This is a genomic window from Clostridiales bacterium, assembly GCA_025757645.1.
Classification (GTDB): Bacteria; Bacillota; Clostridia; order Oscillospirales; family Oscillospiraceae; genus CAG-103.
On sequence record CP107216.1, the window covers coordinates 1,245,596 to 1,301,936 of the forward strand.

Sequence of the window (56,341 nt, forward strand, 5' to 3'; positions counted from 1 at the left end):
ATGCAGCTCAACGCGCCGGACATCATCGTCCGCAACGAGAAGCGCATGCTGCAGGAAGCTGTTGACGCCCTGATCGACAACGGCCGCCGCGGCCGTGCCGTCACCGGCGCCAACTCCCGCGCGCTCAAGTCCCTGTCGGATATGCTCAAGGGCAAGCAAGGCCGCTTCCGTCAGAACCTGCTCGGCAAGCGTGTCGACTACTCCGGCCGAAGCGTTATCGTCGTCGGCCCGGATCTGAAGCTCTATCAGTGCGGCGTGCCGAAGGAAATGGCCATCGAGCTCTTCCGCCCGTTCGTTATGAAAAAGCTCGTCGAGGACGGTGTTGCCAACAACATCAAGTCCGCCAAGAAGATGGTCGACAAACAGCGCACCGAGGTCTGGGACGCGCTCGAGGTCGTCATCAAGGATCATCCGGTCATGCTCAACCGCGCACCGACGCTCCACCGCCTGGGCATTCAGGCGTTCGAGCCCGTGCTGGTCGAGGGCCGTGCGCTCAAGCTGCACCCCCTGTGCTGCACCGCGTTTAACGCCGACTTCGACGGCGACCAGATGGCTATCCACGTCCCGCTGTCCGCGGAGGCACAGGCCGAGGCGCGCATCCTCATGCTCTCGGCAAACAACCTCCTCCGCCCGCAGGACGGCCACCCCGTCACCGTGCCGACGCAGGATATGATCCTCGGCGCATACTACCTGACCTACGTTCGCCTCGGCAAGGCCGAGAAGGGCGCCGAGCAGGTGTTCGTGACCGATGCCGGCGATACCGATCTGCCGGTCAATGAGATCGTCGACGCGGACGACTTTGTCGCCGCGCACAAGAAGGCCGAGGCTGAGGGCAGCAAGCTCCCGAGCTATAAGCCGCTCAAGGTCTACCGCGACCCGAATGAAGCTATCATGGCCTATAACTACGGCGATGTCGGCCTGCATGCGCCGATCCTGGTGCGCGTGGCGCGCGAGGTCAACGGCGAGACGCTGCACCGCACGATCGAGACGACCGTCGGCCGCATCATCTACAACGAGCCCATCCCGCAGGATCTCGGCTACGTCGACCGCACCGACCCCGAGCACATGTTCGACCTCGAGGTCAGCTTCAAGGTCGGTAAGAAGCAGCTCGGCAAGATCATCGACCGCTGCATCGAGAAGCACGGCTTCACCGTTGCGACCGAAGTGCTCGATAACGTCAAGGCGCTCGGCTACAAGTATTCCACCATCGGCGCCATCACGATCTCCATCGCGGACATGACCGTCCCGGAGGAGAAGAAAACGCTCATCTCCGCCACGGAGAAGAAGGTCATTGCGATCGAGAAGAAGTACAAGCGCGGCTTCATCACCGAGGACGAGCGCTACCGTCTGGCCGTGTCCGAGTGGGAAAAGACCACGAAGGACGTCACGGCGGCCCTGCAGAACTGCCTCGATGAGTTCAACCCCATCTATATGATGGCGGACTCCGGCGCCCGTGGTTCCATGGCGCAGATCCGTCAGCTCGCCGGTATGCGCGGCCTGATCGCAAACACCGCCGGCAAGACCATCGAGATCCCGATCAAGGCCAACTACCGTGAGGGCCTGTCCGTCCTCGAGTACTTCATCTCGTCCCGAGGCGCCCGTAAGGGCCTGGCCGATACCGCACTGCGTACTGCCGACTCCGGTTATCTGACCCGTCGTTTGGTCGATGTCTCGCAGGAAGTCATCATCCGCGAGGATGACTGCGGTACGACCGACGGCATCATGGCCCGCGCCGTGTTCGACAAGGGACAGGAAGTCCAGAGCCTCGGCGAGAGCATCCACGGCCGCTACCCGGCCGAGCCCGTCGTGTCGCCCAAGACCGGCGAGGTGCTGTTCGATACCGACCATATGCTCATGCCCGACGATGCCAAGACGCTCGAAGAGCACGGCATCGAGGAAGTCAAGATCCGCAGCGTCATGACCTGTGAGGCGCGCAACGGCGTCTGCGCCAAGTGCTACGGCATCAACCTGGCCATCGGCCAGCCGGTCAACATCGGCGAGGCGGTCGGCGTTATCGCCGCCCAGTCCATCGGCGAGCCGGGCACGCAGCTGACCATGCGTACGTTCCACACCGGCGGCGTTGCCGGCGACGATATCACGCAGGGCCTTCCGCGTGTTGAAGAGCTGTTCGAGGCGCGCAAGCCGAAGAAGATGGCCACCCTCGCCGAGATCCCCGGCGTCGTCAGCATCGAGGAGACGAAGAAGACCTCCATCTATGCGGTCACGGTCACGAACCCGGTCGACGGCGAGACCGTCACGTACAACCTGCCGTACTCCGCCGGCATTCTGGTCGCCAACGGCGACACGGTCACGAAGGGCCAGCCGCTTTCGAACGGCGCGTACAGCCCGCACGACGTGCTGCGTATCTGCGGCGTCGATGCCTGCCGGCAGTATATCATTCAGGAAGTCCAGAAGGTCTACCGTCAGCAGGGCGTTGACATCAACGATAAGCACATCGAGATCATCGTCCGCCAGATGATGCGCAAGGTCCGTATCGACGATTCCGGCAGCACGAACCTGCTGTCCGGCGCCATTGTGGATCTGCATGAGTTCCGCGCGGCCAACCGCGCGATCGCCGAGCGCATCGCGGCAGGGGAGACCGAGCTCACGCCCGCGACGGCTGAGCATGTCCTTATGGGCATCACGAAGGCGTCGCTCGCCACGGAGAGCTTCCTGTCGGCCGCGTCCTTCCAGGAAACCACGAAGGTGCTGACCGATGCCGCCATCAAGGGCAAGATCGACCACCTCGTCGGCCTGAAGGAGAACGTCATCATCGGCAAGCTCATTCCCGCCGGAAGCGGCCTTGCCTGCTACCGCAACTTCGAGACGAATGAGGAGCCGGCAGTCCCCGCGGAGCCGGAGGACGACGGCGTGGATCTGTCCGATCTCGCCAACATCTCCAACGCGCTTTAAACGACCAAATACCAACCGTTTCACCGGGATATGCCTGCATATCCCGGTGAAATTTTCGCTTCCGTCTTGAATAAAAATGCTTGACGAATCTTGTGCAATATGCTAAAATCCTATTTTGCGTGGGCGTGCGCCCACCGATTTGTCATGCCTGTGTAAAAAGCACAAAAATGGCCGGGATTTCCTGAAAATTTTCCGGCAGAATCACGGTTTATCCGATGCTGTTTTTTGGCATCGTATAAATAGATCCATTTTCGAGGAAAGGAGGAAAACCATGCCTACTTTTAACCAGTTGGTGAGAAAGGGCAGAGAGAAAGTCACCTACAAGTCCACGTCTCCCGCCATGCAGAAGGGCCTCAACACCCTGAAGAACCGCGAGACCAATCTGAGCGCACCTCAGAAGAGAGGCGTCTGCACTGCCGTGCGTACCTCTACCCCCAAGAAGCCGAACTCCGCGCTTCGTAAGATCGCCCGTGTGCGTCTGACCAACGGCTACGAGGTAACCGCCTACATCCCGGGCATCGGTCACAACCTGCAGGAGCATAGCGTCGTTATGATCCGCGGCGGCCGTGTTAAGGATCTTCCTGGCGTTCGTTACCACATCATCCGCGGCACGCTCGATACGCAGGGCGTTTCCGGACGTATGCAGGCCCGTTCCAAGTACGGTGCCAAGCGGCCGAAGGCAGGAAAGAAGTAAGTTCCAACAGCAAATTTTGCCCTGTTGTTAACTGATATATATGTATTCGTTAACCTCGGGGCGCAGACGGAGATGCACCGCATCTTCGAGTACCTGTGAAGTCATTTTTTAATGAAGGAGGGAAGTATAGTGCCCAGAAGAGGTAACGTTCCCAAAAGAGAAATTTTGCCGGATCCGATGTACAACAGCGTTCTGGTGACCAAGCTCATCAACAGCGTGATGCTCGACGGCAAAAAGGGTGTTGCTCAGAAGGTCGTGTACGATGCTTTTGACATCATCAAGGAAAAGACCGGCAAGGAACCGCTCGATGCGTTTACCGAAGCCATGAATAACATCATGCCGAGCCTCGAAGTCAAGGCCCGCCGCGTCGGCGGTGCGACCTACCAGGTTCCTATGGAAGTGCGTCCTGAGAGACGCCAGACGCTCGGCCTGCGCTGGCTGACCGGCTATGCCCGCAAGCGCAGCGAAAAGACCATGAAGGAGCGCCTCGCAGGCGAGATCATGGATGCCTGCAACAACACCGGCGCTGCTGTGAAGAAGCGCGAAGACACGCACAAGATGGCCGAGTCCAACAAGGCGTTCGCACACTTCCGCTGGTAATCTTCCGACTAGGAGCTATCAATTATGCCCAGACAATATTCCCTTGAAAACACAAGAAACATTGGCATCATGGCGCACATCGACGCCGGTAAGACGACCACGACGGAACGCATTCTGTTCTACACGGGCGTCAACCACAAGCTCGGTGAGACCCATGAAGGCACCGCCACCATGGACTGGATGGCGCAGGAGCAGGAGCGCGGCATCACGATCACGAGCGCTGCGACCACTTGCTTCTGGAAGGGCAACCGCATCAATATCATCGACACCCCGGGCCACGTCGACTTCACCGTTGAGGTCGAGCGCAGCCTGCGCGTGCTTGATGGCTGCGTGACGGTCCTTTGTGCCAAGGGCGGCGTTGAGCCGCAGTCCGAGACGGTCTGGAGACAGGCTGACCATTACAATGTTCCCCGCATGATCTACATCAACAAGATGGATATCATGGGCGCAAATTTCTACAACGTTGTCGACATGGTGCACGAGCGCCTGCGCTGCAACGCTGTTCCGATTCAGCTGCCGATCGGCTCCGAGGCGGACTTCCGCGGCATCATCGACCTGCTCGAGATGAAGGCGGACGTCTACTACGACGATCTTGGCAAGGATATGCGCGTCGAGGAGATCCCCGAGGACATGCGCGCCGAGGCCGAAGAGTACCGCACGCAGCTCCTTGAGGCCGTCGCCGATTTCGACGACGAGATCATGGAGATGTATCTGGAAGGTGAGGAAATCCCCACCGAAATGATCAAGGCGGCCATCCGCAAGGCCACGACGCAGGTCAAGTTCGTCCCGATCGTGTGCGGCACGTCCTATAAGAACAAGGGCGTGCAGAAGCTGCTGGACGCCATCGTCGATTATATGCCGTCCCCGCTGGACATCCCGCCGATCACCGGCACGGTGCCCAAGACGGATGAGGTCGAGCACCGCTCCGCGGACGATTCCGAGCCGTTCTCTGCTCTGGCCTTCAAGATCATGACCGACCCCTACGTCGGCCGTCTGGCGTTCTTCCGTGTCTATTCCGGCACGATCGAAGCCGGCAAATCCGTCCTGAACTCCACCAAGGGCCAGCGCGAGCGTCTGGGCCGCATCCTTTTGATGCACGCCAACCACCGCGAGGATATCACGCAGGTCTATTCCGGTGATATTGCGGCGGCGGTCGGTCTCAAGAATACGACGACCGGCGACACGCTCTGCGACGAAAAGTACCCGATCGTGCTCGAGTCGATGGAGTTCCCGGAACCGGTCATCCGCGTAGCAATCGAGCCCAAGACCAAGGCCGGGCAGGAGAAGATGGACATCGCCCTCGGCAAGCTTGCCGAGGAAGACCCCACCTTCAAGGCCTACACGGACGAGGAAACGGGCCAGACCATCATCGCCGGCATGGGCGAGCTCCATCTGGAGATCATCGTCGATCGCCTTCTGCGTGAGTTCCGCGTCGAGGCGAATGTCGGCAGACCTCAGGTCTCTTACAAGGAGACCATCACCAAGGCCGCTACGGTGGACACGCGCTACGCGCGCCAGACCGGCGGCAAAGGCCAGTTTGCACACGTCAAGCTCATGGTGGAACCCAACGAGCCCGGCAAGGGTTACGAGTTCATCAACCAGATCACCGGCGGTGCGATCCCGAAAGAGTTTATCCCCTGTGTGGATCAGGGCATCCAGGGCGCGATGCAGGCCGGCGTGCTTGCGGGCTACGAGGTCGTGGACGTGAAAGTCACGCTGCTCGACGGCTCGTATCACGAGGTCGACTCGTCCGAGATGGCGTTTAAGATCTGCGGCAGCATGGCATTCAAGGAGGCCTGCCAGAAGGCCGGCCCGACGCTCCTCGAGCCCATTATGAAGGTCGTCGTTACGGCGCCGGAAAGCTATATGGGCGACGTCATGGGCGATATCAATGCCCGCCGCGGCCAGATCGCCGGCACGGACATCCGCAACGGTGCGGCGATCGTCACGGCGAACGTGCCCCTGGCATCCATGTTCGGCTATGCGACCGACCTGCGCAGCAAAACGCAGGGCCGCGCGACCTACAGCATGGAGCCCAGCCACTTCGTAGAGCTGCCGAAGTCTCTTCAGGAGAAGATCATCCACGGCAGCAACTGACCTGCGCAACCGGCACAATGTGCCTTATAAGAAAGTAAGTCACAACATTATTTTAGAATTAGGAGGATATTCTAATGGCAAAGCAGATGTACAATAGAACCAAGCCCCATGTCAATATCGGCACCATCGGCCATATCGACCACGGCAAGACCACCCTGACCGCTGCGATCACCAAGGTTCTGTCCCTGGCTGACCCGAACAGCGCCGAGTTCGCTGCCTACGACCAGATCGATAAGGCTCCGGAAGAAAAAGCGCGTGGCATCACGATCAACACCGCTCACGTTGAGTACCAGACCGACGACCGCATCGGCCTTGACGGCACCGAGATCAAGGGCCGCCACTATGCGCACGTCGACTGCCCGGGCCACGCCGACTATATCAAGAACATGATCACCGGCGCTGCTCAGATGGACGGCGCGATCCTCGTTATCGCTGCTTCCGACGGCCCGATGGCTCAGACCCGTGAGCACCTGCTGCTTGCCCGTCAGGTCAACGTTCCGTACGTTCTGGTGTTCCTGAACAAGGTCGACCAGGTCGACGATCCCGAGCTGCTTGAGCTCGTCGAGATGGAAGTCCGTGAGCTGCTCGACAAGTACGACTTCCCGGGCGACGACACCCCGATCATCAAGGGCTCCGCTCTGAACGCTCTGATCTCCGAGTCCACCGATCCGAAGGCCCCCGAGTACAAGTGCATCTGGGAGCTCATGGACGCTGTTGACACCTGGATCAAGACTCCGGACCGTGCTGCTGACAAGCCGTTCCTGATGCCCATCGAGGACGTGTTCACCATCTCCGGCCGCGGCACCGTCGTTACCGGCCGTGTCGAGCGTGGCATCGTCAAGGTTGGCGATAAGGTCGAGATCGTCGGCATCAAGGACACCCAGGAGACCACCGTCACCGGCACCGAGATGTTCCACAAGACCCTCGAGTTCGCCGAGGCTGGCGACAACGTCGGCTGCCTGCTCCGCGGCATCGACAAGAAGGGCGTTGAGCGTGGCCAGGTCCTCGCTGCTCCGAAGTCCATCCACCCGCACACCAAGTTCAAGGGCCAGGTTTACGTTCTGTCCAAGGAAGAGGGCGGCCGTCACACCCCGTTCTTCAACAACTACCGTCCCCAGTTCTACTTCCGTACCACCGACGTGACCGGCGTCATCAGCCTCCCCGAGGGTGTTGAGATGTGCATGCCCGGCGATAACGTCGACATGGACGTCGAGCTGATCACCCCGATCGCGATCGAGGTTGGCCTGCGTTTCGCTATCCGTGAAGGCGGCCGTACCGTTGGTTCCGGTGTTGTCATCGCCATCAACGAGTAATTTTCAGCATGCAAAATTCCTCTCCGGCATCTGCCGGAGAGGAATTTTTTTGTTTTTCGACAAAATTGTTTCAAGCACGAAACTTTAATTACTTTTCAAATGCTTTTTTAAGAATTGCGGCCTATATTTCGTGGTTAAAAAAGGCTTCTTGCTTCGCGCCGATGGGATGCGGACACCTGTGTCCGACATTTTGCCGGCACCTTTTCCATGTATGTTTGCTTGGAACTTAAAGGAGGCAAAATTCCATGAAAAAATGCGCAAGACATTGAGCCTGATACTGGCCCTGGCGCTGGCATTCAGTCTCGCTGCTGTCCCGGCTTTCGCGGCAGACACCACGGAGGCGGAGACCAGCACATCCGACACGGCCTATGGCCAGCTGCACAACGGCCTGCTCAGTGAGATCCTGAGCCGGATCGACATCGCCAATGACGATAACTTCATTCACGGCATTGTCGGCGTAAATATTAAGGATCTGGTCGACCACATTGGCAGCGACAGCAATTTCGTCCACGGCATCGTGAACGTGGACGTGGGCGATCTGTTCAAGGACATCGCCAGCAACAATAACTACATGCACGGCATCATCACCATCACCGGCAACACGGTGAACATCAACTTCGGTCAGGTCATCGGCGACATTGCCGCCGGCGGCGCGATCAGCGAGGCCGCCCAGCAGGCGCTTGCCGAGATCCTGAAAGCCTTTGGTATGACGCAGACCGGCATCAATGCCATCCTGACGGGCTTTGCCGGCAGCATCCTCACAAACGATCAGATCGCGCAGCTGCTGTCTCAGCTCATTTCTTCGGCGAATATGAACCTGAAGAACATTGTGACGATCATCTGTGCGCTCGACAACAGCCGCACCATCACGCTCCAGCAGGCGATGGCGCTGCTGGAAAAGTACATTTCCCAGATAGGCAACAACAGCGGCAGCGGCAACAACAGTGACAGTGGCAACAACAGCGGCAGCGGCACCGGCACGGAGCCGACGCAGTCGGCCGGCCTGCTGGATACGACCAACCACAACGCCTATGCTTCCGGCCGCACCGCGACCACCTTTGTGCCCAACGGCACGCTCACGCGCGCCGAGGCGGCCAAGCTGCTCTATGAGCTCATGACCGCACAGGCGCACAAGCAGTATGACCGCAGCGACAATGGCTTCAGCGATGTTCCGGCCGGCAAGTGGTACGCGGTCGCGGTCAGCACGCTGGCCAATGCCGGCGCCATCAAGGGCTACAGCAACGGCACGTTCCAGCCGGGCAAGCCCATCAACCGCGCGGAATTTGTGACCATTCTGACCGGGATCTACGGTGTGAACACGTCCAAGGGCATGCCGTTTGCCGATGTAGGCAGCGCATGGTGTCATGATGCGGTCGCTACGGCCTATGCCAACGGCTGGGTCGGCGGCTATGCGGATGGCACGTTCCACCCGAACCAGACCATCACGCGCGCCGAGGCGGTGACTATCCTCAACCGCGTGCTTGGCCGCAGCTGCGACCTGACGTTCGTGCAGGCCAATGCGCAGGCAGCGTCGCACTTTACCGACGTCACGCCCGGCGCATGGTACTACGCCGCAGTTACCGAGGCCTCGGTCGGCCACACCTTTACGGAGCTGACCGGCATTGAGCGCTGGACGGCGCTCGCCTGAGCCCCAAGGCATCTGCCTGAACCCGAACGAAACCAAAACTCCCGGCACATTCCTGCCGGGAGTTTTTTTGCCCATTCATCGCAGACCGTGCATGAAGCCGTCCATCGCCGTCGCGTGGATGTCGCCGCCGATGACGCGGTTGCGGTAGACGAACAGCTGCGCGAGCACAGTGTCCGTCGAGCCCTCGTAGTTCGTCACGCGGTAGGTATAGGCTGTGCACGTCTCGCCGGCGTAAGTGGACAGGTCAAATCCCTGCTGCTTTTGCAGGGCGTTGTAATCGCTGAATACACCGCTGAACACACGCGGGATCACGATCTCCTGCGCCGTTTCCGTCGCGGGATCCGCCTCCCAGCCGAGCGCCTGCAGATAGGCAATGCGCCCGTCCGTCGTCGTGACGTTGTAGTGCGCCGAGAGCACGCCGCCGTTGCTGCGCCAGATGACGGCCAGCGCCAGCAGCACGGCCAGACCGATGAGCGCATACACGACCGTCCGTCTTGTCCAGTGAAAGGATTTGAGCTTCATAACCACACCTCGTAACAAGCCTATTCAAATTTGCCGCCGGATATGTTATAATACGTCCAATGGCCGTAAAGGAGGGGCGCGCATGATCCGTCTGGACAAATATCTGGCCGATACCGGCGCTGCTTCCCGGCGCGAGGCCAAGGCGTATATCCGCCGCGGCGAGGTTACGGTCGATGGTGTGCCCGCCCGCGCGCCGGAGCAGAAGATCGCGGAGACCGCTGTCGTCTGCCTGCGCGGACAGGTCCTGCGCTATCAGGCATATCATTACTATATGCTCCATAAACCCGCCGGCGTCCTCACCGCGACGGCCGACCGCAGTCAGCCGACGGTGCTCGATCTGTTCCCGCCGGAGCTGCGGCGCTTCGGGCTCGTGCCCGCCGGGCGGCTCGATAAGGACACGACCGGCCTGCTGCTCGTTACGGACGACGGGGACTATGTCCACCGTGTCATCACGCCGAAAAAGCACGTGCCGAAGGTCTACTTCGCGCGCACGGATGGACAGCCCACGAGCGCGGATGTGGACCGTTTTGCACAGGGCGTTGTCCTCGGCGACGGGACGCAGTGCCTGCCCGCCCGGCTGGAGCTGCTGCCGGAGCAGGGTGGCTGCCGCGTCACGGTCTATGAAGGGAAATATCATATGGTCAAGCGGATGCTGGCCGGCTGCGGGACGCCCGTTTTGCAGCTGCACCGGCTGTCGATCGGGGCGCTGACGCTCGATCCCGCGCTGTCACCGGGCGCTTACCGGGAATTGCAGCCCGCTGAGGCGATGCTCGTTTTCTCGCTTCCAGCTTCGTGATAATTTACAAAAGTTCGGGAAATTATCCGACTATCTCACGAAATTTCGAAAATTATTCACAAAAAACGACCATTTTTCTATTGAAAAATGCACATAAATCGTCTATTATGTAAAGTAGGAAATTGGTAGGTGCTGTGGGAGACTGCGGCGGCCGTTCGTAGGAGGAAAAGATATGTCGAGCAGAATTTTTCAGGGCGTGATCGTTCAGATGAAAGATGCCACCACGCGCTGCATTGGTGTTGTGGACGAGCAGGGGTTTGTCATTGCCTGCAGTGAGCTTTCGATGATCGGCTCGCGCCTGGATGACTTTCAGGCCGCGGTGGGTGAAGTGCAGGAGCAGCTGTTTGCAACGGACGCACGCACGTATAAGATTCTGTCTGCCAGCACGGCGCGTTTTGAGTATGCCGTGTTTGTCGAGGGCAATGACCAGACGGCGCGCAGCATCTGCATTCTCGCGGCCGTCGGCATGACGGAGGCCAGCACGAACTTTGAGGAAAAGCACAATAAGGCCGCCTTCGTTAAGAACATCATTTCGGACAACATTCTCCCCGGCGACGTGTATGTGCGCGCCAAGGAGCTGCATTTTACCACCGACGTGCCGCGCGCTGTGCTGCTGGTGCGTCAGGTGAACGTGACGGATATCGCCGTGCTCGAGCTGATCCAGAACATGTTCCCGGACCGGCAGCATGATTTTGTGCTCAGCGTGAGCGAGTCGGACATTGTCGTCATCAAGGAAATGACGCCGGACGAGACCTCGGAGGATGTTTGCGCGCTGGCCGAGAGCATTGAGCGCGCCGTGCACACGGAGCTGCACGTGCAGACGGTCATCGGCATCGGCACGACGGCCAACCACCTGCGCGAGCTGGCCGACCGCTATAAGGAGGCGCAGGTCGCCATCGAGGTCGGCAAGGTGTTTGAAAACGAGAAGCCGGTCATTCACTATGACAACCTCGGCATCGGCCGCATCATTTATCAGCTGCCGACGACGCTGTGCGAGATGTTCCTGTCCGAAGCGTTCAAGAAAAACCCCATCGAGGCGCTCGATGAGGACACGCTCGACACGATCAATCGCTTCTTTGAGAACAATCTCAACGTTTCGGAGACGGCGCGCAAGCTCTACGTCCATCGAAACACTTTGGTATACCGGTTGGAGAAAGTCAAGAAGATCACGGGCCTGGATCTGCGCGAGTTTGAGGATGCAATCCTCTTCAAGGTCGCGGTCATGGTAAAGCAATACCTCGATTCTCAGAACACTGCCAAGTTCTGAGACCTACCCGGGCGGGCGTAAGCCCAACATATTGGAGGACATCTTATGGTTCAAATGAACGATGTGAAGATGGTCTACGGGAACACGGAGGCTGCGGCCCTCAATGGGATCAGTTTTACGATCAACGAGGGCGAGTTTGTGTTTCTGGTCGGGCCGTCCGGCTCCGGCAAGACGACGATCATCAAACTGATCACCGGCGAGCTGAGCCCCACATCCGGACAGATCACGGTCAACGGCTTTGACATGCAGGGCATCAAGCGCCGCAAGCTGCCGAAGCTGCGCCGGACACTGGGCGTCATTTTTCAGGATTTTCGCCTGATCGACAAAATGACGGTGTATGAAAACGTTGCGTTTGCCATGCGCGTGGTGGGAGCTTCCAACAAGGAGATCCGCCGCCGCGTGCCGCAGGTGCTCGAGCTGGTCGGCCTGGCCGACCGGGAAAAGCGCTTTCCGGCGGAGCTTTCCGGCGGTGAGCAGCAGCGCGTGGCCATCGCCCGCGCGCTCGTGAACAATCCGCGCATGATCATTGCGGACGAGCCGACCGGCAACCTCGACCCGGTGCGCAGTCTGGAGCTGATGCTGCTGCTGGAGAAGATCAACGAGCTCGGCACCACGGTCCTCGTGGTGACGCACGAAAAGGAACTGGTCGACGCTTTTTCCAAGCGCGTCATCTCTATCGACGCCGGAAGAGTCATCAGTGACGGATTGGACGGGTACTACGGATATGAAGCTGAATAGATTCAACTACCTGATGACGCAGGGCGTGAAAAACATCTTCACGCACGGTTTCATGTCCTTCGCGTCGATCACGATCATCATCGCGTGCCTGCTCATCATGGGCAGCTTTTCGCTGCTGACGCTCAACATCGACGCGAACATCGACCGCCTGCAAAATCAGAACGAGGTCATTGCCTACGTCGATGAGACGCTCTCGGAGGACGAGGCCCGGGCCATCGAGCCCCAGGTCGCCGCGGTGCCGAATGTCGCCACGGTCGAATTCGTCACGCGCGAGCAGGCCATGCAGACGTTCGAGGCCGAGTATGACTCCGACCTCTTTGACAACATTGACGCCTCGGTCTTTCGTCATCGCTACGTCGTGACGCTCGACGATCTGTCGCTCATGAAGGACACGCAGGCCGCGCTCAAGAATGTCGACGGCATCGCCGATGTGACCGCGCACCTGGATTACGCGGAAAACTTTATTACGTTCCGGAACATTGTGAGCGTTGTCTCCGTCGTTTTGATCGTGATCCTCATCGCGGTGTCCCTGTTTATTATGACCAACACCATCAAGCTGGCCACGTTCGGCCGGCGTGAAGAGATCGCCATCATGAAGATGGTCGGTGCGACGAATGGCTTCATCCGTCTGCCGTTTGTGGTCGAGGGCCTTGTGCTCGGCCTGGTCGGCGGTCTGGTCGCGTTCCTGCTCCAGTGGGGACTTTACAGCCTGATCGTCAGCAAGATCATGTCCACCATGGCGGCCGGTATCATCACGGTGCTCCCGTTTGCATCCGTGGCGCTGCCGCTGCTGCTGGTGTTCCTTGGCGTGGGTGTGCTCGTCGGCGTGTTCGGCGGCCTCACGGCCATTCGCAACTATCTGAAAGTTTAAGGAGGAAATCAAATGAAGATGAACCGCAAAGTCGTTCGATCCGTCATTTGTGTGCTGCTTGCGTTGATTTTTATCGTTTCGCTCATGACGGCGCTGATCCCGATCAATGCCAGCGCGGCGTCGCAGTCGGAGATCAACCAGCTCACGCAGCAGCGTAAGGAACTGCAGGCCAAGCAGAAGGAGCAGCAGAAAACCATCAACAATCTCCGCTCCAAGAAGGCCAGTGTGGTCGATCAGAAGGCCGCGCTGGATCAGGAAAACGATCTGGCGCAGCAGGAGATCGAGGTCGTCAAACAGCAGATCACGGCCTATGACCAGCAGATCGAGGACAAGGGCGTTGAGCTCGAGGAAGCCAAGCAGGAAGAAGAGGCGCAGACGGTGCGCTTCCGCGGCTGCGTGCGCCATCTTGAGGAGTACGGCCAGATGTCCTACATCGCCATTCTGCTCGAGGCGACCAGTCTGTCCGACCTCCTTGCCCGTATGGACATGGTCGGCGAGGTCATTGCATATAATAAACAGGTGCAGGCCGACATGACGGCCGCCCGTGAAAAGGTCGAGACCGTCAAGGCGGAGCTTGAGGATGCCCGTACCGAGCTGCAGGATAAGCAGTCCGAGCTGGAGACCAAGCAGGTCGAGCTGCAGCAGAAGGTGTCCGAGGCCAACGCGCTGCTCGCCAGCCTGGAGTCGGATATCAACGCTTATAAGAGCGTCTACGATCAGTACGAGCAGCAGCAGCAGAACGTGCAGTCGCAGATCGATAAGCAGGTCGAGGATCTGCGCCGCCAGGAAGAGGCGAACAAGAAAAACGACCCCAGCTATGATGCGGGCAAGGACAACGGCGCCACCGGCTCCATGATGTGGCCGTGCCCGTCCTGCCATACGATCACGTCGGAGTTCGGCTGGCGCTACCACCCGATCTATCACACGCAGAAGTATCACTCCGGTGTGGACATCGGCGCGAGCTATGGCGCGAGCATCGTTGCGGCCGACGGCGGCACGGTCATCACGGCCGGCGCTGTGTCCGGTTACGGCAACTGTGTCGTCATCAACCATGGCAACGGCATCACCACGCTCTATGGCCACATGAGTTCCATCGCGGTCTCCTCCGGCCAGAAGGTCTCCAAGGGCCAGACGATCGGTTATGTCGGCTCGACCGGCAACTCCACCGGCCCGCATCTGCACTGGGAGGTCACGGTCAACGGCGTGCGCCAGAACCCGCTCAACTATGCGCGCTGATCGGACATATTTTGACTGAATGAAACTGCCGGGCAGCCGGAAAATGGCTGCCCGGCTCATCTGCTGCATTGGGGCTGCCCGATGCAGGCGGCAAATGGACCCGGAGGGATAGCATGGACGAACACAAGCCACAGGAACAGGCATCGGAAAAAGTGCCCGCCCGCAGAAAAAGCGGCAGAATGCACGGCTGGAGGGCGAGTATCCTTGCCTGTGTGATCTGTATTCTGGTGACTGCGCTGGTCACGTCGATGATCTTCGTCGGCAAGTTCGGCGGCAGCAGCAACTATAAGCTCGCGCTGAAGTTTGCGCAGGTCAAGCAGGTCGTGGATAAAGACTATATCGGCGACGCGGACGACACGGCGATCAGCGACGCATCATCGAGCGCGATCATCAGCGCCATCGGCGATAAGTGGAGCTATTACATGACGGCCGAGGAATACAAGGCCTATCAGATGTACTCCAACAATGAGTACGCCGGCATCGGCGTGACCATCCAGCTCGACGACAAGACGAAGGGCTTTCGCATCACAGCCGTGACGAGCGACTCGCCCGCGGCGAAGGCCGGCCTCCAGCAGGGGGACATCATCACGGCGATCGACGGTGAGGACGTCACGGGCAAGACGCTCTCGGACGTGCAGAGCACCATCCGCGCCAAGCTCAACAAGACGCTCAAGCTCACCATTCAGGACTCCGCCGGCAAGAGCCAGACCGTCACGCTCGACTGTACGGTCATTTACACCGATCCCGTGACGTATAAGCTCATGGATAACGGCGTCGGCTATGTCCAGATCCGCAACTTTGAGACCGGCGGCGGCAGCCGTGCCGTGCAGGCAGTCGATAAGCTGCTGGACCTCGGCGCAAAGTCGCTGGTGTTCGACCTGCGCGATAACCCCGGCGGCCTGCTCTCGGAGCTCATCACGATCCTGGATCACCTGCTGCCGCAGGGCGACCTGTTCGTGAGCGTCGACGGCAACGGAAAAGAGACCGTCACGCAGAGCGACAGCGTCTGCGTCAAAGTGCCGATGGCGGTCATCGTCAACGGCAACACCTACAGTGCGGCGGAGTTTTTCGCGGCCGCGCTGCAGGAGTATGACTGGGCGACCATCGTCGGCCAGAACACGACCGGCAAGGGCCGCAGCCAGACGACCATCGCGCTTCCGGACGGCAGCGCCGTGCACATCTCGAGCCGGAAGTATCTCACGCCCAACCGCGTGGACCTGTCCGAGCAGGGCGGCCTTGTGCCGGATGTCGTCGTGGCCCCGGCCGCGGACAGCGATGTCGATGCGCAGCTTGAGGCAGCGATCGCTGCGCTGCGCTGAATCAACGGAGATATACTGAAATTTCAATGATATAAGGAGACGGATTATGGCGATCGACAGCAGATATAAGATGAGTCAGGAGCGTTTGGACACGCTCAAGGAAGAACTGCATTACCTCGAGACGACCCGCGAGAAAGAAGTCGCGGAGCTCATCAAGGAGGCGCGCTCGTTCGGCGACCTGTCGGAGAACAGCGAGTATGACGAGGCCAAGACGGAGCAGGGCAAGCTCTACTCCCGCATTGCCGAGATCACGGACCTGATCGAGAACGCCGAGGTCGTGGAGAAGGTCGAGGTCGCGGCGGACGTCGTGACCATCGGCAGCCACGTGCGCGTGCTCGACGTCGACGAGGACGTGGAAGAGGAGTACACCATCGTCGGCTCGCAGGAGGCCAACCCCATGGAGGGCTGCATTTCGGACGACAGCCCGTTCGGCTTCGCACTCAAGGGCCACAAGGTCGGCGAGACCGTCACGGTAACAGCCCCGGTCGGCGAGCTGCAGTTTAAGATCATTGCCGTCGAAAACGAAGACTGAGGAGTCCATCATGAACGAAGAGAGAAAGAACCAGCAGGCGGCGGCAGAGCCGTCCCTGTCCGAGATCCTTCAGGTGCGCCGCGACAAGCTCAAGGCGCTGCAGGACGCCGGGCGCGACCCCTTTGTGCAGACGCGCTTTGAGCGCAGCGCCTATTCGGCGGATATCAAGAACGATTTTGACGCCTATGACGGCAAAACGCTGCAGGCTGCCGGCCGCATCATGTCCAAGCGCGGCATGGGCAAGGCCATCTTCTGCGACATTCAGGACGACCGCGGCCAGATCCAGCTCTACGTCCGCAAGGACGCCGTCACCGAGCAGGAGTTTGCCGATTTCCGCAAGTATGACATTGGCGACATCATCGGCGTGCGCGGCTATGCGTTCAAGACCAAGACAGGGGAGATCTCCATCCACGTGCAGCAGGTCACGCTGCTCAGCAAGTCCCTGCGCCCGCTGCCGGAGAAGTTCCATGGCATGACGAACACGGAGCTGCGCTACCGCCAGCGCTATGTGGATCTCATCATGAACCCTGAGAGCAAGCGCAATTTCCAGATCCGCAGCCGGTTCGTGGCCTATCTGCGCCGCTATTTGGACGGCCTGGGCTTCATGGAGGTCGAGACCCCCGTGCTCAGCCCCATCGCCGGCGGCGCGACGGCGCGCCCGTTCATCACGCACCACAACACGCTTGACATTGATATGTATATGCGCATTGCGACCGAGCTGCACCTCAAGCGCCTGATCGTCGGCGGCATTGAGCGCGTGTATGAGGTCGGCCGCATCTTCCGCAACGAGGGCATGGACACCAAGCACAATCCGGAGTTCACGACCTGTGAGCTCTATCAGGCCTATACCAACCTCGACGGCATGATGGACATCCTCGAGGGCATCCTCTCCGGCGCGGCCAAGGAGATTCTCGGCACGTATCAGCTCCAGTGGCTGGGCCACGATGTGGACCTCACGCCGAGCTGGCGCCGCGTGACCATGGCCGACGCTGTCAAGGACGTCACGGGGGCGGACTTCATGGCCATCCTCGGCGACGCGGACGCGGCAGTCGCCCTCGCCAAGAGCGTGGGCGTGGACATGGAAAACGTCGCCCACACGTGGGGCAACGCGCTCTATGAGACGTTCGACCAGAAGGTCGAGTCCACGCTCATCCAGCCGACATTCATCACCATGTACCCCGTGGAGGTCAGCCCGCTGGCCAAGCGCAGCCCCGAGCAGCCCGCGCTCACCGAGCGCTATGAGATGTTCATCTGCGGCTGCGAGATGGGCAACGCCTTCTCTGAGCTCAACGACCCCATCGACCAGTATCAGCGCTTCAAAGCACAGGCCGAAAAGCGCGCCCACGGCGATGAAGAGGCCAACATGATGGACGAGGACTTCGTCATGGCGCTCGAATACGGTATGCCGCCCACCGGCGGCTTGGGCTTCGGCATTGACCGCTGCGCCATGCTGCTGTGCGGCGCAAGCTCCATCCGCGATGTGATCCTGTTCCCGACCATGAAGCCGCTGGACGCGGACAAGAAGCCGGAAACGGCCGAGGCCAAGCCCGCCGAGACCGTGCCCGCAGCGCCAGCAGCGGAGGAGAAGATCGACTTCTCCAACGTGCAGATTGAGCCGCTGTTTGCGGATTTCGTGGACTTTGACACGTTCAGCAAGTCCGATTTCCGTGCCGTGAAGGTCAAGTCGTGCGAGGCCGTGAAGAAGTCGAAGAAGCTGCTCAAGTTCACGCTCGATGACGGCACGGGTACGGATCGCGTGATTCTCTCCGGCATACATGCCTATTACGAGCCGGAAGCGCTCGTGGGCAAGACCTGCATCGCCATCACGAACCTCCCGCCGCGGCCCATGATGGGCATCGACTCCTGCGGCATGCTGATCTCTGCCGTGCATCACGAAAACGGCGAGGAAAAGCTGCATTTGCTGATGGTTGATCCGCACATCCCGGCCGGCGCAAAGCTGTACTAAAATCCATATGCAAAAGCCCTTTGCGTGCGCATGATCTGCACGCAAAGGGCTTTTTCGATTTCGGGGCTGCGCGCGTTACTGCGCGGGCTGGAAATTCGTCTGATAGATCTTCTCGGCGATCTTTTTCGGCGCGAAGTCCACGATGACGACGCCGTAGGCCGTTCCGGCCTGCCAGTCATAATCGTAGAGGTCGAGGTTGATGTGCTTGGCGTATTCCTTCGGGTGGCCCACTTTTCCGCTGCCGCTCGTGGACGTGAAGTTCAGGAAAAACGTGTCCTCCGCCGCCTTACTGTTGCCCAGACAGGTGTGGATGGCGTCGATTTTGTCATCGGTGTCATAGTTGTAGCGATCCTGCACGCACAGCGTCTCGCGGCCGTTGATCACGGAGTTCGCGGTGGGGTCAGACAAAACGGTGCGGTCGCCCTGATCCGCCCAGCCGAAGTACAGGCCGCAGCGCTCGAAGCCGACCGGAAGCTTGTCGTCAAACCGCGTGGCGAGGACGATCTTCCCGCGCACTTCGCCCAGCGTCGGGATCTCGTTTTTCAGATACCAGCGCTCCGGATCCTTGTCGATCGTCTCATACAGGACCTTCTGAATCTCCGCGACATCGTCCTTGCTGTTTTCCGCCTTCATGCACAGGATGACCGTCTCGGTGGGGTGGGCGTCCAGAAACGCGGAAACGTCGCGCAGCACGTCATCGAGTGTGAGCGTTCCGGCAAACGGGGAGTTGGAGGTCTTGCAGCGCGCGATGCTGTGCTTGAGCACCAGCGTCTGCTGGTCGTGCTTCTGTTCGAGCACCAGACGCATGTCCAGATAGCGGTAGCCGTAGATCAGCTGCGTGGCAACGCTCGCGTCCTGACATTGAAAAATGTAGCGCATATCCACATACTGCGTGCAGCTGTCGTGCGTACCGGGGATCGACATATTGCTGAGCTTTGTCTCGTCCGGCACGGTTTCCATCCAGTCGGTGCTGGAGATGTTCGCTGCCATGGCCGGCGGCGCGGTGATCCCGGAAAAGACGGAAAGCACCATGCAGACGAGCAGCGCGCAGAGCCAGAAGCGGTGTTTGGTGGCCTTCATAAAGTATTCTCCTCATCATTTTCCTGCCGCACGAGCATACCGTGCGGCGGTCGTGTGCCGCCAGTATAGCACAAAACCCGCGTGTTGGGAACGGGAAATCGCATTCCGGGCGCTTGTTCCGGTGCGCGGTGGTAGAAAATGCGCAAATGCTGTGGTATACGATTGCAAAAATATTGAAAAAACGTGTCGCAGAGAGGAGGGGGGCGTGTGTAGCATGCGGCGCGGACAGCCGCCGCGAGAAAGCGCTTGTGCTGGGCCTGCCGGGGGAGTAAGACGCCTCTGCATAGTGTTATCCGGCAGATTCCGCAAACAACTGTTGCGGCGGGGCGGGTTTTGCGGTATAATCAAACCAATTTGTGCCTGAGTGCGTGAAAGGAAACAATGTTATGAGTAACGACGCCAACGTCAGCAAACGCGACGGCTTTCGCAGCCGCGGCGGCTTCATCATCGCCTGCATCGGCTCGGCCGTCGGCATGGGCAACATCTGGCGCTTTCCGACGCTGGTGTCCAAATGGGGCGGCATGACTTTCCTGCTGCCGTATTTCCTGTTTGTCATTCTCATCGGCTCCACCGGCGTCATCGGGGAGTTTGCGCTCGGCCGCGCAGCCGGTGCGGGGCCGGTCGACGCTTTTGGCATGTGCACCGAGACGCGCTGGGGTAAGCGCCGGCCCGGCGAACTGGTCGGCTATATCCCGGTGCTCGGCTCTCTGGCGCTGGCCATCGGCTACACCTGCGTCATGGGCTGGATCTTCAAGTATACGTTCCTGGCGTTTGACGGCGGCCTGTCCGCCACGGGGCAGGACATGGATGGGATCGTCGCCACCTTCAATGCCACGGCCAGCGCGTGGGGCGCGAATGTCTGGGTCGTCGTCGCGGTCGCGGTGAGCTTTGTCATCATGTCCTTCGGCATCGCCGGCGGCATTGAAAAGGCAAATAAGATCATGATGCCGATCCTGTTTTTGCTGTTTGTGGGCCTCGGTATCTATGTAGGAACGCTGCCCGGCGCGTCGGACGGCTATCGGTATATCTTCACGATCAAGCCCGCGGGCCTGCTCGACCCTTATGTCTGGATCTATGCCTTCGGTCAGGCGTTTTTCTCGCTGTCCGTTGCGGGCAACGGCAGCGTTATCTATGGCTCTTACCTCAGCAAGAGCGAGTGCATCCCGAGTTCTGCGCGCAATGTGGCGCTCTTTGATACGATCGCGGCGCTGCTGGCGGCGTTCGTCATCATTCCCGCCATGGCGGCGGGCGGCGCACAGCTCGACGCCGGCGGCCCCGGCCTGATGTTCATTTACCTCGTCCACGTCATGAACGGCATGGCGGGCGGGCGCATCGTGGCGATGGTGTTTTTCGTCTGCGTGGCCTTCGCGGGCGTCACGTCGATCATCAATCTCTACGAGGCGCCGGTCGCGTCCCTGCAGGAGCGGTTCGGCCTCAAGCGCGTGCCGGCCACGGCGGTGATCCATGTGATCGGCCTCGCCGTTGCGCTGTGCATTCAGGCCATCGTGTCGCAGTGGATGGACGTCGTGTCCATTTACATCTGCCCGCTGGGCGCGCTGCTCGCGGCGGTCATGTTCTTCTGGATCGGCGGCAAGAAGCTCGTGCTCGAGAGCGTCAACCTCGGCGCACGCAAGCCCATCGGCGGCTGGTACTATCCGCTGTGCAAGTATGTCTACTGCGCGAGCGTGCTCGTGGCGCTCGTCGCCGGCGCGGCGCTCGGCGGCATCGGCTGAAGCGAATATCGAATAAAAATGAGCGGCCCTTCGCATTTGCGAAGGGCCGCTGTGCTTTGCGCGGTTTAGAACATTTTGATGTACGCATCGCGGTCCGGGCCGACGGAGACGTACTTGATGCGGCAGCCGACGGCAGCCTCCAGATAGTGCACGTAGTCGAGCGCCTCCTTCGGCAGGTCGCTGATCGTGCGGCAGCCGGAGATGTCGCAGTGGAAGCCGGGCAGGTACTCATAAATGGGCTTTGCCTTGGCCAGCTTCACGCCGATGGGGAAGCGGTCCACGCGCTCACCGTCGATGTCGTAGGCGACGCACACGGGGATCTTGTCCAGATAGGACAGTACGTCGAGCTTTGTCAGAGCGATGCTCGTGCAGCCCTGCATCTTCACGCCGTAGCGGGAGGCGACCACGTCGAACCCGCCCACGCGGCGCGGACGGCCGGTCGCAGCGCCGTACTCGCCGCCGGCGTCGCGCAGCGCAGCGGCCTCGTCGCCGAACATCTCGCAGGTGAACGGGCCCTCGCCCACGCAGGTGGAATAGGCCTTCATAATGCCGATGATCGTGTCGAGCCGGGCCTCCGGGATGCCCGCGCCGATGGGCGCGTAGGCCGCGATCGTCGAAGAGCCGGAGGTGTACGGATAGATGCCGTAGTCAATGTCACGCAGCGCGCCGAGCTGGGCCTCAAAGAGCAGGGACTTGTTGTCCTCAATGGCCTCGGTGAGGTAATCCGTCGTGTCGCAGACGTAGTCCTTGAACGGCATGGCGTAGGTGTCGAGCCAGTCCATCATCTCGTCGAGGTCGATGGGGTCATGGTGATAGCCGTTGACGATGAAGAGATTCTTCCACTCGAGAATGTCGGCCAGGCGGGCCTTGAGCGCGTCGCGGTCGGCCAGCTCGCCCATGCGCAGCGCCTTTTTCATGTATTTGTCCGAGTAGGCGGGGGAGATGCCGCGGCGGGTGGAGCCGAACTTCTTGTCCGCCAGACGGTCCTCTTCCAGGCAGTCAAGCAGCTTGTGGTACGGCATGCAGATGACGGCCTTGTCGCTGATCTTCAGGTGCTCCGGTGTGATGGTGATGCCGCCTTCTCTCAGGCGCGCGACCTCGTGGAACATGTGCTCCGTATCAATGACCATGCCGGGGCCGAGCACGTTCACGGTCTCGTCGCGCAGGATGCCGGACGGCATGAGATTGAGCACGAACTTGCCCTTGTCGTTGATGACGGTGTGGCCGGCGTTGTTGCCGCCCTGATAGCGTACGACGACGTCATACTTCTGGCTGAGCAGGTCGACCATGCGGCCCTTGCCCTCGTCGCCCCAGTTGATGCCTACGATGGATGTCAGCATTGTTGAGAAACCTCCTGTTTCTTTTACACGTTTACGGATGCGTCGCATCCGAGCAGTGCTGTATATTTGTTCAGGACCGGCGCGACCTGCTCGCGCAGGAACGTCTCGGTCTGGTGTACGGCCATGCCGGTGAAGGCATGGGGGTCAACAAGTTTGTTGAGCTCCGCGCGCGTGAGCCCGAAGATCGGGTCAGCCAGGATGCGCTCGAGCAGGTCGTTGCTGCCGCCATGGAGCTTGACCTCTTTGCCGGCGGCGACGCTGTGCTGCCGGATGGCCTCGTGCAGGGCCTGCCGGTCGCCGCCCTTTTCCTTGACGCAGTACATGAGGATGTTCTCCGTAGCGAGAAACGGCAGCTCGTCGGCCAGATGCTTTTCGGCCATTTTCGGGTACACGGTCAGGCCGCGGATGACGTTGAGGTACAGCGTGAGGATGCCGTCGGTGGCGAGGAATGCTTCCGGGATGCTGATGCGGCGGTTGGCCGAGTCGTCGAGCGTGCGCTCAAACCACTGGGCGCTGGCCGTGACGGCGGCATTCTGCAGGTCGCAGATGACGTAGCGCGACAGGGAGGCGATGCGCTCGCTGCGCATGGGGTTGCGCTTATAGGCCATGGCCGAGGAGCCGATCTGGCCGCTCTCGAACGGCTCGTCCACCTCTTTGAGGTGGGACAGCAGGCGGATGTCGCTGGAAAACTTCGAGGCGCTCTGCGCGATGCCGGACAGCACCTGCAGCACCTGAAAGTCCACCTTGCGCGAATAGGTCTGGCCGCTGACGGGGTACGCGCCGGGAAAGCCCATCTTTTCGCAGATCTTCTGCTCGAGCGCGACGACCTTCTGCTCGTCGCCGTCAAACAGGGCGAGGAAGCTCGCGCCCGTGCCGGTCGTGCCCTTGCAGCCGAGGAGCTTGAGATTGCCGAGCTGAAACTCCAGCTGCTCGAGATCCATCAGCAGATCCTGCGTCCAGAGCGTGGCGCGCTTGCCGACGGTCGTCGGCTGCGCGGCCTGAAAATGCGTGTAGGCGAGCGTCGGCTCTGCCTTGTGCGCCTCGGCAAAGTCCGCGAGCGCCTGGATGACGTTCACCAGCAGGCTGCGGATCTGCTCGAGCGCTTCGCGCATGAGGATGATATCCGTATTGTCGCCGACGTAGCAGGACGTGGCACCGAGGTGCAGAATGGGCTTTGCCTCCGGGCAGCACGCGCCGTAGGTCAGCACGTGGGCCATGACGTCGTGCCGCACCTCGTGCTCGCGCGCCGCGGCGTAGTCATAGTCGATGTCCGTGATGTGCGCGCGCAGCTCGCGGATCTGCTCATCCGTGATCGGCAGACCGAGCTCCTGCTCGCTCTCGGCCAGCGCGACCCAGAGCCTGCGCCAGGTGGAAAATTTGTTGTCGTCGGAGTAAATGTGCTGCATCGTGCGCCCGGCGTAGCGGGTGCACAGGGGGTTGACGTAGCGGTCGTGCATGCTTATCCTCTCTCTGCGTGGCGCAGCGCCGCCGAGATCAGGCCCTTGAACAGGGGGTGCGCCTTGTTCGGGCGGCTCTTGAACTCGGGGTGGTACTGAACGCCGATATAAAAGTCGTTTTCGGGGATCTCGACGGTCTCCACGATGTGGCCGTCCGGCGACAGGCCGGAGAGCACGAGCCCCTTTTCCTGCATGAGCGCGCGGTAGTCGTTGTTGAACTCGTACCGGTGGCGGTGGCGCTCGGAGATGTCCAGCGTGCCGTAGCACTCCGCCATTTTTGTGCCGGGCACGATATGGCACGGATATGCGCCGAGGCGCAGCGTGCCGCCCTTGTTGATCTCGTCGCTCTGGTCGGGCATGAAGTCGATGACCTTGTGCGTGCTGCCCTCGTCAAACTCGCCGGAGTTGGCGTCGGCGAGGCCGCAGACGGAGCGCGCAAACTCGATGACCGCGATCTGCATACCCAGGCAGATACCGAGATAGGGGATGTTGTGCGTGCGGGCGTAGTGCGCGGCCGCGATCTTGCCCTCGATGCCGCGGTTGCCGAAGCCGCCGGGCACGAGAATGCCGTCGCAGCTGCCGAGCACTTCCTCTACATTATCGCGCGTGATCGTCTCGCTGTCAATCCATTGAATGTCCACGCGCGTGCCGTAGACATAGCCAGCGTGGCGCAGCGCCTCGGCGACGGACAGATACGCATCGTGCAGCTGCACATATTTGCCCACGAGGCCGATCGTCACGCGGTGCGAGCGGCTGCGGATGCTCTCGAGCATGGCGTCCCACTCGGTCATATCCGGCGCGGGCGCGTCGATGTGCAGCTCACGGCAGACGATCTCGGAAAAGCGGTTCTTTTCGAGCATGACCGGTGCCTCATACAGCACGGGGATGGTCATGTTTTCGATCACGCAGTCGGGCTTGACGTTGCAGAACAGGGAGATTTTGCGGAAGATAGACTCCTCGAGCGGCTCATCGCAGCGCAGCACGATGATGTCCGGGGAAATGCCCATGCCCTGCAGCTCCTTGACCGAGTGCTGCGTGGGCTTGGTCTTGTGCTCCTCGCTGCCGTGCAGATACGGTACGAGCGTCACGTGGATGTAGAGTGCGTTTTCGCGCCCGACCTCCAGCCCGACCTGACGGATGGCCTCGAGAAACGGCTGGCTCTCAATGTCGCCGGTCGTGCCGCCGACCTCCGTGATAACGACGTCGGCGTTCGTCTTGCTGCCGACACTATAGATAAAGTCCTTGATCTCATTCGTGATGTGCGGAATGACCTGCACCGTCTCGCCGAGGTACTCGCCGCGGCGCTCCTTGTTGAGCACGTTCCAGTACACCTTGCCGGTCGTGAGGTTGGAGTATTTGTTCAGATCCTCGTCGATGAAGCGCTCATAGTGGCCGAGGTCGAGATCGGTCTCCGCGCCGTCCTCGGTAACGTACACCTCGCCGTGCTGATACGGGCTCATGGTGCCGGGGTCGACATTGATATAGGGGTCAAGCTTCTGCGCGGCGACCTTCAGGCCGCGTGCCTTGAGCAGACGGCCGAGCGAAGCCGCCGTGATGCCTTTGCCGAGTCCGGAGACAACGCCGCCGGTCACAAAAATGTACTTGGTCATGGTCCACACTCCTCAATCTTCATAGGTACGAATGATATTTTCCGCAATGGTCCGCCGGCGCATACTGGTGTCCATTGCCTGTTTCTCAATGTATTTGTGCGCCTCCGTCTCCGTCATCTGCAGGTGCTGCACGAGCAGGAGCTTCGCGCGGTTGATGATGCGGATATCGGCGACCTTCGCCTCGAGCTTTTCCGTCTTGTGCTGCATCTGCTCGAGCTGGATGCGCACGGCGGTCAGCAGCCGGATGGTCTGCACGATGAGCGATTCCGGCGCGTCATTCGGCAGCACCAGCACGCCGGACTGTTCGAGCAGGGCGGCGTCCGTGTCCGCGTGTTCCGGTGCGGCCAGCAGCAGCACGGCCATGCAGTGCCGCTTTTTGAGCTGCAGCGCCAGCTCCCGGCCGGAGCTGCCGGCGATGGGCTCTGCGATGAGCACACCGTCGATGCCGCCTGCGTCAAACTGTTCGAGCGCCTGCCGCGCGCTGCCTGCGTGATCGAACGGGACGATGTGCGCCCGTGTGAGCAGGGCGCTGATGCGTTGGGTCTGCGCCTCGGAACTGGAGACCAGGAGTGCGCGCACGGTATGCAGCGACGTGTTCATAGCAGTCACCTCGAATCAGAAGTTGGTGCGGAAAAACAAAAAAGACGCTTCCGATGCCGATAAGGGGCACTTTCCCCCAGGTCATCGTGAAACGTCAGCGTTCTCGAAAAGTTACCATATGAACTTATGCCTGCGGCCGCAAAAACAGCACGCAGAATTTTGCCAATCAAAATCCATGTATATAATACACCACGGCATTTGCACGTGTCAAGGATAAAAAAACGGGCAATTTTGCCGAAAAATCTGTGGAATCCGCCGAAAGAAATTGCGTTTTTCCCGCTTGACATTTTTCCGCAACAGGCGTATATTTTGCTACATTGAAACGGCAATGGCGTCGTGGAGAGCACAAGATCTCCGGGCATCAGTGCCGTTTTTTGTTGTTGATACTGATTTGAAATACGGAAAGGGGACCATGCGAGATGGAAAAGATCTCTGACATTTTTGGATCCATGGTATTTAACGATGCCGTCATGCGCGAGCGGCTGCCGAAGGAAACGTACCGGCAGGTGCAGGCGACGATGGAAAATGGCAAGCGTCTTGATGACGACGCCGCGCGCATCGTGGCCAATGCCATGAAGGACTGGGCGATCGAAAAGGGCGCCACGCACTTCACGCACTGGTTCCAGCCGATGACCGGCATCACCGCCGAGAAGCACGACAGCTTCATTTCGCCCTGCGGCGGCGGTCAGGTCATTATGGAGTTTTCCGGCAAGGAGCTCGTCCGCGGCGAGCCGGATGCGTCCAGCTTCCCGTCCGGCGGCCTGCGCGCAACGTTTGAGGCGCGCGGCTACACCGCATGGGACCCGACGTCCTATGCATTCATTAAAGATAATGTGCTGTGCATTCCGACGGCGTTCTGCTCTTACGGCGGCGAGGCGCTCGATAAAAAGACGCCGCTGCTGCGCAGCGCCGAGGCGCTCAACCGTCAGGCCCTGCGTGTGATCCACCTGTTCGGCAACGAGGACGTGACAGCCGTGCGCACGACCGTCGGCCCAGAGCAGGAGTACTTCCTGGTCGACAAGTCTGTGTATGACAAGCGCAAGGACCTGATCTATACCGGCCGCACGCTCTTCGGCGCCAAGCCGCCGAAAGGCCAGGAGCTGGACGATCATTACTTCGGCAGCATCAAGCCGCGCGTTGCGGCGTTCATGAAGGATCTGGACGAGGAGCTCTGGAAGCTCGGCGTTTACGCCAAGACGGAGCACAACGAAGTGGCGCCCGCGCAGCACGAGCTCGCGCCGGTGTTCACGACCGGCAACATCGCTGCCGACCAGAACCAGCTGACGATGGAGATCATGCAGAAGGTGGCCGCGCGCCACGGCATGGTCTGCCTGCTGCACGAAAAGCCGTTTGCCGGCGTCAACGGTTCCGGCAAGCACAACAACTGGTCCCTGACCACCGACACCGGCATGAACCTGCTCGAGCCCGGCGAGACGCCGGCCGAGAACGCACAGTTTTTGCTCTTCCTGTGCGCGGTGATCCAGGCGGTGGATGATTATCAGGATATGCTGCGCATCAGCGTGGCGTCGGCCGCGAACGACCACCGTCTCGGCGCGAACGAAGCGCCCCCGGCCGTCGTGTCGATGTACGTCGGCGACGAGATCGAGAGCATTCTCGACGCCATCGTCAACGAGACGCCCTATGCCGGACAGGAAAAGGAGCTGCTGAAGATCGGCGTGCATGCGCTGCCGCGTTTCCCCAAGGACACGACCGACCGCAACCGCACCTCTCCGTTTGCGTTCACCGGCAACAAGTTCGAGTTCCGTATGCCCGGTTCCTCGGCCTCCATTTCCGGCATCAACGTCGTGCTCAACACGGCGGTCGCCGAGAGCCTCGAGCAGTTTGCTGACGCGCTCGAGGGCAGCAAGGACTTTGAGGCCGACCTGCAGGCGCTCATCCGCAGCGTGCTCATCAAGCACAAGCGCATCCTCTTCAACGGCAACGGCTATGACGACGCCTGGCTGGCGGAGGCCGAGCGCCGCGGCCTGCTGAACCTGCGCACGACGCCGGAAGCGCTGCCGTATTACCTCGCCGACAAGAACGTGGCGCTGTTCACCAAGCACCGTGTCTATACCCGCACCGAGATGGAGGCCCGCTACGAGATCCACCTCGAAAACTACAGCAAGGTGCTCAACATTGAGGCGCTGACGATGCTCGAGATGGCGCGGCGCGACATCATGCCCGCCGTCAGCAGCTATCTGCGCGAGCTGTCCGAGACCGCTGCGGCGATCCACGCTGCGTCCGTCACGGCGGACTGCTCGTATGAGGAGAGCATCATCCCTGAAATGTCCGCGCTGTTGGGCGATGCCTACCGCAAGGTCCGCCGCCTGGATGAGGCGCTCATGGGCGCCAAGACCGTCGAGGGCAGCCAGGCGCTGGCCAACTACTACCGCGACAAGGTCTTCTCCGCCATGGCGGAGCTGCGCATCACGATCGACCAGCTCGAGACCATGACGCCGTCCGACAAGTGGCCGGTCCCGTCCTATGGCGACCTGCTGTTCAGCGTGCGGTAAAAAACGCTTACTCTTTCTTTTTTCTCTCTTCTTTCATTTTCATACTTCTGTCAAAAGCATTGACGGAGAAAAGTAGCACGGGCGATCATTTCCAGCGAGTGCGGGACGGTGCGAGCCGCATAACAGAGCCTGTGTGAAGAACACTCCCGAGCTGCAACCTGAACGGGCGAGAGCCTCAGTAGGTGCGCCGTCAAAGCCGGACGTTATCCCGGTGCGGTTTGTTAGAACCCGTGAGAAGTAAAATAGGTGGCACCACGATACGCAGCTACTCGTCCTATTGTTGGATGGTAGCTGCGTATTTTTTGATATATTCAGGAGGAAAAAATCATGTGTTCCATCATCGGTTATCTCGGCTCGTCCATCTCCGCGCAGGATCTGCGCGCCGGCTTTGACAAGACCATTTCCCGCGGCCCGGACGATACGCGCATGCTGCATATCGGCGCGGCGACGCTCGGCTTCCACCGCCTGGCCATTATGGGCCTGCACCCGGAGGGGATGCAGCCGTTCACGCGGGATGGAAGCGCGCTCGTGTGCAACGGCGAGATCTACGGCTTCCGGCCCATCCGCGAGCGGCTCATCGCTGAGGGCGAGACGTTCGAGAGCGAGTCCGACTGTGAGATCCTGCTCCCGCTCTACGAGCGCGAGGGGCTGGACATGTTCCGCGGACTGGATGCGGAGTTTGCCATGGTCATCTATGATGCCAGGCGCGGCGGCCTTGTCGCGGCGCGCGACCCCATCGGCATCCGCCCGCTGTACTACGGCTATGACGCCGAGGGCGCGATCGTCTTTGCCAGCGAGGCGAAAAACCTCGTCGGCCTCGTGCACGATGTGATGCCGTTTCCTCCCGGACACTATTATGCCGACGGCAAGTTCACCTGCTACCGCGACATGACGCAGGTGGATGCCGTCTGCGAGGACGATCTGGAGACCGTCTGCACCCACATCCGTGAAAAGCTCATCGCCGGCGTGGAAAAGCGGCTGGATGCCGACGCGCCGCTCGGCTTTCTGCTCTCCGGTGGTCTGGACAGCAGCCTCGTGTGCGCCATCTCGGCAAAGCTGCTCAAAAAGCCCATCCGCACGTTCGCCATCGGCATGTGCAGCGACGCCATCGACCTGAAGTACGCCCGCGAGGTGGCAGAGTATCTGCACGCCGACCACACCGAGGTCATCATCACGCCCGAGGACGTCATCCAGGCGCTGCCGGAGGTCGTGGCGCTGCTCGGCACGTATGATATCACGACCATCCGCGCGAGCATCGGCATGTACCTCGTCTGCAAGGCCATCCACGAGCAGACCGACCTGCGCGTGCTGCTCACAGGCGAGATCTCCGATGAGCTCTTCGGCTATAAGTACACCGACTTCGCGCCCAGCCCGGAGGCGTTTCAGGAGGAATCCGCCAAGCGCATCCGCGAGCTGCATATGTACGATGTCCTGCGCGCCGACCGCTGCATCTCCGTCAACAGTCTCGAGGCCCGCGTGCCGTTCGGTGATCTGGACTTCGTACAGTATGTCATGTCCATCGACCCGGCCAAGAAGTGCAACGTCTACGGCAAGGGCAAGTATCTGCTGCGCCACGCCTTTGAGGGCGACTGGCTTCCGCACGATATCCTCATGCGCGAGAAGGCGGCCTTCAGCGACGCGGTCGGCCACTCCATGGTCGACGATCTCAAGGCGTACGCCGAGCAGAAGTACACGGACGAGGAATTTGAGACCCTGCGCCGGAGGTACGACTTTGCGCAGCCGTTCACCAAGGAATCGCTGCTCTACCGTGAACTGTTTGAGCAGTATTACCCCGGTCAGGCGCACATGATCGTCGATTTCTGGATGCCGAACAAATCGTGGGACGGCTGCGACGTGGACGACCCGTCCGCGCGCGTGCTCGCAAACTACGGCGACAGCGGAAAGTGAGGAGCATATGGACGACACTGCGCTGCGCATCCGCACCGCGCGCCTGAGCGACGCGCCCGTGCTGCTGAAAATTTACGCGCCGTATGTGGAAAAGACGGCCATTACGTTCGAGTGCACCGTGCCGGATATCGAGGAATTTGCCGCGCGTATGCGCGCCACGCTCCGCCGCTATCCGTACCTGGTCGCGGAGCGCGGCGGCGAGATCGTCGGCTATGCCTACGCCGGGCCGTTCGGCAGCCGCGCCGCCTATGACTGGGCGGTGGAGATGAGCATTTACCTGCGCGAGGATCAGCGGCACCGGGGGACGGGCAAGCGGCTGTACGCCGCGCTCGAGGCGGTGCTGCGCGCGCAGAACATTCAGAATCTCTATGCCTGCATCGGCTGCCCGGACGGGGCGGACGACGCGCACCTGACGCGAAACAGCGCGCAGTTTCATGCGCATCTCGGCTATCGGCTCGTCGGGGAGTTTCCGCGCTGCGGGTATAAATTCGGCACCTGGTACTCCATGGTCTGGATGGAAAAGTGCATCGGCGCGCACGAGGCGCAGCCTGCGCCCGTGCGCCCGTTCCCGGAGCTCAGCCCGGCGGAGCTGGAAGCCATTTTGGACCGTGCATAAAGCCGCGGGCCGTTTCCGATCTGGAAACGGCCCGTGCTTTTTTTATCGCTTTTGCAGCAGTTCATACGCGCCCAGCAGCATCTGCGCCGCCTCGGCGCGCGTGAGGGACGCCGCACAGTCGCTGCCGGCCGGATACACGCCGCAGGATGTCAGACTTGACACGGCGGCGCACGCCCAGTCGGGAATATAGTCGCCCTCGAGCGCGGCGGCGGGGGAGGGGTCGAGGAAGTTGCTGAGCATGACGGCAGCCTCGGCTGCCGTGATGCCGCGCTGTGCATCGAATACGATTGCCGTACCGTCGGAGTAGCCGGTGATGTCGCCGTTCATGACCGCGGTCGCAACGTAGGTCTTGGCCCAGGCGGGGATCTGCTCGTCGTCGCCGAAACCGGTCGAGAGCACGCCCTGCAGCATCGAAGTGCCGGTCAGGTGCGTGCACATGGCCAGAAATTCATCGCGCGGCATGGGGCTGTCGGGGTCGAAGAGATACTGCCCGCCGACCTGCCGGCCGACGCACAGCCCCTGCTCGGCGAGCATGACGGCGGCGTATTCCTCCGGGCGGCCGGCCATGTCGCTGTAGGTGACGGCCGGCTTCTGCTTCTTGATGGAGATGATGACGGTCGCCTCCTGCGATTCGTTGCCGCTGCTGTCGGCGGCGCGGAAGCCGAAGTAGTCGCGCCCGCGCTTGCCGTCGGCGGGGGTATAGACGAACGTGCCGCTGTCGGTGAGCGTTACCGTGCCCTTGATGGGCTCGGTCGTGATGCGGAAGGTGAGCGGGCTGCCGTCGGGCGCATTTGCGCTCAGTGTGCCGCCGATGGACGTGCCGCGGAATGTGGTCAGCTCCAGATTTTCGGCCACGGGCGCGGTGTCGGCCGCGGCCTGCTCGGCAAAGCCGGCCGGGACGAGCGCCGCACAGAGCGCCAGCGCGCACACGGCCGCAAGAATTTTCTGCTTCATAATGCAAAACCTCCGTGCAAATGTAGGCTGCTCCTAGTTTGCACGGAGGTGGTGGAAATATGCGTTTTGGCCTTATTCGGTCCGCAGGGCGACGACCGGGTCTTTTTTCGCTGCCATGCCCGACGGGATGAGGCCCGCGATGAACGTCAGCGCCATGCTGATGAGGATCAGCAAGATCGCGCCGAGCACCGGCAAAATGGCGCTCAGGGTCGGCAGGCCGGTCAGATGGTGCACGATGAGGTTGATGGGGATCAGCAAAATCAGTGTACACAGGATGCCCATCACGCCGGCTGTGAAGCCCTCAATGAGCGTCTCGGCGTTGAACACGCGCGAAATGTCCTGCTTGCTCGCGCCGATGGAGCGCAGGATGCCGATCTCCTTCGTGCGCTCGAGCACGGAGATATAGGTGATGATGCCGATCATGATCGACGACACGACAAGCGAGATGGCCACGAAGCCAATGAGCACGTAGCTGATGGCGTTGATGATCGTCGTGATGCTGCTCATGAGTAGGCCGACATAGTCGGTGTAGCTGATCTGATCGTTCTCGGCGGCGTCGGCGTTGTAGTCGTCGATGCACGCGGAGATCTGATCCTTGTTCTCAAAGCTCGAGGCGTAGATGTTGATGGCGCTGGGGGAGTCCTTATCGACGTAGCCGAGCTTTTTCAGGTTGTTGTTGTAGGTCGAACCGCTGGCCGACGAGGCGACGTAGTTGTCGTACACATCCGCATACTGGCTGCTGCTGATGCCTTTGGCACTGATGGCGGAGATGACTTCCTGCGAGGTCATGCCGCTGTAGGCCTTGACGGTCTCCTGCTGCATCTGCATGGAGAGGATCGCGCGCATATACGGCCGGAAGAAGCGGATAAACGTCTCGTCGTCCATGACGTCGATCATTTCCTTCATCTGCTGCGCTGTTTTGCCGCTGGCCTCAAAGACGCCGTTGTCGGCCATCTCTTTGGCGTCGTCGCGGGTGAAGGTCTCCATGGTCTGCGTGAGCGCGGCGTCAAGCGTGGTGTCGTCCGGCGCGGTCATGCACTTGCGGTAGACGGTTGCGCGGTCGTCCACGCTCAGCTTGTTGAGATAGGCCTGCGCGGCGGCAACTTTCTGGTCGGTCGTGGCGGTCGCGGCGTTCGGGAACGCAGAGCCGGTGAACACGTCCACGTCCGGGTTTGCCAGCTGCTTCTGGATGATCTCGGTGCTGTCGGCCTGCTCGATGGCGTAGTCCGTCAGGGCGGAGGTGTAGCCGATGGAACCATAGGTGCTGCTGGTCACGCTGCCCTTGGCCGGGCGCACGATGCCGACGATCTTGAGCTGCACGCCCACGGAATCGTTGTTGTAGAGCTGGTGCAGTCCGTCGGCCGTCTGGCTGATGTCCGTGTAGCCGGAGCCGCTGGCCACATAGCCCTCCGACGGGAGGATGAGCTTGAAGCTGCGGCCGCACAGATCTTCATAGCTCCAGCTGCTTTGCGTCGTGTCGATCTGCTTTTTGTTCATGGACTGCATCATGGCGTTGCTGATGTCGTCCATGCTCTCGAGCCCGAGGGCGTAGAGCGTCAGGTCGGAAATTTCATTGTTTTTGTCCACAACGAGCACGACCTCGTTGTAATTTTGCGGCCAGGAGCCATAGATCACGTCGTACTGGTTTTGCGTCGAGGCGCTCACGAGCGCGCCGTCCTCGCCGGACAGCAGCTCCTGCCAGACGTTGAAGCCGGAGTAGAAGCCGCCCATGGAGTCAAAGTAGGACGAGTAGTCGCCGCCGTACATGGACTTCATGACGTTTTGCAGCAGCTCGGTCGTGTCGGCCTTGATGACGGTGCCGTTGGGGTCCTCGGTATAGACGGCGAAGCCCATGTCATACGTGTACTGGATGCCGCTGATATAGTCGTGGATCTTGTTGTCGGGGTTTTCGAGATATTTTTTGAACTCCGGCAGGTTGTTCGACTGGCCGGTCGCGCTGCTGACCATGGAGTTGAGCATGCTGTACATGACCGTGTTGGCGTAGACCTTATCGAGGTCGTGCGCATCCGCACTGTCATCCTTTGCGCCCGACATGGCCGAGAGCATCCCGGACATGTCCACGGGGTTTGCCTCGATCGTCAGCGGGTAGGACGAGAGCGTCTGCTCCTGCACGGTGTCGATGTAGGACTGAAAGCCGTGCGAGAGCGACAAAATGAGCGCGATGCCGATGATGCCGATCGAGCCGGCGAATGCGGTGAGCAGGGTGCGGGCCTTTTTCGTCATAAGGTTGTGCAGCGACAGGCTCATGGCCGTTGCAAAGCTCATGGACGTGTGCTCCTTGACCTTGACCGTTACGGGTGCGGACGTCTCGGATTCCGTGCAGGGGTTATCGTCGCCGACGATCTTGCCGTCGAGCAGGCGCACGGTGCGCGTGGCGTATTTCGATGCCAGCTCCGGGTTGTGCGTGACCATGATGATGAGCTTATCTTTTGCGATCTCCTGCAGCAGATTCATGATCTGCACGCTCGTCTCGCTGTCGAGCGCGCCGGTCGGTTCGTCGGCGAGCAGAATGTCGGGGTTGTTGACGATGGCGCGCGCGATGGCCACGCGCTGCATCTGGCCGCCGGACATCTGGTTCGGCGCTTTGTCGAGCTGGTCGCCCAGGCCGACCTTTTCCAGCGCCTCGACGGCGCGCGCGCGCCGCTCCTCACCGGAGACGCCCGAGAGCGTCAGCGCGAGCTCAACGTTGGCCAGCACGCTCTGGTGCGGGATGAGGTTGTAGCTCTGAAAGACAAAGCCGATGGAGTGGTTGCGGTACGTGTCCCAATCGCGGTCGTCGTACTCCTTTGTGGAGCGGCCGTTGATAATGAGGTCGCCGGAGGTGTAGCGGTCCAGGCCGCCGATGATGTTCAGCAGCGTGGTCTTGCCGCAGCCGGACTGGCCCAGGATCGCAACGAACTCGTTTTCACGAAAGGCAATGTTGATGCCCTTGAGTGCTTCGACCTGCGTCGTGCCGGCCTCGTAGACTTTGGTGATGTTCTTCAGTTCCAGCATGGGTGGGATGCTCCTTTATATGGATGCCGCGCGGCGGCGCAGCCTTAGATACTAATTAAAAAAGTATTAGGACATAATGATAAGCGCCGCACGGGCATCCGTCAAGCGCCGGCGCGCCGGTTTTGCAGAATTTTAACTATTTATTCACAAACAAACCCGATACAATTTCCCTGCGTCTGCTGTTGAAACATTGGGGAATGTCTGCTATAATATTTGCCTGCCCGGATAAGGGGCCTGAACATGATAAATGGAGAGCTTGGAATATGAAAATTGTGATCGTAGGCGCTGGCCGCGTGGGCTATGCCATTGCGGAGCAGCTCCTGACAGAAGGGCATGACATCACCGTCGTCGAGAGTGACCCGGAGCGCGCTGCCTATATCTCTTCCACGCTGGATGTGATCGTGGTCGAGGGCCGCGCGAATGTGGATCAGCTGCGCATTGCCAACGTTGCGGACGCCGACCTGCTCATCGCCGCGACGACCTCGGACGAGACGAACCTCATCAGCTGCATGGTCGGGCGCAAGCTCGGCGCTACGCATACGATCGCGCGCGTGCGCGACGAGGAGTATTATCAGGACGTGGCGCTGCTGCAGGACGAGCTGGGGCTGAGTCTGTCCATCAACCCCGAGCGCACCTCCGCCAAGGAGATCTCGCGCACGCTGCGTTTCCCGGCCGCCACGAAGGTCGAGCCGTTTGCCAACGGCCTTGTGGAGCTCGTGGAGTTCAAGCTGCGCGAGGGCAGCAAGCTCGACGGCCTGCGCCTGAACGATTTCCGCGGCCGCTACAGCGACGGCATCCTCATCTGCGCCGTGGAGCGCGAGGGCAGCGTTACGATCCCGAACGGCGACTTTGTGCTCGCCGCCGGCGACTATGTCACCGTGGTCGGCGCGCCGCACGAGCTGCATGAGCTGTTTCGCAAGATCGGCGAGTTCCGCCACGAGGCCGAGAGCGTCATCATCATCGGCGGCGGCCGCATTGCCGAGCGGCTGGCGCTGGAGCTGGCGCGTATGCACATCCACTCGACGATCATCGAGCGCGACCCGGCCCGCTGCCGCGTCATGAAAACGCTCCTGCCGGAGGCGACCATCATCTGCGCCGACGGCACAAAGCCGGACGTTCTGCGCGAGGAGGGCCTGCCGGAGGCGGACGCGCTCGTCACGCTCACGGAGTCGGACGAGACGAACCTCATCATCTCCTCCTTTGCCTATCACGAGCAGGTGCCGAAGATCGTCACAAAGGTGGATGAGGATAACTTCATCGAACTCGCGGAATCGTATGGCCTGACGACGATCATTCAGCCGGCGGACGTGACGGTCGGCCGCATCGTGGAGTACGTCCGCTGGATGCAGAACTCCGCGCACAGCAGCGGCGTGGAGACGCTGCGCATGGTGGCCGACGGGCAGGCTGAGGCGCTGGAATTCATCGTGCGCGCCGAGAGCCAGTTTCTCGATGTGCCGCTCAAGGCGCTCAAGCTCAAGGACTCCGTGCTCGTCGCCTCGATCATCCGCCGCGGCAAGTGCCGCGTCCCGTCCGGCAACGACGCCATCGAGCTCGGCGACCGCGTGGTCGTCGTCACTACCAACCATGGTATGCATGAGCTGAAGGACATTCTGAAATAATTGCGGAAAGAACAGCCGCCGCTCCCTGATGGGGAGCGGCGGCTTTGTCGTATCGTGTTTTATTCCGGGCGGCGGAAGATGACGACCTGCGCCGGTGTGTCCGGCGTGAGCGTCATACGGTTGGTGTCGTAGCGCTGGACATTTGCGCCGTTGCCCTCGAAGATGCCGGTGAAGTCCTCCGGCGCGCGCATGCGGTGATTGCTGTGGCCGGGCGCCTGAAAGTGCATCGGGATGATGACGCGCGGCTGCAGCTGCTCGCAGAGGTAGTAGGCGGTGTCCGGCTCGATCGTGTAGATGCCGCCGACGGGGATCATCATCGCGTCGAGCCACTGCAGCTGCTGCATCTGCTCGGGCGTGGGCTTCGCGCCCAGATCGCCCAGATGCGCCACGCGCATACCCTCGGCGGCGAAGATGCGCACGGTGTTCATGCCGCGCAGACGGCCGCGCATGATATCGTGGTACGTCTCCAGCTCCGTGACGGCAAACGGGTTCGCCTTGCCGGTGTTGCGCAGCGTGACGCCCTCGCGGAAGTTGTGGTCGCGGTCCTCGTGGCTGAAATAGACGGCGTCCGCCGTCAGCCGCACGTGGGGATAGGCCGTGCCGACGCTGGTGTCCTGAAACGGGTCGATGACGGCGCTGTAGCCGCCGGAGACCAGCTCAAAGCAGGAGTGGCCATGCCAGATGATGTCCATAAGATGCACCTCGATCATCGAATTTTTTCTTTATTTTACTTCCGCACCCTGTGGTTGTCAATCTCCGCGTTGGAAGATGCGGGCCTTGTTTCCCGGGGGAAAATGTGTTAAAATCAAACGCTATGAATACTACCATGACTTTTGAACAACGCTATGTGCAGGCGCGCAGACGCTTCATCGAGGCGGACTTCGCAAACCTGAACGATATGCAGAGAAAAGCGGTCCTGGCCACGGAAGGCCCACTGCTGCTGCTGGCCGGCGCCGGCAGCGGTAAAACTACGGTGCTCATCCACCGGATCGCAAATCTCATCCAGTACGGCCGCGGGTCGGACACAGACGAGGTGCCGGACACGGCGACAGAGGCGGACCTCGCGCTGCTCGAGCGCACGGATCTGACGCCGGACGAGCGCCGGCGCGCGCAGCGGGCGGCGGCGCTCGAGCCGGTCGAGCCGTGGCGCATCATCGCCATCACGTTCACGAACAAGGCGGCCGACGAGCTCAAGGACCGCATCGAGCGCATGCTCGGCCCCGAGGCCGCGGCGGACATCTGGGCCTCGACGTTCCACTCCGCGTGCGTGCGCATCCTGCGGCGGGACGCCGACAAGCTCGGCTATCCCAACAGCTTCACGATCTATGACACGTCGGACAGTCAGGCGGTCGTCAAGCGCATTCTCAAGGAGATGAATCTCGACGAGAAGGCGTTTCCGTACCGCGCCGTGCTCACGGAGATCAGCCGCGCCAAGGATTCCGGCATCACGCCTGAGCAGTATCTGGCGCGCGCGCAGGCGACGCACAACCCGCGCAGCATCCGCATCGGCGAGGTGTACCAGACCTACTGGCAGCGCCTGTTTTCCGCCGGGGCGATGGATTTTGACGACCTGATCTACAACACCGTCCGCCTGCTCGACGAGCACGAGGACGTGCGCGAGCACTGGCAGCGCCGCTTCCGCTACGTGCTCATCGACGAGTATCAGGACACGAATAACCTTCAGTACCAGCTCGCGGCCCTGCTGGCCGACGGCTGGGGCAATATCTGTGTCGTCGGCGACGATGACCAGAGCATTTATAAGTTCCGCGGCGCGACGATCGAGAACATTCTCAACTTTGAAAAGCAGTACAAGAATGCCCGCACCATCCGCCTCGAGCAGAACTACCGCAGCACCGGCCGCATCCTCGACGCTGCCAACCACGTTATCGCCAACAACACCGGCCGCAAGGGCAAAACGCTCTGGACGAAGGCCGAAGCCGGTGACCCGCTCACGCTCTACTGCGCCACAAATGAGAACGACGAGGCGCGCTATGTCGCCACGAAGATCATGGACGACTTTGGCCACGGCATGAACTTCCGCGATCACGCCGTGCTCTACCGCATGAACGCGCAGAGCAACCAGCTCGAATATGCCTTCAAGCGCAACGGCATCCCGTACCGCATCATCGGCGGCACGCGCTTTTTCGACCGCGCGGAGGTCAAGGACATGCTGGCCTACCTGTGCGTCATCCAGACGCCGGGCGACGACCTGCGTCTGACGCGCATCATCAACACCCCGGCCCGCGGCATCGGCGCGCGCACGGTCGAAACGGCCGCGCAGCTCGCACATGAGCAGCAGACGAGCCTCTTTGAAGTCATCCGCCACGCGGACGCCTATCCCGAGCTGCAGCGCAGCCAGATGCGCCTGCGCCAGTTTGCCATCCTGATCGAGGAGCTGCAGGCCGCGGCCAAAACCATGCCGCCGGACGAACTCTACGACCTCGTCGTGGAGCGCAGCGGCTATGTCCGCGCGCTCGAGGAAAAGAACACGGCCGAGGACGCCGCCCGCATCGAGAACGTGCAGGAGCTCAAGTCGAACATCATTGCCTTCGCCAAGGAGGCCGATAACCCCACGCTCGCGGGCTTCCTCGACGAGGTCGCGCTCTATACCGACCTCGATAACTACGACCAGTCCATGGACTGCGTCACGCTCATGACCATGCACGCGGCCAAGGGCCTGGAGTTTCCGACGGTGTTCATCGTCGGCTGCGAGGAGGGCATTTTCCCCGGCCTGCGCTGCATCGGCGAGCCGGATGAAATGGAGGAGGAGCGCCGCCTGTGCTACGTCGCGCTCACCCGCGCGCGCGAGCACCTCATCCTCACGTGCGCCCGCCAGCGCATGCTCTTCGGCCGCACGACGGCCAATCGCGTCTCCCGTTTCGTTGAGGAGATCCCGGAGGAAGATATTCAGAAGCTCAACGTCCCGCGCGGCTACGGTTATTCCGAGCCCAGCCGCGACCAGCAGCAGTACCCGCCGCGCCAGAGCGCGCCGCGTGCCTATACGGTCTCCGCGCCGGAACCGCGGCGCAAGCCGCCCGTGCGGCCCGCGCCGCCCGCGGCAAAGCCGGCGGGCAAAGCTGCCCCGGCCTTCGCCGTCGGCGACCGGGTCACGCACCGCGCGTTCGGCTCCGGCGTCGTCTCGAAGATCCAGCCTATGGGCGGCGATGCGCTGCTCGAGGTGGAATTTGAGACCGCCGGCACCAAGCGCCTCATGATGCGCGCGGCCGGACAATTCATGAAAAAGGAACCCTGATCTCTATGCCTGACCCCGGCGCAAGCCATGCTTATACCCGTCTCGGCCGCTTCGCCCTGATCGTGACGACGCTCCTCTGGGGCAGCTCGTTCACGATCATGAAGGACGCACTTGCCACCGTCCCCGCGCTGTGGCTGCTGGCCATCCGCTTTTCCGGTGCGGCCATGCTCATGGCGCTCATCGGTATCCGGAGCCTGCGCCGGCTCGACCGCGGCTATCTCACCGGTGGGGCGTGCATGGGCGTGTGCCTGTACCTGGCCTACACCCTTCAGACGTATGGCCTCGTGCACACCACGCCGGGGAAAAACGCCTTTCTCACGGCGACGTACTGCGTGTTCGTGCCGTTTTTCTGGTGGCTGATCCATAAGCGGCGGCCGGACCGGTACAACCTCGCGGCGGTGCTTTTGTGCCTGGGCGGCATGGGGCTCGTGTCCCTGCAGAGCGACCTGCGCATCGGCCGCGGCGAGGGGCTGACGATCCTCAGCGGCGTGTTTTACGCGCTGCACATCATCGCCACCGCCAGTGCGGCCAGAGGGCGCAGCCCGGTGCTGCTCTCGTTCGTGCAGTTTGCTGTGGCAGCCGTGCTCAGCTGGGTCACGGCGCCGTTCGCCGCGCCTGCGCCGGAGGAGATCCCGGCGGATGTGTGGCTGCGTCTTGGCTACCTGTGCGTCATGTGCACCGGCCTGTGCTTTCTGCTCCAGACATTCGGGCAGAAGTACACCCCGCCCACGACGGCGGCGCTGCTGCTTACGCTCGAGAGCGTGTTCGGCACGCTGTTTTCCGTTGCGTTCTATCACGAGCATCTGGAGCCGCGCGTGATCGTTGGCTTCGCGCTGATCCTCGTTGCCATCCTCATCTCGGAGACGAAGCTGAAGTTTCTGCGCCGCAGGATGGCATAAAAAATCCGCTGGTTGATCCCAGCGGATTTTTTCAGCCCAGAAGCGCCTGCAGCTGCGCGATGTCGGCGGCGAACTGCTGCGCGCCGGCGCGCTCGAGCACGTCCCGGTCACGAAAGCCCCACAGCACGCTGATGCACGGCAGATCTGCTGCGCGCGCCGTGGCAATATCGACCTCGGAATCGCCGACAAAGACCGTCTTGTCAGGGTCGGCGCCGAGCTGTTCCATGGCGGCCAGCAGCATGTCCGGCGCCGGCTTGCGCCGGATGGCTGCCGTCTCGCCGACAGCGATCTGGACTGCGTCGGCGAAGAAATCCGCACGCAGTGCGCGCACGGCCTCGTCCGGCTTGTTGGACACGATGGCGAGCTTGCGCCCCTGCGTGTGCAGCGTGCGCAGCAGCGCGGCGACGCCGGGGTAGGGGGCGGTCTCAATGCGGCAGTGGGCGGCATAGTCGGCGTTGTATTCCGCCAGCAGCGTCTCGAACAGCGCGCTGTCCGTGCCCGACGGAACGGACAGCTCCATCAGCCGCCGCGCCCCGTTGCCGAGCGCGGTGCGCATCTGCTGCCGCGTGCGCTCCGGCAGACCGTGGCGGGTGAGCGTGCGGTTCATGGCGGCGGTCAGGTCGCCGAGCGTGTCGAGCAGCGTGCCGTCGAGGTCAAAAAGTACGGATGTGTAGTGCATAGACGTATCTCCTTTGTTCTGGCACACTTATAACGCATTTTGCGCGCGGTGTCAACCAAAAAACAAGTTGACATCCGCTGCCGAATATGCTACTATAATGCAGCGCGCTGGCCGCGCGTCCATATGGAAAGTGGAATTCGGCTTGGAGAAGTACCCAAGTGGCCGAAGGGGCTCCCCTGCTAAGGGAGTAGGCTGTGATAAGCGGCGCGAGGGTTCAAATCCCTCCTTCTCCGCCAAAAGAAAGAACCGTTGAAGAATCAAGAAATCTTGGTTTTTCAACGGTTTTTCTTTGCTTTTTGCTTCGGAATGTTTCGGAACATTTCGGGAGGTTTCAGAGGGCCTACGACACAGAAACTACACAGTGAAAAGGCTATTTTTTGCGCAGCTTCTCGTTGATCTGCTGCGCGACTTCGGTGCGATGTGTATCGCGGATATGTGTGTAAATGTCCTGTGTCATGGCGGCGGTGGAGTGGCCGAGAAGATCCTGCGCATCTTTTACGGGCACATCGCACTCAAAAAGCATCGTTGCATAGCTGTGCCGGAGCTGGTGGGCCGTGCATTGGATGCCGGTGGCCGCGACGAACTGTGACCAATGATGCTGATACTGCATCTCAGAGAGCGGCGTCTGGCCGCCGTCGTCAGAAAACAGATAGAGGGACTTCTTGCGGGAGCGCGGAAGTTTCGGCAGGAGCGGGTCGAGGATCGGCACGGTGCGAATACCGGCGGCTGTCTTTGGCTGTTTGATGTACGGCTTGTTATTGACAACGTAGACGCTTTTCGAGACGTGGATAACATTCGCGGCACGGTCGATGTCGCCATACGTGAGCGCCAGCGCCTCGCCCTTGCGGAGACCAGTGTAGAGGATCAGGTAAGGCAGGAGCCACACATCCGCCGCAGCCTTAACTTTTTGCTCGTCTTCTGGGCTGGCGGCCTCTCGCCGCTTTTTTGGAAGCGCCTTCGGGACGGTGACGTTGGTGCAGGGGTTATACTCAATCTCGCCGTTTTCGGCGGCGTAGCGAAAAATCAGGGATGTGACGAGGAGCTGGTTCGTGACGGTCTTCTGCGCGCGGCTGGCCATGCCGCCCGGGTGCGCAAACTCCGTGATGAAGCGCTTGATCTCCGGCGCTTTGATATTCCGGATGGGCGTGTCGCCGAAGCGGTCAACGGCGCGCCTCGCTGCGGGCCGGTAGCCCTTGAGCGTGTTCGCCGTGAGCGTGGGGAAGTGTTCGGCCTCCCATTCCTCTTCGACCTCGCGGAAGAGACGGCCACGCGCGATCTCGCCCTGGTAGGCGATCATCTTCTGCTCGACCTCATGCGGCGTGCGGCCGCGGAAGGCTTTGCGCTTGCCGTTGACGACGCGGATGGCCTCATACAGGCCGTCCGGCCGCTGATAATATTTCTTTTTTGCCATGGGCATCTCCCTTTCTTGAAAAGAGGAATGAACGGCCGCTACGGTGCTGCAGCACCGTGGCGGCTTTTTTGTTTTTGGCTCGGCATCATTTTCGTGAGGCCGCGAAATTGTGTTGGCATCAAACCATGTTGCCAACGTTGGCAATATGCAAAAGTGGTTTTGAGATATGGCTGGATGCGGTGCACTATCATGAAAACAGATTTATTACAATCCAGAACAGCAGCGGAGCCGCGAAAGAGGCAACATAAAGAAGCCAGCGGGGAAGAATGGAGACATCCGCCATTGTGGAGAGCCACGTAATCAGAAACAGCATGCCGACGAGGCAGGCAAAGGCGATGGCAGCGCAGGAGAGGACAAGCCACAGAACGGGCATAACGCTGTAAACAGCGACACCAACGCAGGCAGAGCCGGAGAGCGCCATGCACCAGAGGCAGGAACGCAGGGATTTGATGGTGCTGAGATCTTCCTCGTGCGTAAATTTTCCGAGATGATAAACGTCCTCGGCTTCAGCGATCCGTTCGCGGTAGGCGCGGCGCTCGGCCGGTGACATACGGCGCTGGATGCGGCGGCGTGTTTCTTTATCATCGTATTCGACGAGCAGCTGACGAGCGGTATCAAAATCCATGGAGACACCTCACGAGCCGAGATCGAGCAGCGGGGCCGGGATTGGGTGACGCTTGCAGTACCCTTCAAAGCCAGCCGAATAATCATAAGGCATGATGTAGGTGCCGCCGTGCTCTGCGTAGTACCCGAGAGCGGCTGACCGGTAGCGCGCGACCTCGTCGTCAGCGTTGGAAAATTCGCTGCGCGCGAACTCGATCGTGTCGTTTGCGACGGCGAGACGCTCCTGCTCGCGGTGCAGGCGCGCGGACTGGAAAACCAGCAGGCCGGCAAGCACGACACACAGGACAAACAGGACGCCGATGGTGACGGAGCTCCATGGAAAGGGCCTGCGGCAAACTTCGGGGGAAGAGGCGCGTGATTCGCGCATGATGATCTGGCTCCTTTCTTTCGCCCGCGGGACACGGGCGTTTCATATTTTGGCCGCGATGTGGCAAGCTATTCTCGCGGCCGGCTGGGTGCAGTATACCATATAAAAGTGCGAAAGTCCAGAAAAAGGAGGAAACGGACTGATTTCGGGCCAAAAAGCACACAGAGCCGACACTTTATGATATGGTGATAGCACGAAATGGGAAACAAAGTGAAAGAATACAGAGAATACCTCGGCATGAGCCAGCGGTGGCTGGCGAGAAAGGTGGGATGCGGGAAGACAACGATCAGCGAGGTGGAGCGCGGGCGGCTGCCGAACGTGGTGACGGCGATCAAGATCGCCCGGGCGCTCGAAACGACTGTGGAGAAGCTATGGGAGGATGAACTATGACAGACGAGGAATGGAGGGCGTACTTACGGCGCGAGATCGAGCGGCTGCTGGATATCGCCGACAGCCGGTCGATGGAGCTGACGCTGGAATTTTTGCGCGCAGCGTGAATAAGCAAAGAATAAGCAAAGAAAGAGGAGCAGGAAATCAATCCTGCTCCTCTTTCGTGTTTTCCGCGGTGATCTGCCGGGCAAAGTCCTCGATGTCGGCCCAGCGCTCTTCCGGAAGACGGGCCAGCGCCAGAAGGAAACGGCGACGGAAGGTATCTTCCTCGCCGCGCATGACCTCGCCGACGAAGCGCATGACCTCCTTATCGCGCGAGATTTGGACGAACATCTCGCCCTCGCCGGTGCGCAGCCAGTGTTCGTTGACGTTGAATGTCCTGCAGATCGAATTTATTACAACGTCGGATATGTTGCGTCCTATTTCGTAGTTTGCAATCGCTCCACGCTTAATACCGATTCTGTCAGCAAATTCTTGCTGTGTTAGTCCAAGCGATTGCCGCAGCACTTTGATTCTATCTCCCATTGGAATCACCTCCTTGCCGCAATAGTAGCAATCAAGACGCAAATTGTCAATAGGAAATGCAAAATAAACACAAAAAGTGCTTGACAAATGTGTTTGCATTGCTTACAATGGCAATACAAACACATAGATGTGCAAAGGAGGTGACGAAAATGCTGACACGAAACGAACAGAGGACGCTGGAGCGGCTCGGCCGCATGATGCAGAACATGAACGACATGCAGAAGGCACAGCTGTGCGCCTTCACGGAGGGACTGGCGATGGCGCTGGAGCACAGCAAGCGCGCGTCGTAAGGCGCGCGCGGTGTGCGAGCCGGAACGCAGCCGGCCGTGAAGGGAGGAAAATGCGATGAGGTACACCGTGACGATCCGCAGCAGGGAAACGGGCGAGGTGCTGGGAACGGAGAAGTTTCAGCAGGAGCATAGGGCAAAGCACCGGTGCGAGGAGCTGAACCGATGGTTCAAGAACTATGAGGCGACATGGGAGGCGCGATGATGGAAGAAAGAACGTGCTGGCTGTGCGGCAGGAACGGCGCGGACGATCCGCTGGATGTGCACCACATCTTCGGCGGGGCGAACCGGAAGCTCTCCGACAAGTTCGGGCTGACGGTGTATCTGTGCCACGAGCGGTGCCACATCTTCGGGCCGGAGGCGGCGCACCGGAGCGGCGAGACCGCCGAGCGGCTGCACCGCTACGGCCAGGAGAAGGCCATGCGGGAGCAGGGATGGAACCGGGAGCAGTTCCGCATGGTATTTGGCAAGAACTATCTGGACGAGGAGCCGGAGAGGGCGGCGCCGGCGCCGTTTACCTTCCGCGAGACGGAGCTGGTGGTGGACTTTGCCGGGTGAGGACCTGAGCTGCGGCGCGGAGTCTTTTCCGCGCCGGAACTGAGGGGCGCGACGGGTGGGCGACCCTCACATATCCTTTCTGTGGCCGCGGCGGCCTTTTGGACATCTTTCACCGCCGCGGCATTTTCAGGCGAAACGAAGGAGGAGATGCCTGTGCCAAAGGAAAAAGAAGGGTTCCGTGAGCAACTGGAGCGGCTGTGCGAGCTGTTTCCCGAAAGGGAGACGATCTCCATGCCGGAGGCGTGCAAGGTCGTGGGCCTGTGCCGCGACACGCTGCTGCAGGACAAGACATTCCCGGCGAAGAAGCCGGGGAACCGAAGAAACGGGAAAATCGTAGTGCCGCTGGTCGCGCTGGCCAGATGGATGGTATGAAAGGAGAAAAAACAACATGAAAAAAGCAACAGGGATCGTGCGCCGGGTGGACGAGCTGGGCAGGATCGTGCTGCCGATCGAGCTGCGGCGCGTGCTGGGCATCCAGGAGAAGGACAAGCTGGAGATCTACACGGAGGGCGACACGATCATCCTGCACAAGTATGCGCCGGGGTGCGTGTTCTGCGGGGACGCGGACGCGAAGGAGGTGCGCGGAGTGCGCATCTGCGAGCGGTGCGCGGGAGAAGCGATCCGCGCGTTCGGGGGTGAATGGTGATGAAGGTGTTCGGCGACCCGAAGGCGAAGGCGAAGGTACGCAGGTACATCGTATGGGGCGTTGAGGACGGCATTGTCTGCGCGAGCTTCCTTGCGGGCGGCTGCCTGGTGGGGTGGCTGTTCCATGTGATTTTCTCCGCGTTGGGGGTGGCATGATGCAGGGTGCGGAAGCAATCAGCAAGGCGCGGGAGATGCTGGGACGGCCGCGCTCGAGCGCGGACTTTTCGCCGGCGGCGCGGTACACGGTGAGCAAGCTGTGCGACTACGCCGAGCAGGAGCATGAGCTGCGCGAGAAGGCGGAGGAACGCTACTGCCAGGAGCAGAAGAAGGCACTGCAGTTTTCCGGCACGGTGGCAAAGCAGGAGCGCACGATCGACGACCTGCGGCAGCAGCTGAGCTTCCTGCAGGAGACACTGCGGGACGCGGGGCTGTGAGGAGGCTCGGGCGGATGTATCTGGAGCGGTGCCCGTGCTGCGGGGCGAGAGCGCGGATGCACAGGACCGGCGACGCCGAACACGCGGCGTACTGGGTGCAGTGCGAGAACGCGGAATGCAGACTGATGAGCGGATACAGCGCGAGCGCGGGGATCGCCGAGGTGCGGTGGAACCGCCGAGAGCTGTGAGCGGAGAAGGTGTTGGGGACATGGCAATCAAAAACTACACGACAAAAGTGGATGCATATACGTCCATCGGAGAAATCCAAGGCGCGCTTGCGCGCCACGGCGCCACCAAGATCATGATTGACTACGATAATGGCAAGCCGCAGGCAATCGCGTTTGGGATCGACACGCCGGCGGGGCCGCGCGGCTTCCGCCTGCCGGCGGCCGTGGATGGGACGCTGCGGGTGTTTGCGGAGCAGAAGATCAAGGCCGACCGCGGGCAGGCGGAAATGACCGCGTGGCGGAACGTGCGCGACTGGGTGCTGGCGCAAATGGCGCTGGTCGAATCCTGTGATGTGCCGATGCAGCAGATCTTCTTGCCGTATATGGCAGATGATCGCGGCCGGACGGTGTACGAGCTGTATGCCGCCGGGCAGCTCGCGCTCGGCGCGGGGAATGACTGACACGAGAAAAAGACAAGAGGAGATGTGCCTATGAACGAATTTTATGAGAAAGCCATCGAGCGGCTGCGCGATGACAAGGGACTGAGCGGGAACAAGGAACGCGCCATGGCGCCGGCTGTGCGCGAGGCGCTGGAGAAGTTCTGCGCGGATGACGGTGAGTTTGCGCAGGCCGTGGCGCAGGGCGGGAGCTTCCCGGAGTGCATGAAGGCCGTGGCCAAAGGCGTGGGCGGGAGCATATCGGACATCGAGGCATACCGCCGGGCGGTGCAGTTCTACTTCCCGGGCGCGGAGATCGAGGTGCAGATGCGCGTGCGGCTGTGCAGCGACGACGCGAAGCCGGAGGGGTTGCTGCTGAAGCTGGACGACTTCTTCGGGGTGTGAGCCATGCGGTACTTAAAGTGCAACCTGCAGCCGGAGCGGCACGAGGAGGTCCTGGGGAAGTTCTGGGACTATCCGACGCAGGAGGAAGAGGACGCAGTGCACGATCTGTTCACGCCGCACGTGTTTTTCGAGACATACGGAAAGCGGCGCGAGGTGTGGGCGACGTGCTGCCGCCAGCATGGGATCATCGGCAAGCACGGGCCGAAGCACGGCAGCGAGGCCAGCTGCCCGTTTTGCGGGCAAACGGCCGTGTGGAGCGCGATCGGCAAGTACAGCGAGCGGATGACGTCCCTGCGGGAAGAGACGCACGTGGCATTCTTGCGCAGGGACGGCGATGCGCTGCTGATCGAGGCGATGCAGATCGAGATCAGCTACACAAAGGACCTGATCTATGGGGGCATCTACTACGACATGAGCTGCTGGGGGCAGAAAGCCTACTACCTCGCGCCGGGGACGGTGCAGATGTGGGAGTGGACGCGGGAATGGAGCTGCGGAGAGCTGACGCGGCCGTACTGGAAGGCGAAGGCGACAGTGTCAGAGCCGTTTCAGCCGAACATGATGGGCTGGGCGTGCTATCAGGGCGACTATACCGTGATCGGCACGGACGCGCTGAGCGAGACGAAAGCGTGGCGCTATTGCCAGATTGAGGACTGGATGTGCTATGAACTTGCGGAGGGCTGGGACGAGCCGGTGAAGTGGGTTGTGACGTATCTCGCGGCCTACGCGATGTGGCCACAGATCGAAATGGCCGTGAAGATCGGCCTCGGGGACGCGGTGACACAGCTTGTGGTGAGCGGCGTGAAAAACGCGCGGATCCTGAACTGGAGTGCGCGAAATCCGGCAGACTTTATGCGAATGAGCAAGCAGGAGACGCGCACATGGCTGCAGTCTGGCGGAGACTTTGAGGCGCTGAAAAGCTGGCGGGAGACTGCGCCGGAGCTGACACCGGATGTGTACATCCATCTCTGCCAGCGGCTCGGCGGGGGATGGATGGTGGAAGCGTGCAAGGAGTGCGCGGAGACGGCCGGTGTGAAGCTGGAAAAGGCGGCACGATATGCCGAGAGCAGGATAGGCGTGCATCTGTGGGTGGACTATCTGCGCATGGCGCGCGAGCTGGGCTATGACCTGACGGAGGCGACGGTGGCCATGCCGAAGGACCTGCGGGAGCGGCACGACGCGGCGGCTGAGCTGCTGGAGATCCGGAAGGACCAAGCCGCCGCTGCGGCCTATGCGAAGCGGTACAAGAAGCTGTGCCGGAAGTATGAATTTGCTCTGAGCGGCTTGCGCATCGTGGTGCCGAAGAGCGGCAGCGAGATCGTGCGCGAGGGCAAGACGCTGCACCACTGTGTGGGCGGCTATGCCGCGCGGCATATTGAGGGGAAGACAACCATCCTGTTTTTGCGGCACGAGAAGCGGCCGGAGCGCCCATGGATGACCATCGAGCTGACGGGGAAGGACACGATCCGCCAGATCCACGGATACAAGAACGAGAGCTATAACCATGCGCAGGATCCGGAAGAGCGGTACGCATGGTTTCTGGATGCATGGCTCGGCTGGGTGCACGCAGGCAGCCGCCGCGGCAAGCAGAAGCAGCCAATACTGGAAGCAAAGGAGAAAACGGCATGAATGAACTGACAAGGACGCCGGAGACCGTGGGCGCGGAGATCCGCGGCCTGACGGCGCAGGCAAAGCAGATGACGCTGTGGTTCGGCATCGAGATCGGCCGCCGCCTATGTGAGGTGAAGGAGATGATCGGCCACGGGGAGTGGCTGCCGTACCTGAAGGCGCAGACGGAGTTCAGCCAGAGCACGGCATCGCGCTTTATGACGCTGTACCGCGAATACGGGGCGCAGCAGCAGACCCTTTTTGGGGCGGAATCAAATTACCCAACGTTGAATAATTTGAGCATTTCCAATGCTTTGCGACTGCTCGCGCTGCCGGAAAACGAGCGGGAGAGCTTCGCCGAGGAGCACGATGTGGAGCACATGTCGGCGCGGGAGCTGGAAGAGCTGATCCAGGAGAAGAAGGCGGCCGAGGACGAGCGGGATCTGTACGAGCAGAAGCTGGCAGAACAGATGGGCGCGGCGGAGCGGCTGAAAAAGGACGCCGAGACGGCGGCGCAGGAGGCCGAGGCACGCTGCCGGGAGCTGGCGGAGACACAGGCGCAGATCCGGGCACTGCAGGAAAATATCCGCACGCTGGAGAGCCGGCCGGTTGAGGTGGCCGTGCAGGTGGACGAGGGCGCTGTGGCCAAGGCGCGCGAGGAAGAAAAGGCGGCTGCGCAGAAAGAGCTTGAGCGGCTGGAAAAGAAGCTGCAGAAGGCGGAAAAGGCGCGCGAGCAGGCGGAGGCCACGGCCAAGGCCGCCGAGGACAAGCTGGAGACCGCCGCGGCGGACGTAGCCAAGGAGCGCGACGGCCTGAAGCTGGAGCTGCAGGAGGCGCGCCGGAAGCTGGAGATGAGCGACGTGACGGTGGCGCAGTTCAAGATCGTGTTTGACACCGTGCAGGGGAATTTGAACGACATGCTGGCTCTGATCGCCAAGGCCAGCGGCGAGAACCAGACAAAGCTCCGAGCGGCTGCGGAGAAGCTGCTGGAGGCATTCGGGGAGAAGGTGAAGCGGAATGGGTGAGTACATAAACGAAACGGAAGTGCTGCAGAGAGCGCTGGACACCTACGGATCTTCCCTACAGATTGCGATGGTGTTTGAGGAAATGAGCGAGCTGCAAAAGGAGCTGTGCAAGTACCTGCGCGGACGGGGCTCGTTCGAGCATATTGCCGAGGAGATCGCCGACGTGGAGATCATGCTCGAGCAGATGAAAATGCTGTTTTGCTGCACGGATGATGTGCGCAATGAGCGCAGGCGCAAAGTGGTGCGGCTGAAGGGCAGGTTGGACGAGCACGGAGAAGCAGGCTGATACATCAGAGAAGCCGGCCCTCTTCCGGGTGCAGGGCACCCGGAACATCTCCTCTTTTTTTGATTCCGCAAGAGCGGGCCGGGCGGCGGAAAGGCACCGCCGCCTGTGCCCGGAAGAGAGCCGGAGGAAGGAGAACGATATGTGCAGGACGACGTGCATGGAAACGATCGCGCAGGCCGCGCGGGAGCGCCGGGAGGCGAGGCTGCGCGAAATGCTGAACACGAACTACGGGAACGAGCCGACCGTGGTGGTGCGGTACGGAAAATGATCCGCGAATACGGAAGGAAACGATGCAACGGATGCCGGCAGCTGAAAACGGTGCCGTGGCCGCGCGGATACCCTGCGGCGCGGTGCATGGCAGATGGACGGATGCGGGGCGCGGTGATCGGCCGGAGGCCGACGGACGACTGCCCGGTGTACCGGCCGGCATGGTGCCCGGGAAAGGAGGACGACGTTGAACGCAGAATTTGAGGCGTTTTTGAACAACGAAGTCGGAAAAATGTACGCAAACGACACGCAGAAGCTGATGCTCTACCGCGTGGACGCAGACGAAAGGGAGAGCTACGGCTACAAGGACATGGGCCAGATCGAGCGGCTGGGCGCGCTGCTGAGCATGCTGTGTAAGGAGATCATGGACATGGTGGCGGAATGGAAGGAGAACGACGGATGAAGCAGGAAATGCTGCTGTGTGTGCCGTGCGCAGAGCGGATGAAGCAGGAAGGCAAGCGGGTGGAGCACACCGGGAACGTGCGCGGGAAGCTGACGTGCGGCTGCTGCGAACGGCGGCGGTACGGCGGCGTGTATGTGGTGGAACTATGAGCACGTGCGAACAATGCTACCACGGGTCCGCCACGGGGCTGCGCGGAGTCGGGACGGTGTGCCTGTACATCCTGCACGAAAAGCGGCGCAGGCCATGTCCCGGAGGGGATGCATGCACGGAGTTTGTTACGCCGGAGGATTATGCGCGGAGAGGGAGCGAGGAGAAGCCGATGGGAAGAGAACAGAGACTATGGACAAAGAGAGAGGAAAAGCGCCTGATGCAGATGATCGAGGACGGGAAAACGTACAGGGAGATCGGCGAGGCGCTGGGCCGCACGAGAGCGAGCGCACAGCAACACGCGCACTACATGAGGAAGGAAGAAAACGATGATGCACTACAAGGGGCTGGCGAAGCTGGCGGCGAAGGAAGCAAAAAACAGGGCGCTGCTGATCTGCGAGACGGCGGGCATGCTGAGCCTGCTGGGCGAAAAGTGGGCGTACAGCGCGCAGGTGGAGAGCCTGCAGCAGTCGGACGGCCGGGAGCTGCTGGCGGAGATCGTGCGAATGGTCGGGCGAATCCCGACGGAGGAGGCCGTAACGGTGCGGGGGTCGACGGAGCAGCACACGATGCTGGACGTGACACTGGCACGCCTGAGCGAGGCAATGCAGGTGGACGGTGCGCGGGAGATCAAGGCGACGCCGCTGATGTATGGCAGCACAATGCTGTGGCAGACGCGCGACCGGCAGATCATCGGCCTGCCGGAGGATGCGCAGGCGGCTGTCACCATGACGCGGGAGGCAACGACGGATGCACTCGGCACGGTGATGCGCTTCGACACACCGGAGGAGACGTTCGCGGCGCAGACGCTGGAAAATGCGGCGGCCATGTGGCAGGCACTCGCGCTGACAAGCTGGGTGGCGTGGGACGACGACTGACCAAGATCTATATTGCCGGGAAGATCACCGGCGACGAGGGATACCGCGAGAAGTTCCGCCGGGCGGCGGAGACGGTAAGCGGAATGGGCTGCATCCCACTTAACCCGGCGGAGCAGCCGGAGGGGATGGCGGCACAGGACTACATGCGGATGTGCTTTGCGATGATCGACATCGCGGATGCGGTGCTGTTTTTGCCGGACTGGCGCGGCAGCCCGGGCGCGATGCTGGAAAAGGCGTATTGTGAGTACATCCAAAAACCGCACGTTTTCGCGGCAGGGGAGGCGGAAGCATGAATGTATGCGAATTTTGCGGGAGAGAGATTCCGCGCGGGCGGCTGTGCACAAAGCATTTGGCGATGCGCGTGCTGCTGCCAATAAGGTATTGGCAGATGGTGGCCAAGAGCGCAAATGAGGCAGCGATCCGCGAGCAAATGGACCTGGAATATGAGCAGCGGCGGAGCGCGGAAGCCAGCAAGGCACTGACAGCGGAACGCGCCGAAGCAGCAGAAGCGAAGGAGAACATGGAAAGTGCGATGCGCGCACTGGAACAGGTGCGTGCGGAACTGGAACAGGTGCGTGCGGAGCTGAAGGAGGAGCACATCCGGAGACTGGAGGAGCAGATGGAGGTGCGGAATCTGGAAAAGGTGCTGGCCGGCCGGCTGCTGGCCGAATGGAAGGAGCGAAAGGTGCCGCGCACGCCGCTGGGCCAGGATGCTGAGACATGCAAGCGCTGGATGTGCGACGGTGACTGCCCGGCATGGATGGCATGCTTAGGGAAGCTGGGGCCGCGCGAACAGATCCGCGAACTGATGGAGGCAATGGGATATGCCGGCGGGACCGTGTAAAGGGTGTGCCGAGCGGAGGCCGGGGTGCCACGCGGCGTGCGCGGCGTATCTGGAGGTACGGGCGGAATGTGACCGGCGGATCGCTGAGCGCGCCCGCGAGCAGAAGGTGACGGATGCAAGCCTGGCGCTGGCGGCGCGCAACAACCACAAATACGGGCGCGGATAACGCACGGATAGCAAAATGCCCCGGCAGTGGATCACTGCCGGGGCTGAAGAGCAAGTTATTTGCGCACGGGGTAGATGACGGTCTCGCCGTCCGGTGGCATATCGTCCGCGTGGATGTAAGTCGGCGCTGTCCACTTCAGGATCAGGCGGCGATCATCCTGCGGGCCTGCCCAATAGTGATGCCAATGACCGCGGCGGGCGTGCGGCCGCTTTTTTCCGCCGGGCGTGCTGCCGGTGGTGTCAGCCTCGTCTGCTTCCGCGCGCGCTCTTGCGCCGCGAATGGCCGCGCCCATGCGCACGCCGACATACTGCAGATCGACGGTGCTGGCCTTGCCGACGTCGTCGGGCTTGTGCGGGATCTTTTGCGTGTGCTTGTGATCCGGCGCAGCGGCGATGTCCGCGCCGTCGGAGATGATATACAGGATGATCTGGATGACGCCAAGGATAATGCGGCCAAGGGAAGCGACGTCCGAGACGGTGCTGATGTCGACGCCGACATTTTCGCGCGTGCGGTCCAGCGTGGCCCGCACACAGTCGCCGATCGTGCCGGACGGGTCCAGATGCAGCACCTGCGGGACAGTGCCCAGCATATCATCGTACAGCCACTGCACGCGCAGCTCCGTGGAGCCATGGTTGACATCGTAGTCGATCCACGCAAAAAAGCCGTCGACGCCGGGCAGCTCCGGGTGGTGAGCCTTGACATAGATGCAGGGGTACGGCAGGTGCAGCAGCAGGTCGACCGGCAGGACGTCGGTGTCCTCCATGTCCTCCGCCTGGGCAAAAAGCATCTCGGCCATGTCGTCATCTACGGCGTAGATGATGCGGCTGCGCCGCCACGCCCAGCAGGCCGTAAGCTCTGCGGACATGGCTGCGGCATCCAGTTCGCTCCGGCCACGGGCGTAGGTAAGGTAGGTGTAGGCGGCGTTGATCGGCAGCGGGCAGTAGTCCGGCCACGCAAAGCCGTCCTCGCCGTTGGCGGTCGCGCAGCTGTCAAGCTGGCGATAGGCATCCGGGCAGCTGCGCAGCCACTTGCGCAGCAGCGGCAGCGGGGTCTCTCGGTCTCTCATGCTAGCATCTCCCTCACAAACCGCACTGCTTTGCCAGCAGCAGGCGCACATACGGTGGGCACTCGCGGCTCCCGGAGATCCATCCCTGCAGCGTGCGCAGCGGGATTGCAAAACGCGCCGCAAAGTCCGTCTGCGACAGGCCGGCGTGCTGCACGATCTCGTTGACGGTCAGGTGCGCGTAGCTCCAGATGGGCCGCAGTTCTGCGGCCAAGGCCGGGAGCTCGTCCTCGCTGGCGCCAAAGATGTCTGACGTCGCAACGTCGGACACGAACGCATCCGGGTCATCGTAGGCAGCGGCCTCCTGCAGCGCTGCCGAAAACTGCTTATCCGTGAGATCGTAGTGCTCATCCAGATCGTCTGCGCTGGCATAGATCCAGGCGTGCGCGACGTCGGTTGCCGGGTATCCGTGCTTGGGGTCGTGGCGCAGCGTGATCGCCACATCTACGCCGCCCTTTCCGCCGAGGATGCCTGGCTTGTACTCGGCACGGTAGCCGACGATGGCGGTGTATGACCCACGGATACCGGCGCTCGAGACGAGGCGCTGGAGGCTCCCGTTGATCGCGTCTGTGAGTGTGGCGCCGCTGATCGTGTCCGGCCACTGGCTGCCGGACACGTACACTTCGTATTCTTTTGCAGTGATTCCTTTGCTTATCATTGCGTTTTGCCTCCTTTAGTAGCCTCACGCCAGGCTGCCAGAGCCTTGGCATAGTTTTTGAGTGCGTCGGCATCATCGTTGCTGATGCGGATCTCCGCATTGTCAACGTAGATGCGGTAGCCATAAGCCGCCGTACCGTAGACCTTGCCGTTCCACCGGCCGGCCGGGTAGCATACCGGCTTGACCGGCTCCGTGATGCCGGATGCCTCAGCGGCCGCGACGCGCTCGCGCTTTGCGGCGGCTTGTTTGGCAAGATACTCCGTGTCTACAATGCTATCGTCGATCACGGCGCCGAGCGCCTTCGCGCGCTCGATCTCGTCGTAGGCGTCCTCCTGCGGGACGACCTTGATCCATTTTTGCTCCCCGCGCTGGACGCTGTAGCCGTAGGTGATGTAGTCATCCGCAAATGACCAGCGGTACCCGAGCGCCTTAATGTCGTCCTTGCGCGGCATGGTGTCGCCGCCGAAAAACAGGACGACCGGCGTGTTGTCTTTGTACGGATAGCCGGTCATATGCAGCGTCAGGGGCAGCTCAGCCTCCGCTGCGGCGGCAGCCTCGCGCTCGGATGCCTTGCGCGCAGTGTAGCAAGCATCGCACTCATCAAAGTTTGCGGCTGCCCACGCCTCCCAGCCATCCGCCTCGCGGCGGTTGCGGCAGATGTTGGTGCGCGTAAACGTTGCGCCGCAGGTGGCGCAAGTACAGGTTGCAGTTGCTTTTGCCATGATGATTTATCTCCTTTCTTGTGCCGATCTTGTGCCGAATGTGTATCCGCACAAGATTACTCGTCGACCCAGCCCCAGAGGTCAAACCATGTGGTAGGGCAGCTCAGCTTGTACGTGACGCCGGAGCCGGTGGCGTTATACACCTCGTAGTTGGCCTCCATGTAGCACGGCGCGCAGCCGTTGGTGCGGCGAGAGATGTCCGCGAGATCATCGAGCTCCGAGATCGGCTGCTCGGCCTC

Annotated in this window: 56 protein-coding genes, 1 tRNA gene and 1 pseudogene (2 of these 58 cut by a window edge); 40 read left to right on the plus strand and 18 right to left on the minus strand. The window is 61.2% G+C overall.

The genetic code is table 11. The features are described from left to right. From rpoC to OGM61_05845, 6 genes are all read left to right on the plus strand, one after another. Positions 1-2,913 carry the 3' portion of a DNA-directed RNA polymerase subunit beta' gene (rpoC, locus tag OGM61_05820; protein UYI83388.1) on the plus strand. The gene continues 810 nt to the left of window position 1, outside the view, so only the last 2,913 of its 3,723 coding nucleotides appear in the window; its start codon lies beyond the left edge, outside the window; the stop codon is at positions 2,911-2,913. A 271-nt stretch (positions 2,914-3,184) separates the two neighbouring features. Further along, complete coding sequence (gene rpsL / locus OGM61_05825; protein ID UYI83389.1) at positions 3,185-3,607, plus strand: 30S ribosomal protein S12; 423 nt, start codon at positions 3,185-3,187, stop codon at positions 3,605-3,607. A 129-nt stretch (positions 3,608-3,736) separates the two neighbouring features. Then, positions 3,737-4,207, plus strand: a complete 471-nt coding sequence (gene rpsG / locus OGM61_05830; GenBank protein ID UYI83390.1) for a 30S ribosomal protein S7 — start codon at positions 3,737-3,739, stop codon at positions 4,205-4,207. Between the two features lie 24 nt (positions 4,208-4,231). After that, positions 4,232-6,304 (plus strand): elongation factor G, encoded by a 2,073-nt coding sequence (fusA, locus tag OGM61_05835; protein UYI83391.1) that lies wholly within the window; start codon positions 4,232-4,234, stop codon positions 6,302-6,304. A 74-nt stretch (positions 6,305-6,378) separates the two neighbouring features. Further along, positions 6,379-7,617, plus strand: coding sequence for an elongation factor Tu (tuf, locus tag OGM61_05840; GenBank protein ID UYI83392.1), 1,239 nt, complete (start codon positions 6,379-6,381; stop codon positions 7,615-7,617). A 253-nt stretch (positions 7,618-7,870) separates the two neighbouring features. Beyond that, complete coding sequence (locus tag OGM61_05845) at positions 7,871-9,265, plus strand: S-layer homology domain-containing protein (GenBank protein ID UYI83393.1); 1,395 nt, start codon at positions 7,871-7,873, stop codon at positions 9,263-9,265. A 75-nt stretch (positions 9,266-9,340) separates the two neighbouring features. On the opposite strand, the gene OGM61_05850 is transcribed toward OGM61_05845, so the two are convergent. Then, on the minus strand, positions 9,341-9,787 hold the full coding sequence (locus OGM61_05850) for a DUF4830 domain-containing protein (protein UYI83394.1): 447 nt from the start codon (positions 9,785-9,787) through the stop codon (positions 9,341-9,343). A gap of 82 nt (positions 9,788-9,869) precedes the next feature. Between OGM61_05850 and OGM61_05855 the strand changes: the two genes are divergently transcribed. The 8 genes and pseudogenes from OGM61_05855 (at position 9,870) to lysS (ending at position 18,512) form a co-directional block, all read left to right on the plus strand. After that, positions 9,870-10,583, plus strand: coding sequence for an rRNA pseudouridine synthase (locus tag OGM61_05855; GenBank protein ID UYI83395.1), 714 nt, complete (start codon positions 9,870-9,872; stop codon positions 10,581-10,583). 172 nt (positions 10,584-10,755) lie between these two features. Then, positions 10,756-11,850 carry a helix-turn-helix domain-containing protein gene (locus OGM61_05860; GenBank protein UYI83396.1) on the plus strand — a complete coding sequence of 365 codons (1,095 nt, stop codon included), beginning with the start codon at positions 10,756-10,758 and terminating at the stop codon, positions 11,848-11,850. A 45-nt stretch (positions 11,851-11,895) separates the two neighbouring features. After that, positions 11,896-12,588, plus strand: a complete 693-nt coding sequence (gene ftsE, locus OGM61_05865) for a cell division ATP-binding protein FtsE (GenBank protein UYI83397.1) — start codon at positions 11,896-11,898, stop codon at positions 12,586-12,588. After that, entirely contained in the window at positions 12,575-13,459 is an 885-nt protein-coding gene (gene ftsX, locus OGM61_05870; GenBank protein UYI83398.1) for a permease-like cell division protein FtsX, read from the plus strand. Before ftsE ends, ftsX begins: the two co-directional genes overlap by 14 nt. A gap of 837 nt (positions 13,460-14,296) precedes the next feature. Continuing rightward, positions 14,297-14,695 (plus strand): annotated as a pseudogene (locus tag OGM61_05875) (M23 family metallopeptidase). A gap of 113 nt (positions 14,696-14,808) precedes the next feature. Beyond that, a complete protein-coding gene (locus OGM61_05880) occupies positions 14,809-16,014 on the plus strand; it encodes a S41 family peptidase (GenBank protein ID UYI83399.1) in 1,206 nt (401 codons plus the stop codon). A gap of 52 nt (positions 16,015-16,066) precedes the next feature. Beyond that, the gene (gene greA, locus OGM61_05885; GenBank protein UYI85566.1) at positions 16,067-16,546 is read left to right on the plus strand and encodes a transcription elongation factor GreA; all 480 of its coding nucleotides are present in this window, start codon (positions 16,067-16,069) and stop codon (positions 16,544-16,546) included. Between the two features lie 10 nt (positions 16,547-16,556). Next, complete coding sequence (gene lysS, locus OGM61_05890; protein ID UYI83400.1) at positions 16,557-18,512, plus strand: lysine--tRNA ligase; 1,956 nt, start codon at positions 16,557-16,559, stop codon at positions 18,510-18,512. Between the two features lie 75 nt (positions 18,513-18,587). Here lysS and OGM61_05895 read toward each other — a convergent pair whose 3' ends face one another. Further along, on the minus strand, positions 18,588-19,592 hold the full coding sequence (locus OGM61_05895; GenBank protein UYI83401.1) for a phosphatidylinositol-specific phospholipase C: 1,005 nt from the start codon (positions 19,590-19,592) through the stop codon (positions 18,588-18,590). 386 nt (positions 19,593-19,978) lie between these two features. Here OGM61_05895 and OGM61_05900 point away from each other — a divergent pair, with 386 nt between their 5' ends. Next, positions 19,979-21,325 (plus strand): sodium-dependent transporter, encoded by a 1,347-nt coding sequence (locus OGM61_05900; protein UYI83402.1) that lies wholly within the window; start codon positions 19,979-19,981, stop codon positions 21,323-21,325. 65 nt (positions 21,326-21,390) lie between these two features. On the opposite strand, the gene OGM61_05905 is transcribed toward OGM61_05900, so the two are convergent. The 4 genes from OGM61_05905 to OGM61_05920 are packed head-to-tail and all read right to left on the minus strand — an operon-like array spanning position 21,391 to position 26,332. Further along, positions 21,391-22,665 carry an adenylosuccinate synthase gene (locus tag OGM61_05905; protein ID UYI83403.1) on the minus strand — a complete coding sequence of 425 codons (1,275 nt, stop codon included), beginning with the start codon at positions 22,663-22,665 and terminating at the stop codon, positions 21,391-21,393. Between the two features lie 23 nt (positions 22,666-22,688). Beyond that, positions 22,689-24,122: an adenylosuccinate lyase gene (gene purB / locus OGM61_05910; protein UYI83404.1), complete on the minus strand. Its 1,434-nt coding sequence runs from the start codon at positions 24,120-24,122 to the stop codon at positions 22,689-22,691. A 2-nt stretch (positions 24,123-24,124) separates the two neighbouring features. After that, positions 24,125-25,732, minus strand: a complete 1,608-nt coding sequence (locus OGM61_05915; GenBank protein UYI83405.1) for a CTP synthase — start codon at positions 25,730-25,732, stop codon at positions 24,125-24,127. A 12-nt stretch (positions 25,733-25,744) separates the two neighbouring features. Then, positions 25,745-26,332, minus strand: a complete 588-nt coding sequence (locus OGM61_05920; GenBank protein UYI83406.1) for an ANTAR domain-containing protein — start codon at positions 26,330-26,332, stop codon at positions 25,745-25,747. A 419-nt stretch (positions 26,333-26,751) separates the two neighbouring features. On the opposite strand from OGM61_05920, the gene OGM61_05925 reads away from it, so the two are divergent. From OGM61_05925 to OGM61_05935, 3 genes are all read left to right on the plus strand, one after another. Continuing rightward, positions 26,752-28,845: a glutamine synthetase III gene (locus OGM61_05925; GenBank protein UYI83407.1), complete on the plus strand. Its 2,094-nt coding sequence runs from the start codon at positions 26,752-26,754 to the stop codon at positions 28,843-28,845. Positions 28,846-29,172: 327 nt separating this feature from the next. Further along, positions 29,173-30,753: an asparagine synthase B gene (gene asnB / locus OGM61_05930; GenBank protein ID UYI83408.1), complete on the plus strand. Its 1,581-nt coding sequence runs from the start codon at positions 29,173-29,175 to the stop codon at positions 30,751-30,753. A gap of 7 nt (positions 30,754-30,760) precedes the next feature. Beyond that, complete coding sequence (locus OGM61_05935; GenBank protein UYI83409.1) at positions 30,761-31,369, plus strand: GNAT family N-acetyltransferase; 609 nt, start codon at positions 30,761-30,763, stop codon at positions 31,367-31,369. Positions 31,370-31,411: 42 nt separating this feature from the next. Here the strand turns inward: OGM61_05935 and OGM61_05940 are convergent, their stop codons facing one another. Further along, the gene (locus OGM61_05940) at positions 31,412-32,323 is read right to left on the minus strand and encodes an Ig-like domain-containing protein (protein ID UYI83410.1); all 912 of its coding nucleotides are present in this window, start codon (positions 32,321-32,323) and stop codon (positions 31,412-31,414) included. 72 nt (positions 32,324-32,395) lie between these two features. Then, on the minus strand, positions 32,396-35,338 hold the full coding sequence (locus OGM61_05945) for an ABC transporter ATP-binding protein/permease (protein UYI83411.1): 2,943 nt from the start codon (positions 35,336-35,338) through the stop codon (positions 32,396-32,398). Between the two features lie 263 nt (positions 35,339-35,601). Between OGM61_05945 and trkA the strand changes: the two genes are divergently transcribed. Further along, the gene (trkA, locus tag OGM61_05950; protein UYI83412.1) at positions 35,602-36,957 is read left to right on the plus strand and encodes a Trk system potassium transporter TrkA; all 1,356 of its coding nucleotides are present in this window, start codon (positions 35,602-35,604) and stop codon (positions 36,955-36,957) included. Between the two features lie 59 nt (positions 36,958-37,016). Here trkA and OGM61_05955 read toward each other — a convergent pair whose 3' ends face one another. Beyond that, positions 37,017-37,649 carry an MBL fold metallo-hydrolase gene (locus OGM61_05955; GenBank protein UYI83413.1) on the minus strand — a complete coding sequence of 211 codons (633 nt, stop codon included), beginning with the start codon at positions 37,647-37,649 and terminating at the stop codon, positions 37,017-37,019. Between the two features lie 122 nt (positions 37,650-37,771). Between OGM61_05955 and OGM61_05960 the strand changes: the two genes are divergently transcribed. Together OGM61_05960 and OGM61_05965 are read left to right on the plus strand one after the other, a co-directional pair. Continuing rightward, positions 37,772-40,210 carry a UvrD-helicase domain-containing protein gene (locus OGM61_05960; GenBank protein ID UYI83414.1) on the plus strand — a complete coding sequence of 813 codons (2,439 nt, stop codon included), beginning with the start codon at positions 37,772-37,774 and terminating at the stop codon, positions 40,208-40,210. A gap of 5 nt (positions 40,211-40,215) precedes the next feature. Beyond that, positions 40,216-41,109 (plus strand): DMT family transporter, encoded by an 894-nt coding sequence (locus OGM61_05965; protein UYI83415.1) that lies wholly within the window; start codon positions 40,216-40,218, stop codon positions 41,107-41,109. Between the two features lie 31 nt (positions 41,110-41,140). On the opposite strand, the gene OGM61_05970 is transcribed toward OGM61_05965, so the two are convergent. Continuing rightward, positions 41,141-41,788, minus strand: coding sequence for an HAD-IA family hydrolase (locus OGM61_05970; protein ID UYI83416.1), 648 nt, complete (start codon positions 41,786-41,788; stop codon positions 41,141-41,143). A gap of 144 nt (positions 41,789-41,932) precedes the next feature. On the opposite strand from OGM61_05970, the gene OGM61_05975 reads away from it, so the two are divergent. Next, positions 41,933-42,024, plus strand: a tRNA-Ser gene (locus tag OGM61_05975). A 134-nt stretch (positions 42,025-42,158) separates the two neighbouring features. On the opposite strand, the gene OGM61_05980 is transcribed toward OGM61_05975, so the two are convergent. From OGM61_05980 to OGM61_05990, 3 genes are all read right to left on the minus strand, one after another. Continuing rightward, entirely contained in the window at positions 42,159-43,199 is a 1,041-nt protein-coding gene (locus tag OGM61_05980; GenBank protein UYI83417.1) for a site-specific integrase, read from the minus strand. A 187-nt stretch (positions 43,200-43,386) separates the two neighbouring features. Then, positions 43,387-43,824, minus strand: coding sequence for a hypothetical protein (locus OGM61_05985; GenBank protein ID UYI83418.1), 438 nt, complete (start codon positions 43,822-43,824; stop codon positions 43,387-43,389). A 9-nt stretch (positions 43,825-43,833) separates the two neighbouring features. Continuing rightward, complete coding sequence (locus OGM61_05990) at positions 43,834-44,190, minus strand: hypothetical protein (GenBank protein ID UYI83419.1); 357 nt, start codon at positions 44,188-44,190, stop codon at positions 43,834-43,836. A gap of 198 nt (positions 44,191-44,388) precedes the next feature. Here OGM61_05990 and OGM61_05995 point away from each other — a divergent pair, with 198 nt between their 5' ends. Next, a complete protein-coding gene (locus OGM61_05995; GenBank protein UYI83420.1) occupies positions 44,389-44,580 on the plus strand; it encodes a helix-turn-helix domain-containing protein in 192 nt (63 codons plus the stop codon). A gap of 144 nt (positions 44,581-44,724) precedes the next feature. Here the strand turns inward: OGM61_05995 and OGM61_06000 are convergent, their stop codons facing one another. Next, positions 44,725-45,105, minus strand: coding sequence for a helix-turn-helix domain-containing protein (locus OGM61_06000; protein UYI83421.1), 381 nt, complete (start codon positions 45,103-45,105; stop codon positions 44,725-44,727). A 149-nt stretch (positions 45,106-45,254) separates the two neighbouring features. On the opposite strand from OGM61_06000, the gene OGM61_06005 reads away from it, so the two are divergent. The 17 genes from OGM61_06005 (at position 45,255) to OGM61_06085 (ending at position 53,493) form a co-directional block, all read left to right on the plus strand. After that, on the plus strand, positions 45,255-45,395 hold the full coding sequence (locus OGM61_06005) for a hypothetical protein (GenBank protein ID UYI83422.1): 141 nt from the start codon (positions 45,255-45,257) through the stop codon (positions 45,393-45,395). Between the two features lie 55 nt (positions 45,396-45,450). Beyond that, on the plus strand, positions 45,451-45,597 hold the full coding sequence (locus OGM61_06010) for a hypothetical protein (GenBank protein ID UYI83423.1): 147 nt from the start codon (positions 45,451-45,453) through the stop codon (positions 45,595-45,597). After that, positions 45,597-45,950 (plus strand): hypothetical protein, encoded by a 354-nt coding sequence (locus tag OGM61_06015; GenBank protein UYI83424.1) that lies wholly within the window; start codon positions 45,597-45,599, stop codon positions 45,948-45,950. Before OGM61_06010 ends, OGM61_06015 begins: the two co-directional genes overlap by 1 nt. A 153-nt stretch (positions 45,951-46,103) precedes the next feature. Beyond that, positions 46,104-46,322 carry a hypothetical protein gene (locus tag OGM61_06020; GenBank protein UYI83425.1) on the plus strand — a complete coding sequence of 73 codons (219 nt, stop codon included), beginning with the start codon at positions 46,104-46,106 and terminating at the stop codon, positions 46,320-46,322. A gap of 16 nt (positions 46,323-46,338) precedes the next feature. Then, positions 46,339-46,596, plus strand: coding sequence for an AbrB/MazE/SpoVT family DNA-binding domain-containing protein (locus OGM61_06025; GenBank protein UYI83426.1), 258 nt, complete (start codon positions 46,339-46,341; stop codon positions 46,594-46,596). Continuing rightward, positions 46,596-46,751 (plus strand): hypothetical protein, encoded by a 156-nt coding sequence (locus OGM61_06030; GenBank protein ID UYI83427.1) that lies wholly within the window; start codon positions 46,596-46,598, stop codon positions 46,749-46,751. The genes OGM61_06025 and OGM61_06030 overlap by 1 nt, the downstream gene beginning before the upstream one ends. Next, a complete protein-coding gene (locus tag OGM61_06035; GenBank protein UYI83428.1) occupies positions 46,748-47,029 on the plus strand; it encodes a hypothetical protein in 282 nt (93 codons plus the stop codon). Before OGM61_06030 ends, OGM61_06035 begins: the two co-directional genes overlap by 4 nt. A gap of 208 nt (positions 47,030-47,237) precedes the next feature. After that, entirely contained in the window at positions 47,238-47,657 is a 420-nt protein-coding gene (locus OGM61_06040) for a hypothetical protein (protein UYI83429.1), read from the plus strand. A gap of 30 nt (positions 47,658-47,687) precedes the next feature. After that, positions 47,688-48,038, plus strand: a complete 351-nt coding sequence (locus OGM61_06045) for a hypothetical protein (GenBank protein ID UYI83430.1) — start codon at positions 47,688-47,690, stop codon at positions 48,036-48,038. A gap of 3 nt (positions 48,039-48,041) precedes the next feature. Further along, complete coding sequence (locus OGM61_06050; protein ID UYI83431.1) at positions 48,042-49,664, plus strand: PcfJ domain-containing protein; 1,623 nt, start codon at positions 48,042-48,044, stop codon at positions 49,662-49,664. Beyond that, positions 49,661-50,668, plus strand: coding sequence for a DUF3102 domain-containing protein (locus tag OGM61_06055; protein ID UYI83432.1), 1,008 nt, complete (start codon positions 49,661-49,663; stop codon positions 50,666-50,668). Before OGM61_06050 ends, OGM61_06055 begins: the two co-directional genes overlap by 4 nt. Then, positions 50,661-50,954 (plus strand): hypothetical protein, encoded by a 294-nt coding sequence (locus tag OGM61_06060; protein ID UYI83433.1) that lies wholly within the window; start codon positions 50,661-50,663, stop codon positions 50,952-50,954. Before OGM61_06055 ends, OGM61_06060 begins: the two co-directional genes overlap by 8 nt. A gap of 454 nt (positions 50,955-51,408) precedes the next feature. Further along, the gene (locus OGM61_06065) at positions 51,409-51,624 is read left to right on the plus strand and encodes a hypothetical protein (protein ID UYI83434.1); all 216 of its coding nucleotides are present in this window, start codon (positions 51,409-51,411) and stop codon (positions 51,622-51,624) included. After that, entirely contained in the window at positions 51,621-51,773 is a 153-nt protein-coding gene (locus OGM61_06070; protein UYI83435.1) for a hypothetical protein, read from the plus strand. Before OGM61_06065 ends, OGM61_06070 begins: the two co-directional genes overlap by 4 nt. A gap of 327 nt (positions 51,774-52,100) precedes the next feature. Beyond that, positions 52,101-52,649, plus strand: coding sequence for a hypothetical protein (locus OGM61_06075; GenBank protein ID UYI83436.1), 549 nt, complete (start codon positions 52,101-52,103; stop codon positions 52,647-52,649). After that, positions 52,634-52,942: a DUF4406 domain-containing protein gene (locus OGM61_06080; GenBank protein ID UYI83437.1), complete on the plus strand. Its 309-nt coding sequence runs from the start codon at positions 52,634-52,636 to the stop codon at positions 52,940-52,942. The genes OGM61_06075 and OGM61_06080 overlap by 16 nt, the downstream gene beginning before the upstream one ends. After that, entirely contained in the window at positions 52,939-53,493 is a 555-nt protein-coding gene (locus OGM61_06085; GenBank protein ID UYI83438.1) for a hypothetical protein, read from the plus strand. Before OGM61_06080 ends, OGM61_06085 begins: the two co-directional genes overlap by 4 nt. Before the next feature lie 221 nt (positions 53,494-53,714). Here OGM61_06085 and OGM61_06090 read toward each other — a convergent pair whose 3' ends face one another. The 4 genes in view from OGM61_06090 to OGM61_06105 are tightly spaced (at most 56 nt apart) and all read right to left on the minus strand, a layout consistent with a single transcriptional unit that may run on beyond the window. Beyond that, positions 53,715-54,725, minus strand: coding sequence for a hypothetical protein (locus OGM61_06090; GenBank protein UYI83439.1), 1,011 nt, complete (start codon positions 54,723-54,725; stop codon positions 53,715-53,717). A 13-nt stretch (positions 54,726-54,738) separates the two neighbouring features. Continuing rightward, positions 54,739-55,380: a hypothetical protein gene (locus OGM61_06095; protein ID UYI83440.1), complete on the minus strand. Its 642-nt coding sequence runs from the start codon at positions 55,378-55,380 to the stop codon at positions 54,739-54,741. Beyond that, positions 55,377-56,102 (minus strand): hypothetical protein, encoded by a 726-nt coding sequence (locus OGM61_06100; GenBank protein UYI83441.1) that lies wholly within the window; start codon positions 56,100-56,102, stop codon positions 55,377-55,379. The genes OGM61_06095 and OGM61_06100 overlap by 4 nt, the downstream gene beginning before the upstream one ends. A gap of 56 nt (positions 56,103-56,158) precedes the next feature. Further along, positions 56,159-56,341, minus strand: the 3' portion of a protein-coding gene (locus OGM61_06105) for a hypothetical protein (protein UYI83442.1). Its footprint extends 93 nt past the window's final position; only the last 183 of its 276 coding nucleotides appear in the window; its start codon lies beyond the right edge, outside the window; it ends in the stop codon at positions 56,159-56,161.

What these genes read in the sequence shown, in the direction of transcription:
- OGM61_05895 (UYI83401.1), bottom strand. Translation starts at nt 19,592, where the DNA reads ATGAAGGCCACCAAACACCGCTTCTGGCTCTGCGCGCTGCTCGTCTGC.
- OGM61_05990 (UYI83419.1), bottom strand. Translation starts at nt 44,190, where the DNA reads ATGCGCGAATCACGCGCCTCTTCCCCCGAAGTTTGCCGCAGGCCCTTT.
- OGM61_06070 (UYI83435.1), top strand. Translation starts at nt 51,621, where the DNA reads ATGAAGCAGGAAATGCTGCTGTGTGTGCCGTGCGCAGAGCGGATGAAG.
- purB (UYI83404.1), bottom strand. Translation starts at nt 24,122, where the DNA reads ATGCACGACCGCTACGTCAACCCCCTGTGCACCCGCTACGCCGGGCGC.
- ftsE (UYI83397.1), top strand. Translation starts at nt 11,896, where the DNA reads ATGGTTCAAATGAACGATGTGAAGATGGTCTACGGGAACACGGAGGCT.
- OGM61_06035 (UYI83428.1), top strand. Translation starts at nt 46,748, where the DNA reads ATGATGCAGGGTGCGGAAGCAATCAGCAAGGCGCGGGAGATGCTGGGA.
- OGM61_05900 (UYI83402.1), top strand. Translation starts at nt 19,979, where the DNA reads ATGAGTAACGACGCCAACGTCAGCAAACGCGACGGCTTTCGCAGCCGC.
- OGM61_06030 (UYI83427.1), top strand. Translation starts at nt 46,596, where the DNA reads ATGAAGGTGTTCGGCGACCCGAAGGCGAAGGCGAAGGTACGCAGGTAC.
- ftsX (UYI83398.1), top strand. Translation starts at nt 12,575, where the DNA reads ATGAAGCTGAATAGATTCAACTACCTGATGACGCAGGGCGTGAAAAAC.
- OGM61_05925 (UYI83407.1), top strand. Translation starts at nt 26,752, where the DNA reads ATGGAAAAGATCTCTGACATTTTTGGATCCATGGTATTTAACGATGCC.
- OGM61_06040 (UYI83429.1), top strand. Translation starts at nt 47,238, where the DNA reads ATGGCAATCAAAAACTACACGACAAAAGTGGATGCATATACGTCCATC.
- OGM61_05935 (UYI83409.1), top strand. Translation starts at nt 30,761, where the DNA reads ATGGACGACACTGCGCTGCGCATCCGCACCGCGCGCCTGAGCGACGCG.
- OGM61_06050 (UYI83431.1), top strand. Translation starts at nt 48,042, where the DNA reads ATGCGGTACTTAAAGTGCAACCTGCAGCCGGAGCGGCACGAGGAGGTC.
- OGM61_06045 (UYI83430.1), top strand. Translation starts at nt 47,688, where the DNA reads ATGAACGAATTTTATGAGAAAGCCATCGAGCGGCTGCGCGATGACAAG.
- OGM61_05970 (UYI83416.1), bottom strand. Translation starts at nt 41,788, where the DNA reads ATGCACTACACATCCGTACTTTTTGACCTCGACGGCACGCTGCTCGAC.
- OGM61_05920 (UYI83406.1), bottom strand. Translation starts at nt 26,332, where the DNA reads ATGAACACGTCGCTGCATACCGTGCGCGCACTCCTGGTCTCCAGTTCC.
- OGM61_06060 (UYI83433.1), top strand. Translation starts at nt 50,661, where the DNA reads ATGGGTGAGTACATAAACGAAACGGAAGTGCTGCAGAGAGCGCTGGAC.
- tuf (UYI83392.1), top strand. Translation starts at nt 6,379, where the DNA reads ATGGCAAAGCAGATGTACAATAGAACCAAGCCCCATGTCAATATCGGC.
- asnB (UYI83408.1), top strand. Translation starts at nt 29,173, where the DNA reads ATGTGTTCCATCATCGGTTATCTCGGCTCGTCCATCTCCGCGCAGGAT.
- OGM61_05985 (UYI83418.1), bottom strand. Translation starts at nt 43,824, where the DNA reads ATGGATTTTGATACCGCTCGTCAGCTGCTCGTCGAATACGATGATAAA.
- OGM61_06075 (UYI83436.1), top strand. Translation starts at nt 52,101, where the DNA reads ATGATGCACTACAAGGGGCTGGCGAAGCTGGCGGCGAAGGAAGCAAAA.
- OGM61_05915 (UYI83405.1), bottom strand. Translation starts at nt 25,732, where the DNA reads ATGACCAAGTACATTTTTGTGACCGGCGGCGTTGTCTCCGGACTCGGC.
- OGM61_05980 (UYI83417.1), bottom strand. Translation starts at nt 43,199, where the DNA reads ATGGCAAAAAAGAAATATTATCAGCGGCCGGACGGCCTGTATGAGGCC.
- OGM61_05965 (UYI83415.1), top strand. Translation starts at nt 40,216, where the DNA reads ATGCCTGACCCCGGCGCAAGCCATGCTTATACCCGTCTCGGCCGCTTC.
- OGM61_05940 (UYI83410.1), bottom strand. Translation starts at nt 32,323, where the DNA reads ATGAAGCAGAAAATTCTTGCGGCCGTGTGCGCGCTGGCGCTCTGTGCG.
- OGM61_06090 (UYI83439.1), bottom strand. Translation starts at nt 54,725, where the DNA reads ATGAGAGACCGAGAGACCCCGCTGCCGCTGCTGCGCAAGTGGCTGCGC.
- OGM61_06025 (UYI83426.1), top strand. Translation starts at nt 46,339, where the DNA reads ATGAAAAAAGCAACAGGGATCGTGCGCCGGGTGGACGAGCTGGGCAGG.
- OGM61_05850 (UYI83394.1), bottom strand. Translation starts at nt 9,787, where the DNA reads ATGAAGCTCAAATCCTTTCACTGGACAAGACGGACGGTCGTGTATGCG.
- fusA (UYI83391.1), top strand. Translation starts at nt 4,232, where the DNA reads ATGCCCAGACAATATTCCCTTGAAAACACAAGAAACATTGGCATCATG.
- OGM61_06015 (UYI83424.1), top strand. Translation starts at nt 45,597, where the DNA reads ATGGAAGAAAGAACGTGCTGGCTGTGCGGCAGGAACGGCGCGGACGAT.
- OGM61_05960 (UYI83414.1), top strand. Translation starts at nt 37,772, where the DNA reads ATGAATACTACCATGACTTTTGAACAACGCTATGTGCAGGCGCGCAGA.
- OGM61_06005 (UYI83422.1), top strand. Translation starts at nt 45,255, where the DNA reads ATGCTGACACGAAACGAACAGAGGACGCTGGAGCGGCTCGGCCGCATG.
- OGM61_05905 (UYI83403.1), bottom strand. Translation starts at nt 22,665, where the DNA reads ATGCTGACATCCATCGTAGGCATCAACTGGGGCGACGAGGGCAAGGGC.
- OGM61_06000 (UYI83421.1), bottom strand. Translation starts at nt 45,105, where the DNA reads ATGGGAGATAGAATCAAAGTGCTGCGGCAATCGCTTGGACTAACACAG.
- OGM61_06095 (UYI83440.1), bottom strand. Translation starts at nt 55,380, where the DNA reads ATGATAAGCAAAGGAATCACTGCAAAAGAATACGAAGTGTACGTGTCC.
- lysS (UYI83400.1), top strand. Translation starts at nt 16,557, where the DNA reads ATGAACGAAGAGAGAAAGAACCAGCAGGCGGCGGCAGAGCCGTCCCTG.
- OGM61_05855 (UYI83395.1), top strand. Translation starts at nt 9,870, where the DNA reads ATGATCCGTCTGGACAAATATCTGGCCGATACCGGCGCTGCTTCCCGG.
- OGM61_06010 (UYI83423.1), top strand. Translation starts at nt 45,451, where the DNA reads ATGAGGTACACCGTGACGATCCGCAGCAGGGAAACGGGCGAGGTGCTG.
- OGM61_05880 (UYI83399.1), top strand. Translation starts at nt 14,809, where the DNA reads ATGGACGAACACAAGCCACAGGAACAGGCATCGGAAAAAGTGCCCGCC.
- trkA (UYI83412.1), top strand. Translation starts at nt 35,602, where the DNA reads ATGAAAATTGTGATCGTAGGCGCTGGCCGCGTGGGCTATGCCATTGCG.
- OGM61_05845 (UYI83393.1), top strand. Translation starts at nt 7,871, where the DNA reads ATGCGCAAGACATTGAGCCTGATACTGGCCCTGGCGCTGGCATTCAGT.
- OGM61_06085 (UYI83438.1), top strand. Translation starts at nt 52,939, where the DNA reads ATGAATGTATGCGAATTTTGCGGGAGAGAGATTCCGCGCGGGCGGCTG.
- OGM61_06055 (UYI83432.1), top strand. Translation starts at nt 49,661, where the DNA reads ATGAATGAACTGACAAGGACGCCGGAGACCGTGGGCGCGGAGATCCGC.
- OGM61_05860 (UYI83396.1), top strand. Translation starts at nt 10,756, where the DNA reads ATGTCGAGCAGAATTTTTCAGGGCGTGATCGTTCAGATGAAAGATGCC.
- OGM61_05945 (UYI83411.1), bottom strand. Translation starts at nt 35,338, where the DNA reads ATGCTGGAACTGAAGAACATCACCAAAGTCTACGAGGCCGGCACGACG.
- rpsL (UYI83389.1), top strand. Translation starts at nt 3,185, where the DNA reads ATGCCTACTTTTAACCAGTTGGTGAGAAAGGGCAGAGAGAAAGTCACC.
- OGM61_05955 (UYI83413.1), bottom strand. Translation starts at nt 37,649, where the DNA reads ATGGACATCATCTGGCATGGCCACTCCTGCTTTGAGCTGGTCTCCGGC.
- OGM61_06100 (UYI83441.1), bottom strand. Translation starts at nt 56,102, where the DNA reads ATGGCAAAAGCAACTGCAACCTGTACTTGCGCCACCTGCGGCGCAACG.
- OGM61_05995 (UYI83420.1), top strand. Translation starts at nt 44,389, where the DNA reads ATGGGAAACAAAGTGAAAGAATACAGAGAATACCTCGGCATGAGCCAG.